Source organism: Vibrio sp. OPT41, from assembly GCF_015163595.1.
In the GTDB taxonomy this organism is placed as follows: Bacteria; Pseudomonadota; Gammaproteobacteria; order Enterobacterales; family Vibrionaceae; genus Vibrio; species Vibrio alginolyticus.
Genome location: NZ_JADDYH010000038.1, coordinates 108,576 through 164,621, shown reverse-complemented (window position 1 = coordinate 164,621; position 56,046 = coordinate 108,576). Strand labels below are relative to the sequence as shown.

Sequence of the window (56,046 nt, the reverse complement as noted above, 5' to 3'; positions counted from 1 at the left end):
CAACTCCCAAGTGTAATAAGTATGAAAATTTAACAAGAACGTCATTTTTATCGCATTTATTACGACGAAACTGTGATCCAAATAGAATCAAACCGCTGAAATGCAGCGGTTTGATATCATAAGTTATAGATTAAATTTCTTTCTAACTTATTGATTTATTAAATACCAGCACCGTGTCCAGGTTCTGATTGGTCATCAGAAGCGTCTTGTTGTTCTGCCATTTCTTCTTGCTGTTGTGCTTTCTCAATGCTCAACCACCAAACAAATAACTCATACCAAATTGCTAGGATAACGGCACCTAAGAACAGACCAACGATGCCGTAGAAAAGCATACCACCGATGGCACCGAGCAGAATCACAGGCATTGGCACGTCGACGCCACGTCCCATTAACATTGGTTTGAACAGGTTTTCAGAAAGAGCCGCAACTACGACCCAAACAGTAAACATGGTTGCTGTTGAGGTGTCTTGGGTCATGTACATGAAGCCAATCACAGGTAGCACTGCGAGCAACGCCGGGAGCTGAGCGATACATAAAATCATTAGAAGCAGTGTGAGTAAACCTGCTGCCGGAACGCCAAATACGAAGAAACCAGCACCGATCAACAGTGCTTGAATCGCCGCTACACCGACTACGCCAAGCAGTACGCTTTTAATTGTCGCAGCGATAAGCGTGGTCCAGCTTTTTGCGTTTTCACCAGCGGTTCGAATCGCGATGGTTCTTAAGCCTGATGCTGCAGATTCAGAGTACGTCATGAAACCTGCTGCAATCGCAAGTGACAAGATTGAAAGCAGTAAACTTCCCAATACGCCCCCCAGTGTACCCAGTAAAGATGTGAGTCCTGCCTTTATTTGTGGCATAAAGGTTTGAATAGCTTGTTCAAGATTAGTAGCGAATAGGGTCCACACTTCGTAGAGCTTATCACCCACGATAGGCCAATCCGCTACGGAAGGTTTTGGCCCTGGTATTTTCACTTGTCCATTTTGTAGTACTTCAAGCGCGTGCGTTGCACCATCCACAATGGAGCCTGATACCATAACAAGTGGCGTGACAAGGAGGGCAATACCAAGTAAAGCAATGGTTGTGGCTGCCAAGCCTCTACGACCACCATATACACGCTGCAATTTTTGGGTAAGCGGCATTAAAGCGACGGCTATAATAGCGCCCCAAATAACCGGAAGGATGAAGGGTTTGATGATGTCGTACGTAAACATCAGCAAGACAAAGATCAAGCCAATGCGTATTGCCGATTCCACCATATTACTGATGAAAATCTTACTGTCGATTTTTACCGATTGTTTATCCATTTTTGTTTACCTGATGATCAATGTTAGAACTGACGAGACTTGAAACAACAATCGCCATATAAAAAACACCTGTGATGGCCTCTAAATACACCACGACTTGAGCCAGTGGTGTTAGAGGACTAATGTCGCCATAACCGAGCGTGGTTAAGGTAACGAAACTGAAATACGCTGCATTGGAGAAGTTCTGCCCCCAAGAAATCGCTTCCATACCGGTAAAGGCTTCAGGCGAAAACTCAAGCAGAATGAGGTAGGCAATCGCCCACATCAGACCAAGCAGCAAGAAAAGCGCGACCGAGCCAATGACTTTGTTGCTGTTGACATGGCCGGTGAAAAGAATCTGTCTTGCGATGGATTTAAAAGTGCCGAAAAAGAACGCAAAGGTGAGGGCAAGCATCACCACATTCATCTCTCTGATGTCGAAAACGGTCTTGATCACAATCACAAGAACCCAAATACCAAACAGGCTGTAGAGGAAACGAGACCAGGTTTTGTCAAAGCGAAGGCTCGCAAAACAGACGATAAACGTCAGAACCGTGAAAGCCTGAAGTATGTGTTCAATCGTCCCTTCACCTACGACTTGTGCCATCGCACTCCCTAGCAACAAAATCACTAGTGCTAAGGTTAGATAGAAGAAGTTGTTTTCTTCATTAATATTTTTGAGGTTTTTACCAATGACCATGGCTCTTCTCACTTAGTTATTGTTCACTTTCTGCGGATGACTCTTTCATCACCATGATGGACGCAGAAAGCCCGAATCGAAGATCAACATCTTCAGGAAGTTCTTGTAGGGAGATTCGCACCGGAATACGTTGTGCTAAGCGAATCCACTGAAAAACAGGGTTTACGTTTGGAAGAAGGTTGTAGCCGACCGTGCCGTCTTTGGGCGCAATACCCCAACCAATCGAGTCAACCGTCGCGTCAATTGGCGTGTCTGGGTGAGACATCAAAGTGACACGCGCTTTGCTGCCAGGTTCGATTTGCGCAAGTTGGTTTTCACGGAAGAAACCAAATACCCAAAAGCTGTTTTTGTCGATCAGTGCGAGCAGTGGTTGGTTTGCGACCGCTTGCGTACCGTTTCTAATATCGAGGTTAGATACAAAACCATCGACGGTCGCATAAACTTTGGTAAAGCTGAGATTAAGGCGTGCTGATTTTAGTTGCTCTTCTGCAGATTTGATTTGCAGTAGCGACTCTTCGTAAGCGATTTCACGACGAATCAGATCCTTGTGAGAAACCGCGCCACGGTCTTTGGCACGAATGTCTTTTAAGCGGTCATATTCGATTTTTTTACCGCGAGAGCTAACAATGGAGCGCTCCAGTGCTACTTCGGCTTGAGATAACGCAACCTGGTAAGTCGCAGGGTCGATTTCAAACAGTAAATCCCCCGTTTTTACTTCTTGGTTGTCTTGCACCGCGACATTTACAATTGGGCCTGATACGCGAGGAGCCACTTTGATGACGTTAGCACGCACTTGCCCATCTCGTGTCCATGGGTTATTAAAGTATTCCTCAAACTTTTGATAGCCGAGCCAAGCTGCGCCACCAAGAATGACAAGATTGAGTGCGATTACTAATAGTTTTTTCATCTTGTTTGGCACCTAAAATTGAATATAAAAGCTGTCGATGGCCACCACATAACCGACCATGATGGCAATAAACGTCAGAGACGGAAAAGCGATGAAGCGAGACAAACGTGTCTTGTTCAATATCATCACCGTTATCCACGTGGCCGTGACGGCGAGAAAGAGCACGAGTAGCGTAGGAGAAAAGTAAACGTCTCCCCAAGAAAGTTCATGAGGCATTAGAGATCCTCCGTTTTGTTCTTATCGCCGTTTTCCGTCGGTGTTTCGATAGGCAAAGGCGGCAATACGCGGTTTTCTTCATTTAAATAACTTCCCCAGTCAGTGCGCTCTGTCATCTGCGTGGCAATCGATTCACTGATGAAAGGTTTGCCTGTTTGGGTTTGCCAGCCTCCACCGAGGGCTTTGTAGAGCGCGACAACTTGGTTCGCAACATTACCTTTGATCGTTGCGTAGCTGTCTTCTGCGCGGGTCATTTTTTCTACCGAGTTAAGCAGACGTTCGAATGAAATTTGTCCGTTTTCGTACTGTGTCATGGATATGTTGAACGCACGAATGGAAGAGTTGACCGATTGCAAGCGTAAATCTTTTTGCTGCAAATACAGTTCATATGCTTCGATTGCATTGGTGACTTCATTAACGGCTTGCAGTACCTTTTTGTTGTAGTTCGTCAGCGTTTCTTGGAAGCGAGCATCTTCGAAACGAATGTTATTTTTCACGCGTCCGTATTGGAAAATGTTCCAACTGAACGTTGGGCCAACCACCATGGTGAGCGAATCGCTAAAACTGAAACTGCTGCCATCGGGAACCGTACTGTCGATACCGATGGAACCGAACAACGAAAAGCTTGGGTACAGAGCGGTTTCTGCCACGCCAATCTGCGCACTTTGCGCGCGAGCTTGCATCTCAGAGACTTGCAAATCCGGACGTCGCATCACTAAGTTAGCATCCACTTGCGTATCCAAAAGCGGTGGACGTGGCACAATGGAGCGCTCGTCGGTGCCCGATAGCGCCGATTTTCTGCCCGTTGATTTGAACTGGGCTTCGTACTCAGCGATTTGCTTGTGCATCTCATCCGACTGTAGCAGTCCATCTACTTCTTCTGGTAACAGACCCAGTAGCAAAGCCAACACAGTACGTGATTGCTTCATTGCCACTTCGAGGCTCGGTAGCGCTGCTTTGGTGGTGTAGAGTTGGTTTTTAGCTTGTTGAACGTCCAATTCTGTAACGTTGCCAGAGTCGAACTGCACCTGTGTAATGCGGACGACACGCTCTTGAATCTCGATATTGCGGCGAGACAGCAAAATACGTTCTTGGAATGTGCGATAGTTGATGTAATTGCGCGCCACTTCGGCGGTTATGGTGACCATGATGTCGTGATACGATGCGATGGATGCGTAGTAACCCGCTTCTGCCGACTCAATTCCGCGAGCATACTTGCCCCAAACATCCATTTCCCAAGCAGCATCAAACGACAAAGTGGCGTTATTCACGCCCTGATCATTTACGTAGGCACGCGCTAGGTTTCCTGACACGGTTTGAACTTGTGGGTATTGCAAGCCAGTCGAAATACCAAGGAATGAACGTGCTTGAACAATTCGTAGCCCTGCGGCTTCTAAATCGAGGTTTTGTTTGCTCGCCAACTCAACCAGCTGATTAAGAGTTGAGTCATTAAATTGCTGCCACCATTGTTGTAGCTGTTGCTCTGATTGCTGCGTATCTTTGGCTGCTGCTTTTTGCACCGACCAGTCACTTGGCAGTGGCGCCTGCTTTGGATGAACATAATCTGGTCCTACCGTGGTACACGCACTGAGTCCGAGCAAAGAAAGTATGGCGAGGCTTGGTTTGGTTAGTTTTGGAAGCATCATATCCCCACCTTTAAAAACGCTTCTGTTGTAAGTTCACCCAATCGATATCCTCGTAGGTTTGCTTGCAATGCTTGATTGCTTCGAACACGTTCCGTTTTAAATTCAGCAAGATATAAAAACCGGCTATCTCTGAATAAGCGTAGTCAGATAAATCCAACTCACTAAAAAAATCTTCCAGTTTATCTTCGAATGTTTGGTAATCTTGACTGTATTGGTCGAATACGGAGTCGAGTTCTTGTGTTGCTTGATGGCTGGCTAAAGCGCCCGCCATCAAAGGAATGATGGAATCGCGGTGCTGTTGGCGAAGCTGAGTAATTAGTGGATTGGTCATCAACTTTTTCTCGGCGGCCATTAAGATGTTGATGTGATTACTGAGTACATCACACGCTTTGCTAAACGCGCCAATCGCTTCTGGCGTGGTTTTATCAAAGTGTTTGTGGTTGATTTTCGAACCCCAGACTTTGAGCTTTTTCGATGAGACATTGAGCGTCACCAAGTGTAAGGCCCGTTTGAGCGGCGTAATAACCGAGCTAGACTGCTGTTGATAGGTAGTGAACAGCTCTCGGGTATGTCGGAAGTAGCGTTCTTTTATGGTCAAAAAGAGGTGTTCTGGTCGTGAGCTAAACGGGAAGTAGTGCGCGAAAATAATCATGAACACCACCATGTAGAACAACAGCATGATCGTCATGAGGATCCCGAAGTGATAAAACATGTTGTTGTCTAAACCGAGAACAAACAAGCCAATCATATAGAAAATCGTCACTGGCCCGTTAAACAGATAAAAACCGATAAAGGTGTAGATAAAGATAAACAGGCCAAGCTCTAACCCGAGATCCAATTGCGGAAGAATGAAGACGTAAGAAGGCACCGCGAACAAGAAGCCGAAAGTGAAAAGCACTAGCAACAAAATCGGGTGCACAGGCACGAACGACAGCAAAGACATAAACATGGTCGAGAAGACCACGAACGAGTAGCCGCCTGGTGGATTGAAATAAATCCAAATCAGTCCTGCAACCCAATAAGTGACAAAGGTTTTGACCGCGGTTTTAAAGTTTTCTGCGTCCCACCATAGAAACTTGCCTTTCGGTTTCGGCAGCGGCACGTCAAAGGAGACATTGTTCGTCACAGAGTCAATACAGCTAATGCTCTCCGCTAAACGCGACAAGTTTTGATGCATCAGTTCCAATAGGTGACCAAGCGTAAGCGCAGAGCCTTTCTCTAGGTGCGCTGCGTTTTCTAGCAACGCTTGGTTGTATTTGACTTTGAATTCCTGAGCACGATAAGCGGGTTCTTTTTCGTCCCAGACTTGTTGGCAGGTATCAAATAGCGCGTCAATTTCCGCCACGGCTTGATCAAAGTTGCTGATGCTTTCACGGTCTTGCTGGTGGCTAAAGTGGCTGTGCGCCGCGACGGTCAATTGTTGCGTTACCTGCTTGTTCAAATGAACTGCCAAGCGCCACTCTTTCATGTAGGCCGACACGTCACTGCATTCCACACTGACCGTGGCAAAACGCTGTTCGAGCGCATTTTGAGCGGCAAACATCTGTTCGATGAGAGTGTCCACGCTAGGAGGTTGTGGCTCTTCCGTTTCTGGATTTTCTTCTCCGCCTTCTTGAGGAGAGATTTGCCCTGCCGATTTTTGCTCGAAATTTTGCAAGATAGCGGTGAACAACGCGCGTTGTGCTTGGTTGAGTTGTTCGATGAGCTGTCTTAGGTTTTGTTCTGTTTTGGTCGGGAATAAGAAAGTCCCCACGAGTGTGTAAACCACCACCCCAAACACCGTCATATAGGCGCGGTCAACGCCATAAAGGAACGCACCTTCTGCGTCACCGCCATTGGACATCATCAAAGTCATCACACCGGTCAGCATGAGTAGCGTAGGATCTTTTTGATAGGCATTACGGAAGTAAAAAATGAATGAGACCACAACCGACACGCTCAGCATGTACAACAAGCGGTCTTGAGCAAACAATCCCACCAGTAACAAGCCAACGACGGCGCCAACCAACGTACCAAACACGCGTAAGGTACCTTTGGCGAGTGATTCACGACGACTGCCTGTGGATGCAATCAGCATCACTGTGGTTGCGGCCGTCGATGCTTGCGGCCAACCCATGGCAAACGGGATCAGATAAGCCAGAGTCAGGCTAAGCGATACTTTAATAGCGAATTTTATTTTGTCGTTCATAGTGTCAAAGTTTGCTCAGGCTTATCGTTATAAGTTGATGAATTTCTTATATGAATAATCAGAATCTTGTTCTGAATAAATTCGGGGGGCGGAATATAGCGGGTGAAAAAGTGTGCTTTGTAAACCCTTTGTCAAAACAAAAAGTGCGTATTTGGCTTGATCTCGTGCTAGCCCTTGGCGTTATTGGCGAAACGCCTAAAACGAGCAAATTCGCGATCTGTGACGATTCTCATTTTTGAAACAAAATCGTTGCATTGTGTGAGCCAATTCTCACCTTATATTCTTCGCCTGGTACCAAAGCAGACCACTTGTACCATCTGCAATGAGCTTTACTGCTTTAAAAAGCATAGATGATGAATGGGTATTTGAGAGGGAAAGTTATTACTTTTTATCGGCTTGCCGATTGTTCGTTTGTTTTTTTGGATCGAGATAAAAAAACCAAAGCGATCCCACCAAGAATGATGCCGCTGGTTAAAAGAATATGCAGTGAAAGAGGCTCGTGGAGTACGATGCTGCCGAGTAGCAAAGCAATGGCTGGCACGGAAAGTTGGCTGACGGCGGCTTGAAGTAAAGAGAGCTTACGCACGACTTGGTACCAAAGTGTATAACCAAGGCCAGAGGCAATGGCACCAGATGCGATAGCGAGCAACATTCCGCTCAAAGAAAGTTGGATTGAGGACAAGATTAATGGCGAAAGGAGCACGCCAATTATTGATGCAGCGATGAATCCCCACGTGATGCCACTACTTGGAGAAGGCGCTTGTTTACCGAGCGCAGTAAACGCAGCCCAACAAACGCCAGAAATCAACATAAGAAGTGCAGAGCTAATATCGGGGCGAGTGGCAGATGGCAACATCAACCAAACAAATCCAACAATTGAAAGACCGATACCGATGATTTCGAGAAACTGAAAACGCTCACCTTGCAACCAATAGATCGCCAGTAATGTAAGTTGCACGGCACCAAACAAAAGCAAAGCACCGGTTCCTGTCGCCAGTTGTAAGTACGCGAAAGAGAAAAGGGCAGCGTAACCAAATAACGCCACGCCAGCAAAAAAGCGAAAGCGAGAAGTTGGCCGATCGGTTTTCCACTGACCTCTCACGACAAGCATTGCGATTAAGGTAATCGCGCCAGATATCAATCGAACGAGAGTGAAGCTTCCTGCATCAATTAACCCTTCGGCCAAGGCAAGTCGGCACAATAATGAATTGGCGGCGAACGCCAGCATTGCAATAGCAGTGAGTAAAAAGGTCGACATCCTTGGCCCTTAGCGTGTAAATGAACAGCTAGTGTAGATCCAAAAGAACATTTTTATTAGTTGATAAAGTGATTAGTTATAGCTATCAGAGCAAGAAAGTCATTAAAAATAACCAGAGAAAACCTGACCTTAGCCCAAGTGTTACTGTGGTTGGGAAGGTTGTTTGTACAATGACTTAATGGTGTTTTTCAACCATAGCAATTTTGGATTGTACGCATTTCGTTTATGCCAAATCATGGTAAATGGAATCAGTAACTTGTCTTGTTGAGCTTGGTCTAATGGAATTGGCAAGCACACCAAATCGAGATGCAGCTTTTCTGTGTAACTTTTGCAATAGTGCGGCGCGGTGGTGATCATGTCATGCGTCGGCTGCGCTGCCATAAAAAGAGATTGCTCAAAGTTGGACATCGTCAGCCCGATAGAGCGCTGTAGCCCTAGTTCCGTTAATACTTCATCCAACGCCCAAGTTTCACTTTTTTCCCAAACAATATTGATGTGTTGGTAGCTCAGAAAGGTCTCGAGATTCCACTCTTGCTGTAATGCCGGATGATCTTTATGTAAATACACCATCGGCAGGTCATAAAATAGAATCTCAAAATCCAAGAAATAAGGCAGAAGATCCAACGACTCTTTCGATCTAGGGTGACTTTCTCGGCCGGTAAAACCGATATCCGCCTCGCCCCGAATGATGGCGTCGAGTGAATCGTAATCCCAGTTACTGGTTTTTACTTTCGCTTCAGGGTATCGCTGGTGGATAGCGACGATGAGTCTGTCCAGCACTGTGAGCACTAATGGCGACTCAATCGTGATATCAAAACGCACTCCTTTAGGCGTAATATCGCTGCGTTTTTCTGCAATCTGGCTGCCAATTTGCAGCCATTCTGCAAGATCTTGCTCCATGCTTTGCGCCAAAGGCGTTGGCGCAAGACCTTTAGGTGTTTTGACAAACAAAGGATCATCGAACCAATGACGAAGTTTGTTGAGCGACTTACTTACGGTAGAGGGCGTAACGTTCAGCTTTTTCGAGGTTTTCGAGACGCTTTGCTCTTGCAACAATAATTGCAGAGTGAACAGTAAGTTTAAATCAAGTCGCGCTAGGGATTTCTTCATAATGGGTATCGTGAACAGGCTTTGGAATCAATAGTATTAGAGCAAGGCTGATTACGCTACCTAGCACTAAGATAAACACCAACATATTCAGTGCAGTAACGCCGATGAAACCCATAAACCAAATATAGAACGCGGAACTACAAACTTGAGCAATGCCCAGTAACGAGCTTGCCACGCCAGCTTGTTGAGAGAATGGGCTGAGCGCTTGGCTCATGGCCACGCCAAAGCCACAAGCGAAGCCTGCGCAAATCAGCCCAAGTCCGAACACATAGTAAAAAGGTTGTCCATCATGGAAATGGGCTGCACTGAGCACGATGGCTGAACAAACGAGCAATACTTGAGAGCTCATCATTAAGGTTCGCTGCTTGAAAATCCCCAATGCCAATGGCGCCGAGAACGAAATCAACATACTGATCGTCGCAGTCCCCGCCATGATGGAAGAATAGCCACCGCGATCAAAACCAAGCATACTCATCACAACAATTGGTGAAGCGTTAACAAAGGTCAGGATGGTGGTCACTCCAAGTGCAGTAATGATCAGCCTACTGATAAAAAATCGCTCGAAGAACGTCTCTTGATGGCTCTCTGGCGTTGTCTGTTCTTCACCTTGTTGGCTGGGTAGTGATTCCTTGAGAACAAAAATGGCCAATACACTGACGAGAATGCCCATTCCTGCCATCGTGGTAAACAAACTCGGCCAAGGAAATTTCAGCATAATCAAGTGACCAATCACGGGTGCGATCACTGGAATGATACAGGTGATGCCATTGAGCATCGACAATACTTTCGCGCGGCGTTCATCGTCTAACGTGTCGCGTAAAATCGCGAATGCGACGACATAGCAAGATCCAGCCCCGATGCCTTGGCAAAAGCGAGCAATCAAGAAAGTGTTTGGTTGCTCAGCCATCCCGCCGAGAAAAGACGCGAGCACGAAGATCATCGCGCCGACGACGGCAACAGGCTTTCGTCCCACAGAGTCTGCAATTTTCCCCGCGAATAACATGGTGGTAGCCATGCCAGCTAAATAGATCGAAAACGCAATATGCAACTGAGACTCACTGGCGTTGAAATCTGACGCAATTTGAGGCAAACCAACAAGATACAAATCAATGGCAGTAGGGTAGAGTAAAACGAGTGCAAAACTACAAAGTAAAAAACGGGACATGGAAACCTCTCTATCGAATGGCGAGGATAATAGAGTGCTAAACGTTTGCCTGCGAGTGGGAAATACGACACTAGGTATTTCTATTTACGACATACCCTGTATGAATTGAGCATAAAAACAACAAGGAAGATTATGATTACTATTGAAAAGTATTCGCCTGAGCGACATGAACAAACTTGCGAACTTAGCGTGCTAGAAGAGCAATCGCAGTTTACGGTCGCGGATGTGGGTGAAATGCTTACGCGTCTTGAACCTACAGAACTTCCGCATCTGATTTTGACAGACGATGATGTGGTTGGCTTTTTTCTATTTGATGCAGCTTACAGTGAGAAATACGATTTTTGCCCGGAAAACAGTTTAGGCGTGCGGGCTTTGCTGGTGGATCACCGTCATCAAGGCAAAGGCATCGCCAAGCAAGCCATTCAACAGTTTGCCGATTTCGCCAAACGCCATTATCCCGAGTTTGATGCGCTTTATCTCACTGTGAATTGCCGCAACATACCTGCTTATCAGTGCTATTTAAAATCAGGGTTTGAAGATACCAATGAGCTTTACCACGGAGGCCCAGTTGGACCGCAGCACATTATGAGGCAGCCGCTTTAAGTTCGCTGTTGGGTAAGTGTTTGCATATGGCATTCAAACTTTTAACTACACAACATTTTAAGATACCAGTGTCATATAAACTTTAAGTGTTTAAATGAACAATATGATGGAGTGTATTATGGATTTTATAGAACGAGTTCAAGCTCTTTCCAAAAAAATTCCCCAAGTATCAGCGAGTTTAGCTACAGAAGAAGCAACAAAAAACGCATTAGTAATGCCATTTTTGCACTCTGTATTAGGTTATGATGTCTTTAATCCAAATGAGGTTATCCCTGAGTTTACTGCTGACATTGCTACGAAGAAGGGAGAAAAAGTAGATTACGCGCTCATTAAAGATGGGGTTGTACAAATTCTTATCGAGTGTAAAAAATTTGGTGAGCCATTGGCCACTAAACATGCTAATCAATTGTTTCGGTATTTTTCAGTAACCAATGCACGTATTGCGATTTTAACTAATGGATCTGAATATCAGTTTTTTACGGACTTAGACGCTCCAAATAAAATGGATGAAAAGCCGTTTTTGACTTTGGATCTTGCCAATCTTGATGAGCACGTAATTCCCGAAGTGAAAAAGCTTACAAAGTCTTCTTTTGATGTTGAGTCTGTAGTTGATGCTGCCGGTGAACTCAAGTACCTCAATCAAATTAAAAAAGCACTTCATGAACAGTTTCAGAACCCTGAAGAGGAGTTTGTAAAATTCTTTACTTCAAAAGTGTACGATGGCGTCCAAACCGCAAAAGTCAAAGCACAGTTCATGGATATTACAACGAAGGCCCTAAAACAATTCTTGAACGACAGCATTAATGCTCGATTGAAATCTGCAATTGGTGGAGATGATAAAGCACCGATCAAGGTAGACGATAGCGTTAACACCTTTGAAGAATCCGTCGAACCTGCTCAAGATAAACCCAAAGTTCAAACGACAGATGAAGAGATCGAGGGTTTTAATGTAGTTAAGGCGATATTGCGACAACAAGTTGATGTACAGCGAGTGTGCGCCCGTGATACGCAAAGTTATTTTGGTATCCTGCTTGATGACAACAATCGGAAGCCATTATGTCGCCTTTGGTTCAATACCAAACAAAAGTACATTGGCCTCTTTGATGAAGCTAAAACAGAAACCCGCCATCCAATCGACTCGATTGACGATATTTTCAAATTTAGTGAGCAGTTACAAAGTACGCCAGAACTTTACGAATAGGCTTACATAGAAATGCAAATGAAGCTCCAACACATGATGTTTTGATATCTGTGCTGGGGCTTTTCTATTATTCAATCGCCTTAGTTTTGTACAAACCTAGGTATCTTTGAGTTTTGGGATGGACATTTAATTTTAAAACATATACTTAAGGTGACTTAGATAGTTAAAAGCCAAGGATGGAAAGATGAGGATTGAAATCGACAATTTAGAACGGCCGCAAGTGATAGCGCTGTTGGAAGGACATTTACAGGACATGTACGCCACGTCACCACCAGAAAGCGTGCATGCGTTAGATTTAGATAAGCTCAAAGCGCCAGAAGTGACGTTTTGGACCGGATGGAAAGGTGAGCAACTGCTTGGGTGTGCGGCGATTAAAGAGTTGGATGACCAACACGCGGAGCTGAAATCCATGCGCACCACGCCTACGGCAAGAAACCAAGGTGTGGCATCTCAATTATTGATTCATGTGATTGAGCAAGCGAAGCAAAAAGGTTTGCAGCGCTTGAGTTTAGAAACGGGCTCGATGGAGTTTTTTAAACCAGCGCGCCTGTTGTATGAAAAGCATGGCTTTGTGTACTGCGAGCCGTTCGGGGATTACGAACTCGATCCGAACAGTCAATTCATGACCCTAGAACTGAGCTAGGGCCATGAATTTTTAGAAGCTAAATCCAATCGATTTAGAAATTCAGATTCAAGTTGATGGTTGGCGATAGGAGGCTTGAACGCTCGTCAGCCAATCGCTTTCTCTTCTCTTTCAGTCTCTTGGCATTATCTTTGTCTGGATTGCCATCAAGCTGATTATCGATGACCGAGATTTCAGTATCGATTTGTTGGATGCGTTGCTGGCGTTGATATTCTTGATGACCCAACTGGTAGTTCTCAATAAACTCTTTGCTGCTGCATACACCGTAATATTCTTTGCCTTCGATACCGACAGTGTACCCATTGTCTGGTGAGCAATATTGGATAGTGCCTTTATCAAAGCCTTCTTTCCATTTCGCTCGGTCGGGTGTCACACCCGCTTCACCACAGTCTTCGGTATAGCTATTGATAATGTTTGGATCGTTGCCGTCTCGGCCATCTTGATAACCTACGTTGTACCAGTTTGCCGTTTTGCACTCATCCGGAGACATGCTGGCGCAACCTGAGAGCAAAGTCAGTAAAGCCAGGGGGATTAGCGCTCTTTTCATCAGTGACTGTCCTTTAAATAAAATCGAATTGATAACTTGAGTTTAAAATGAACGCTGTTCATATCAATGGTTGAAATCATTGTATTCACAATTGTGGTGACTCATTAATCTAAGTGATAAATTTATTATGCTGAATAGAAGTGTGTTTGATTAGTATTATCCACGAACTGCGCCTTTGCTGCATCAATCCACTAGCCTTGGCCCCAAATTAAGTGATAATACCAACATAAAGATAAACACCGTCAATGAGGCTAAGACATTGAGCGAACAACCCACCGTCCTTATTATCGAGGATGAATCTGCTATCGCAGAGAACCTGATTCATGTATTAGAGATGGATGGCTACCACGCAGAGTGGTTGGCAACAGCAGGAGAGGGCTTAGCTTTTTTGCAGCACAACTCCGCAGCGTTACTTGTCTTAGACGTAGGCTTACCGGATGGCAATGGTTTTGAATTATGCAAAATCATCCGTGAGTTTTCTGATATTCCCATTATCTTTCTCACCGCAAGAAGCGATGAAATTGACCGCGTAGTGGGCTTGGAGATTGGTGCAGATGATTACGTGACTAAGCCATTTAGCCCGCGAGAAATGCTGGCGCGCATTAAACTTAGAATCAAAGCTAAAGCGCCAATGATGGAGCACAAACCGGAGCCTGTAGCTGTTCCAGAACAACCTCCATTGAACCATGATTTAGTTGCGCAGAACTTCGACTACGGTGTTGGCGGGCAAATGCTTGGGCTGACCGCGGTGGAGTTCAAAATCCTCGATAAACTGATTTCTGTCTCTTCCAATGTATTGAGCCGAGAGCAACTTATGGTCGCTGCTGACATGGCGCCGGAAGCTGCATACGAGCGTAATATCGATACCCACATCAAAGCCATTCGCCATAAGTTGAAGCCGTTTGAGATGTCTGAACGCATCTGTACCAAACGTGGCTTTGGTTACTTTTACTGCATTAAAGGTGAATGATGAATCGCTGGCCGAAGATCCCGCTTGGACTCAGACTGTTTTTTCTCTACTTCATCTTAGTCGGGATGACGGCTTACATGGTGAGCAAAACGGTCGTCCTAGAACTCAAGCCAACCGTGCGTCAAACCACTGAAGAGACGCTGGTGGATATGGCGAACTTGCTCGCGGTATTGGCAGAAGAAGATGTTGCGAACGGAAAGTTGTCTGAGAGTCGCTTCTCCAAACTACTAGCGGCTTATGGGCAGCGAGAACCCCAAGCGCGCATTTGGGAAATTGGCAAAAAAGCGATTAACCATCGAATTTACATCACCGATAAACAAGGCATTGTGATTGCGGATTCTTGGCAGCAAGACGTAGGCAAAGACTACTCGCAATGGAACGATGTGTATCTCACGTTGCGTGGTCAATACGGCGCGCGCAGTACCATCGAAGACCCGAAAGATCCGCTCTCAACCGTTATGCATGTTGCTGCGCCCATTTACCACAAAGGCGAAATCATTGGCAGCGTGACGGTGGCAAAATCCAATCGCTCCGTACAGCCCTTCATCGATCTTTCTAAACGCAATGTGCTGTTTTGGATGGTATGGATGAGTGGTTTAGTGCTATTGGCAGGGGCATTGTTTGCTTGGCGAATTCACTCGGCACTGAACAAGCTAGAAGACTACGCGACCAAAATGGGTGAGGGTGAAAAGGTCTCTAAGCCGACATTTCGTATCTTTTATGAGTACGGCACGCTAAGCGACGCATTAGAGAAAATGCGCAATCAGCTCGATGGTAAACAATATGTGGAAGAGTACGTACAGACGCTGACTCATGAGCTGAAAAGCCCGTTATCAGCGATTAAAGGCGCGAGTGAAATATTGCAAATGCCGTTGCCTGAAGAAAAGGTCGCGCGCTTTGCTGGCAACATTGAGCGAGAAAGCGACCGCATGCAGTCATTGATTGATAAGTTGCTAGAACTTGCTCGTCTTGAAAAGCGCCCTGAGCTAGAACAAGTCGAAGCTATCTCGCTAAAACAAATGGTCAATGAAGTGCTTGAATCGGCGGATGCGCGCTTGAGTGCTAAGTCGGTGATTGCCAACATCCAAATTGATGACCACCAAGCCGTGCTTGGTGATGCCTTCTTACTGAAACAAGCCGTTTTTAACCTGATGGACAATGCGCTGGATTTTGTTGATTCAGAGGGATGCATTGAATGGAAAGCTGAGGTCACGAAAGAGAAGGTATGCTTGTCGATTTTCAATTCAGGTCCTCACATTCCTGACTATGCGATGCCTCGTTTGACCGAGCGCTTTTATTCCCTCGCTCGGGAAAATGGCGTTAAGAGCACTGGGCTCGGGCTTAATTTTGTTGAGCAAGTGATCAAGCTGCACAAAGGTCAGTTGCAAGTCGAAAACGTCGATTCTGGCGTGAAAGTGACCCTGATTTTACCAACTCCATAGAAACTCCACATTAGCTCCATTCGTTCTCCAAATTGCTGATTTAGATTACTCCCATCAGCAAATGGAGAATGAAACATGAAAAAGATCCTCAATAACCAACTCGGCACGAAGTTCGCCTTCGTGCTGTTTTTGTTTGTCTTATTGCAAATCCCGCTTTCAATGGTCACAGGGCTGATCTCAGAGCGCTCATATCGCCAAGATGAAGTCAGAAACGACATCGCACGCAGCAGCAGCGGCGAGCAGCGCATCATTGGTCCATTCATCATGGTTAACTACACCGAAACCAGTTACCGAGATGACAAAGTACAGATTAAAGAGCGTCGTAAATTTCTTTTACCTAGCACTTTTGATATGAGCGCGAATCTGGACAGTTTTGAAAAGTACCGAGGCATATACCGTGCGCGTTTATACAAAGCACAAGTGGCACTGAAAGGCACTTTCGATGCAGACGATCTCGCGGCGTTGCAGGGGCTTGATATTGACAACATGAGCCTAGTGGTTGGCATTGAAGATAGCCGCGGATTAATTCGTTTGGATGACATGACCATGGAGAGTGCTAACATCGAAGTCGCACCGGGAACGGGGTTAAATCAGTTACCACAAGGCTTCCACAGTGATCTGACACTTGCAGACCTAAACCCAGCACAACCTTTGGCTTTCGATCTTAACTTCTTGCTACAAGGGATGGGACAGCTTCAAGTCACACCAATTGGCAGTCAAACAACGGTTGAACTCTCTTCAACTTGGGCGCATCCAAGCTTTATCGGTGATTACTTACCGGTGTCATCAGAAGTATCTGAAGATGGATTTAACGCACAGTGGGCGAGCAACAACTTCTCTACCAATATTGCGCAGCTGTTCCAAAGCTGTTTGTCATCGAATCACGCTTGTCACGAGCTTGAACAGCGACAAATGGGCGTAGATTTGATTGATCCCGTGGACCACTATTTGAAATCTCACCGAGCTGTGAACTATTCACTGTTGGTTATCACATTAGTATTTGCGAGTTTCTTCTTACTGGAGCTGTTCCAAGCGCGTCCGGTTCACCCAGTACAATACGGCTTTATTGGTCTGGCTTTAGCGCTTTTCTATCTATTGCTGATTTCGATGAGTGAACACCTCGGCTTTAACTGGGCATATGTGGTGTCAGCAGTCGCATCGACGGGGCTTTTAAGTGTTTACGTGAGCGGTATGTTGAGCAACACCAAACACGGCGCGATCTTCGGAGCGTGTTTGCTCACTCTCTACGGATTACTGTTTGGCTTGCTACAAGCAGAAAGCTACGCATTGGTCATGGGGGCATTACTGTGTTTCGCGATTTTGAGTTTCACTATGGTCATTACACGCAACATCGACTGGTACGCACGAAATAAGAAAGCGGAAGAAAGTGCAAAGGCGAATCATGAAGACGTTTAAGCGAGAAACTCTCACTGGTCAGCCAAGTGATATGGTGGAAGAGACATCCGCTATCCACCTGCGATTTTCTGCAAAAAATGGACTGAAAAGTTTGGTGTGTTTTATCGCATTGGTCGTTATCGCACTCTATGTTCGAGACAGCTTTATTCGTCCGACATTTGGTGATGTTCTCGTTGTAGTTTGGCTCTACTACTTTCTTGCAAGTATGTTCTCTATGCCCGTTAACTGGCTGGTTTCATTGGTGGTGTTGATTGCGTTTGCCGTCGAGTTGGGGCAATTGCTTCAGGTCGCAGCTTGGCTTGGTATCGAACCTTCATCGCCTCTGGCAGTGATTTTGGGCGCCACATTTGATTGGAAAGATCTGCTGGCTTACTGCATCGGAGGTCTACTGTGTTGGTGGATAGAAAAGAAATGAAGACCGAGATGAAAGCCATTGTGCTGCCAGACCGATTCCGCAATTCCAAACGAGGTATTCGTAAAAGGATCAAAATCAGTTTACTCAAGCGCGTGTACCTTTGGTCACTGACCAACAGAGAACTGCTGTAAACATCGCCTCTTTATATGAAAGACACAAGGGAATCTTAAACTCACCGGCGCACAGGGTGAGTTAAGACTCCCTTTATTAATAGGGTCTATTGAGCTTTCAAGCTGATTTTTGCAGCTATTTGTGGGTAATTTATATGAGGCAGAGACATTTGAAATGTAGTTGGTGTAACTGATAAGCCGGTAATGAAGTATAAATGAACCACAAACGCTACCCGAAGGGTTCGGCTAAAAGCGTTTTACTCTTTGTTGAGAGGTAATTGCTTAGAATGACTAGGCGGCAAACCTCTCGCCGCGATTAAAACGCTTTTATCTCGAACAAAATTTAACCGTGAAAGTTCAATAGACCCTAACTAAGACATCTCGCTGCTACTTTTAATTAGCTTTCAAATGAAAGTTTATCGCCGAACGCCTCTTTCCAGTCTTTATCGAACTGTTCAACCGCAGGTTTTACTGCTGGGTGAGCGAACATTTGTGCCGCCACATCGGTTGGTAATGTAATGGCTTCGATACCCAGTTTCATCACCTCCATCGCTTGTTGAGTGTTCTTGAAGCTGGCTGCCAAAATCTTCGCTGGTAGTTGGTTTTGATCGAGCAACAATTGAAGATCCGCGACCACTTCAACACCGTTGCCGTTCATCGCATCAATGCGGTTTACGTAAGGTGCTAGGTAGTCAGCACCGCACAGTGCCGCTAGGAAACCTTGTTGAGCTGAATAGATAGCGGTAGCAAGAACCTGAATTCCCTCTTTTTTCATTAGCTTAATTGCAGCTAAGCCTGTTTCTGTTGCTGGCACTTTTACCACCATATCGTAAGGCAATTCATTCAGTTGGCGCGCTTCTGCCAGCATACCTTCGACGGTTGAACTCACGACTTGAGCGTGAAAGCGAGGTGTACCGCCAAGTGCTTCTTGCATGCCTGCTAGGGTTTCATTCAGTCCCTGTTTTGACTTCGCCAAAATGCTTGGGTTTGTCGTCACGCCTTTTAGCGGTAGGCATTGGTTAAAGCGTTTTACTTCTGCCACATCAGCAGTATCTAAATAAAGTTCAATCATGGTTTCTACCTTAAACAAAATCTTCGTTTTGATGATGGGATCACTATAGATCTGACAATCGAACGAGATCTTGATTTTGATCAATTGAAATTTCATTTGAAACTATAATAATTTCATTAAATGAAAGTTAAGTGAAACTTGTAAATGCTCAAATGAAGCTTTCAGTTCGAACAAAGAAAAGCCGTTCATAAGACTTAACCAGCACAAAAAGAAACGAATTAAGTAAAAGCGGTAGCACAGACCAAGAGGCAAGCAGAGATGTATTTCAATATTCAACGATTCTCTACCCATGATGGCGATGGCATTCGTTCCATTCTTTTTCTTAAAGGATGCAGCTTGTCTTGCCCTTGGTGTCAAAACCCAGAAAGCCGCAGCGAAAAGCATTCACTGCTTTTTGATCAGCGAAGCTGCATGGAAGATTGCCAGCTGTGCGTTTCTGCTTATCAAGCTACAACTCAAACCACGGCGGGTAGTGAAACGGTGAGCGATGGTATTCAACGTATCGACAACCAGATCATCATCAATCGCAAAGCCATCAAAGAAGACCAACTGATCGCGCTGCGAGACGTCTGTCCTACGCAAGCACTGACTGTCTGCGGTGAAGAGGCGAAATCAGACATGTTGTTCGACACCTTAATGAAAGACAAACCTTTCTATGACCAAAGCCAAGGTGGCGTGACATTCTCCGGTGGTGAGCCACTCATGCAAGCGGATTTGGTGGCAGAACTCGCACAGCGTCTGCATGACAACCAAGTCTCGACTGCGATTGAATCGTGCATGCATGTGCCGTGGAAGAACGTCGAAAAAGCCGCGCCGCATATCGATTGTTGGTTGGCGGATTTAAAACACACCGATGAAGAAAAGTTTCTTAGCTGGGCGAAAGGTTCACTAAAACGCATCAAAGACAATTTCCGAAAACTGGCACCTATCGCGAAACGCATTGTGATTCGCGTTCCAGTGGTGCCGGGGTTCAATGACACCATCGAAGAGTTGAAAGACATCATCGATTTTGCGGCTTCACTAGAAAGCTGCCAAGAACTTCACTTGCTGCCGTACCACACGCTCGGCATCAATAAATACCGCTTGCTCGATATGCCTTACGAGTGTTCTGACAAGCCATTAAACAAACCAGAACTGCTAGAAAGCGCCATGCAATACGCAAGCGAAAACACCCAACTTAACGTGATTGTAAGAGGTTAACTATGGACCTGAATTACCTTCCTGAGCGTATCAAAGCGCACAAATCGGCACTGGTAAATATCGTAACGCCACCTGTCTGTACCGAGCGTGCAGAGGCATACACTCGTGCTTATCAAGCAAACGAAGACAAACCTGTGATTGTCCAACGTGCGCTAGCACTGCAAGAGCACTTACGCACTCGTACGATTTGGATTAAACACGATGAATTGATCGTCGGTAACCAAGCGAGCAAAGTGCGCGCTGCGCCTATGTTCCCAGAATACACTGTACGTTGGATTGAAGCGGAAATTGATGAGCTAGCCGACCGACCAGGTGCTGGCTTTGCTGTCACCGAAGAAGATAAACAAAGCATCCACAGTATCACGCCGTACTGGCGCGGTAAAACCGTTCAAGACCGTTGTTATGGCTTGTTCACTGATGAGCAGCAAGAAATCTTAGCCAGCACCATCATTAAAGCCGAAGGCAACATGACTTCGGGTGACGCGCACCTTGCGGTGGACAACGAGAAAATCTTGAAGCTAGGCATGAACGGTTTGTTAGAGGATGTTCGTCAGCACCGTGCTAACAATGATGTTTCGACCTTTGAAGGCTTGAAGAAAGAGCAGTTCTACAAATCGGTCGAAATCGTACTGCTTGCGATTCAAGATCACATAGTGAGCTACGCTGAATTGGCGTCAAAAATGGCGCTAGAAGAGACACGCCCGCTGCGCAAAGCTGAGTTAGAAAGCATTGCGGCAAACTGTCGTCATGTCGCGAGCCACGCACCAGAAAACTTCTGGCAAGCACTGCAGTTGAGCTATTTCGTTCAGTTGATGCTACAAATCGAATCGAATGGTCACTCGGTTTCTTTCGGTCGTATGGACCAATTCCTCAACGAGTTTTATGTTCGTGATATCGAAAACGGCGCGATTGAAAAAGACTTTGCACTAGAGCTTTTACAAAGCTGTTGGTTGAAGTTGCTTGAAGTTAACAAGATTCGCTCTGGTGCGCACTCTAAAGCCTCCGCAGGTTCTCCGCTGTATCAAAACGTGTGTATCGGCGGTCAGAAGTTGAATGAAAAGGGTGAGCCTGAAGATGCAGTGAATCCACTTTCTTGGGTGATTTTGGAATCTTGTGGTCAGTTACGTTCGACGCAACCTAACTTGAGTGTGCGTTACCATGAAGGTTTAAACCAAGAGTTCTTAATGGGCTGTATTGAAGTGATTAAATGCGGATTTGGTATGCCAGCGTTCAACAACGATGAGATTGTTATTCCTGAATTCATCAAGCTTGGTGTAGAGAAAGAAGACGCTTACAACTACGCATCTATCGGCTGTATCGAGACCGCAGTTCCGGGCAAATGGGGTTACCGTTGTACGGGCATGAGCTTCATTAACTTCGCCCGTATCTTGCTAGCTTCATTGAACGAAGGTGTGGATGCAACAACGGGTAAAGCTTTCTTGCCACACGATAAGTCATTAGCAAAAGGCAACTTTGAGAACTTTGAGCAAGTGACCGCTTCTTGGGCAGAGCAAATCCGCTACTACACCCGTAAATCGATTGAGATTGATACTGTAGTCGACAGCGTACTTGAACAGCAAGCTCAAGACATTTTCTGTTCAACGCTGGTGGATGACTGTTTGGCTCGCGGTAAAACCGTGAAAGAAGGTGGCGCGAAATACGATTGGGTATCTGGTTTGCAAGTCGGTATCGCGAACTTGGGTAACAGCCTAGCTGCCATCAAGCACCTTGTTTTCGATGATGCGCAAATCACTCAGCCCCTTATCTCACAACAACAGCTAGCAAAAGCATTGGCAGAAGATTTCGATGGCATGGAGAACGAACAGCTTCGCCAACGTCTTATCAACTTTGCACCAAAATACGGTAACGATGATGACGCGGTAGACCAACTATTGGCAGACGCTTACCAAGTGTACATTGATGAGCTAGAGCAGTTCGTTAATACGCGTCATGGGCGTGGTCCAATTGGCGGCGGTTACTACGCAGGTACATCAAGTATCTCGGCAAACGTCCCATTCGGTGCTTCAACCATGGCAACGCCAGATGGTCGTAAAGCGAAAACGCCATTGGCAGAAGGTGCAAGCCCATCATCTGGCTCAGACCGTTTAGGTCCAACGGCAGTGTACAACTCGGTTGGTAAGATTCAAGCGAATAAGATCCTTGGTGGCGTGCTGCTTAACCAGAAGTTAAGCCCGGCAGCAGTTGAGTCTGAAGGGGACAAGCTCAAGCTTTCTATGTTGATTCGCACCTTCTTCAACCACCACAAAGGCTGGCATGTTCAGTACAACATCGTCTCTCGCGAGACCTTGCTAGCAGCGAAGAAGAACCCTGAACAATATCGTGATCTGGTTGTGCGAGTTGCAGGCTACTCAGCCTTCTTCACCGCGCTATCACCAGATGCTCAAGACGATATCATTGCTCGTACCGAGCACGAGCTGTAAGTACACTCACTAACTAAAACGAAAGGCACCGATTGGTGCCTTTGGTTTGAATACTTAATCCGCAAATGACTATACCTGAACGCATTAAAGCTTGTGCAAAATGGTCACGCATTTCTTCGTGACGTTGTCGTATTCTTTCGTCATGTAAGCGGTAGTGATCGCGCCCTCTTTCATGAAGCAAATGGCATCGAGTAATGAAGCGTTGTCTGATTTGAGATAGCGTTGAATTAGCTCTCTGACTTGCTGCTTATGGTAGCGGCAATACGTTGCGATCTCGCCACTGTCGTCACTGAATTCCGCGGACGTATTGATGAAAAAGCAACCGCGAAACTCGCCCAACTTTTCTTCAGAGCCATGAAACCAGCCGTTGAGTGCTGTAAATAACTGATCGATCACTTCCGCGCACGTTTGTGCTGAAGAAAGCTTTTCCTCCAACCATTCCATAAATATTTCGTGGCGTTGTTCTAATGCGGAGATGATAAGTGCTTCTTTGCTCTCAAAATGGTTATATAGCGTGCGTTTAGCCACGCCGGAAACATTGAGGACTTCATTGATGCCAATAGAGTTGATGCCTTGTTTATAAAACAGTGACAAAGCTGTGTCGATCAATAACTGTTTCTTTTTGTTCATAACTATGTCCTCAAAAAGTTCCATAAACACATATTGACAAAGGTAGACAGATTTGTCTATTTTATTTTGTAGACAATTCGGTCTACTTTGAGGTGTTTATGAATAATTTAATTTTATCGTTGGTTGCCGGGCTTGGCGCTACGTTGGCTATTGGCGTATTGTCCTACGCTGAGGTATCACTGACGGAGGTTGTACTCCTGATGGCACCATTTGGTGCTACCGCAGTACTGGTGTTTGGGGTGCCTAGCAGCCCTCTCGCTCAACCAAAAAACGTGATCATTGGTCACTTCATCACGGCATCTATCGGTATTGCGTTTAGCCAGTATGTTGACGTCACGCCGGTCACGCTCGCGATTGCGACGGGGCTAGGTGTGTCTGCGATGCTGATTACGAAGACCACTCATCCACCTGCGGGGGCAAATCCAATTTTGATCATGGCGTCTGGGCAGGGATGGAGTTTTCTCTTCACGCCTGTCCTGATTGGCGCGGTAGTGATTGTTCTGGTCGGTAAAGGGCTACAGTTGCTCCAAAGTCAGTACTTAAACCCTCGATTGAATGGTCAGAAGACCTAGTCGGGTTGTAGTTAGGGCCGCGAAAGGGAGTGATCTCTTTTGCGGTTTTATCTTTTGTCGGTTTGCAAAAACAAAATCTGATTCTCTCTTGGTATTCAGTCGTATACATCAACATGGTAGTTAAATTGGTACAATGCGATGAACAGAATCCACCCTAAGAAACTATTGCACAGTAAATGGACGGCTATTTCACCTAAAAACAAAGAGAAGCATTTTGTCGTGACGGAAATGGAACTAGATGAAGATGGTAACGTTGTGAGATGTGTCATCGAGGCAGTCATGAGTAAACGCGACCGAGAGATGAACTGGCAAGACCTAAAAGACTCTGAGCAATGGATGCAAGGGTGGAAGTGAGTGACGCTTTGTTGTTGGGCGAATCAAGCAGAAACGTGCGTTGCGAGTAGGCAAAAGTGGTGCTATCTGATACGTTGATAATTCGTTCTAACGCCCACTCAAAGGATTAATTATGATTGATTTCGACAATTCCTCTGTATTTAAGCTTAAGCCGATTGACGTTTCTAATGCCAGAGAAGACTTCCTTAAGTTCTTGATTGATGGTGAGACTATTTTCGCTGCTTTTAAAACAGTTCGTGACCAAGTGGTGTTTACGAACAAGCGAGTGATAGCGGCAAATGTGCAAGGGATTACCGGCTCAAAAGTGGATTACACTTCTTTGCCTTACAGTAAGATCAATGCATTTTCTATCGAGACCTCTGGTACTTTTGATTTGGATTGTGAAATCGAGTTCTTCATGAGTGAGGTTGGAAGAGTGCGTTTTGAAATTAAAGGCTCGTTTGATTTGATTTCTTTCAACCGTATGGTTAGTGAGTATGTACTAGGTTAAGGGATTAGAAATGAGAGCTTCGCTGAGAGACAAAATTATAGAGGTCTGTGACAAAAAGATCGCGAGTAAAGGTGAATTGGTTGGTCTCTCATTTTATGCGTTTTTCGCTAATAAAAATGACGACCCAGAGCTGTTGATGGAAGCGGCTACGTGGTGGATTCAGACTCATCAGCTCGACCACTTCGAAAAAGCAGTAAAAGTAAAATCAATGGTCGAGTCGGGGAGCTAAATTAAAAAAAAGAAGTAAAGAAAGCAGACAAATGCTAATAACGTTGCGGACAAAACAGGGTAGATAATGTAAGAGTCCTGCTTGTTGGTTCGTTGAAAACATAGCGAAACAAGTAAGACGTTATAAACTACAAGTAACAAGCTGATCATGGTTCCGCTGTTTAATGTCATACTTGATAGCTGAGTTAAGAAAAACGCCAATAAAAGGTAATCGAAGACAATGAGCCATAAAAAGGCTTTCTTCAGTAAGTCGCTTTTTCTTTTTTCGGATGATGTTATGTGCATATAGAACTCAACTAAAAAGTCACAGTAACAAAGGCTTTGGTTAGAGAGGTCACCATCAGAGTGGTGACCTTTTAAGATTATAATTCTTGAATTTTTACTTCGCTGGTGGCGGTATCGCCGGAGTAATTGATGACTTCTTGACGAATGACTGGTTGGTTGAATTCAGCCTTATCTTTCGCTTTTTGCAGTTCGCTTTCTTGGTGGTTGCCAAAAAGGGTCTCAAGCACTTTAGCGGCAGGAGTCGTTAAAACAAACAGCTCAATACGACGGTTTTCGCTAGAATCTGGCTCATCAGGATTAAGCAGCGCTCTATCTGACATACCCGTTACCTGCATTACTCTATCATCCGGCATACCGCCTTCAACTAACGTATTTCTTGCTACGTCTGCTCGAGAGGCTGATAACGCCCAGTTAGATTGACGACCAAAACGCTTTTTAAATGGAATTGCATCTGTGTGTCCGCTGATGATCAGAGGGTTATTAACACGATGAAATACAGGTGCTAGTGCGAGCAGTAAATCTTCAAAAAAAGGAGTAAGTTCTGCACCACCACGGCTGAACATATGCTGTTTGTAATCATCTTGAAGGACGATACGCAAACCTTGTGGTGTCACCGTGACGTTTACATTTCCCTGCGCATTAATTTGGGCAGTCATTTGCTCAATTACTTTCGCTAGTGCGGCAAGTTGCTCTTGAGTATCGAAGTTACCAGGAATCAAAGAATCAATTTCTGGTCCATCCCCATCACCTTTGAAGTAAGAGCTTACCACATGGTTGGAGTTGTGTTTACTTGGCACAGAAGAGTCCTGTGCCAAGTCGATAGGAGAAATACTTTGTGACGTATCAAATGGGTTGCCGTAACTCTTGTCGAATACGCTTGAACTATGCAAGTGGGCAACAATCGCTTTACGCTCTTCTTTGTCTACCACCTGCATAACCCAAAGTACAAGAAACAGCGCCATTAGGGCGATCATGAAGTCAGCAAACGCGACTTTCCACGCGCCGCCATGAGACGACTCATCATGGCTGTATACTTTGGCACGTTTGAACACTACATGCTCTTGTTTTTGCATTATCCCTCCTGTTCAGCTAACCACTTCTCCATTTGGTTGAATGTTGGTTTGATGTCTAGCTGAATATGTTTACGACCAGCGTCAATGGCGAGCAATGTCGGCTTTTTCGCTACGTAGGCAACCAAGGTTGCACGAACGCACTCAAAAGCAGTCATATTACGTTTTACTCGCTGAGCCATGGCGTTACTTAGTGGATCTAAGCCACAGTAACAACCGAAAATACCAATGAATGTACCAACGAGAGCTGCCGCAACGTGATAACCAATCATAGCGATTGAGCCATCAATAGCTTGCATGGTGATAATGATGCCACCAACTGCTGCAAGAATACCGAAGCCAGGTAGTGCTTCAGCTGTACGCTGTAGTGAGCGTGAAGGTAAAAGCATTTCGTTCTGTATTGCTTCGATTTCTTGCTCTAGCAGTCCCTCTAATTCATGAGGCGACATCTGTCCCATTGCCATTAAACGTAAATTGTCAGTAATGAAAGAAATTAGGCGATGATCTTCTGCGATCGTCGGGTAAGCGAGGAACATAGAGCTTTGCTCCGGAGCCTCAATATGAGAATCCAGAAACTTGTATCCGCGGTTTCTCGCTGTCTCTAGCAAGTTGTTGAGTAGTGCCATTAATTCCATGTAGTACTCATGCTCTTCTGTTGGACCTTTAATGGTCGCTGGCACTTGGCGACGCATTTCTTTCAGTACATGAGGCGGATTACCGATGATCAGAGAACCAGCAGCGGCGCCAATAATGATAAGGAATTCGGCTGGCTGCCAGATAGCACCTAAGCTACCACCGGCCCACATATATCCACCGAAGACGCACACCAGGATAGTGAGCACTCCAAAAAACTTTTGCATCTTGTGACTCCTAAGAGGACATTAATTGGTTGAGTTGTTTCAGCGCTTGTTTGTGAAGCTGACATATACGAGGTGGTGTCAGATCCAATACCAGAGCTATTTCGTGTAAGTTGAGTTCATGTTGATAGAACAGAGTCAGGAGCAGTTGATCGCGCTTAGGTAATTTACCCAAAGCACTGTCTAAACTACGACGAATATGTTCATGTTCCATGCCATCGTATTGCCCGCCAATGTAGCTATCACCGCTGCTCTCCATCAGTTGGTCAAGGCTTTGCATCTCGCCTGCGAGAGCGGCATTTTGGCGGTTGTAATAATCTTGCTCATTCGTCCCTAAAGCCTGGATGATTTCGGCATCCGTTGGCATTCGACCTAACGTTCGAGTGAGATCTCGAGTCACGTCGTTGAGCTCGTGGGCTTGTTGACGAGTCTTACGTGAACGCCAATCTAGTCGGCGTAATTCGTCTAAAATAGCTCCCCGAACTCGACAAACGGCGAAAGCAGGAAAGTGAGGATCGTCAACATCGCCATATCGGCGTCCAGCCTCGACTAGAGCGATAAGGCCTATCTGCTGCATATCTTCAATACTACAGTGAGAAGTGGCATGAACGCGCAGCTGGTTAACTACGCGTTTTACCATGACCTGATGACGTTGTAGCAATGCGTTTTCATCAATTGGTCGTGACGGTGTTGTCACTTCCTCTTCTGTGGTGTAAGTGTCTTGTACATTCATGTCTAACATGGTTGTGCTCCGTTATTGCACAACATATTTAGTCAACAAAACATCGTCGATTTCTCGGACGATGTCTGTTTTAGCAAAAGCGAGTAGAAGCGTTTGCTTCACTTCGTCTTGCAGAATATCGATGGCACCCGCTTGCTGTAACTGATCAAACGTTTTGTCGCTAAACAGTTTTAATAGAGAGTTTTGTACCATAGGCATGTATTCATCGATCTCTTTGATACGCTCTGGACGGCGTGTCTCAATTGCCAGTTCTAGCATCACAAAGTGAGTCTGTTTCTTGCCTTTAACGGTCAAAACGACTTTGTCCAAAGGATGGAAGCTAGGACCTTTACTTGTCGGTTGTTCTGTGACCAAAAAAGACAGTGGAGAGTCTTCGATCAGTGAACCAGAGTCAGGTGACTCTTGAGCGTGTTTGTTTAAGTACCAGATTCCGCCCATAATTGTGACGGCCGAAACGAGGGCACTGGTGATGATCATGGCGATAAACAGGGCGATCATTTGTTGTTTGGTCATAACCTTTTTCCTCGAAGATTTACTAAGCTTGAGTGCTTAGCCAGTGTTCTGAATAGTTAGTTGTTGTCGTGGTTTGGAATGCACCAGATTCTCGTGCGGCGAAAATATTGGCGTCTTCTTCGTTTGCATGTGGGTCATTTCGACCTTGGTTTTGATCAGAGCCAACATTGACATCGACATGAACGAAGTTTTGCTCTTGTAACTCAGTACGCAATCGTTCCGAAACTTGCATTAAAGCTTCTCGTGTTGCTGCGGCATTGGCGTTGATGTGGACACTCAATCGGTCACCTTCAACACGTACAAGTAAATCCAATTTCCCTAAGTCTGGTGGGTCTAGGCGGATTTTTGCTTCTTGTACATTTTGTTGAGCTTGGAGCGTCACGCGATCATGTAATACTTGCATCATTTGCTCCCCCCACTTTCCGGCAGTGGTATCAACACGCACCGCTGCCCACTCAGAGCCTTGAGCTTGAACATGACTCGTCGCAACAGGTGAATGTGCAGATTGTGTTGTAGGAGCTTGTGCTTGAAGTAGAGATGCGGTTGGTTGCCCTTGAACAGGTTGATTCAAAAGAGTTTGAAACTCAGCACCGGAGATAGGCAAACGCGAACTCGATGAAGTCGGCAGACTTTGCTTCACATCTTGTTTTGATGATGTGTTTAACATAGCGTTAGACGAATCTTGAGTAACAGACTTAACTTCGCTCGCAGTCATTAAAGATGACGCTTTTCCTAGTTTCTCAGCCTGCTTCTCTGCCATGGTAATCATACCCTGGGTTAAAGCTTGAGCTTGCGCTGCAAGATCAGTCGATTCTGTTAACCCTGGTGTACTGGTCAAGTTGGCATCCGGATCTGAAGCTGAGCGGTCATCAGTATCAAAACCATGACTTTGTACTTTGTTTGCGTTGTTCAAAGTAGAGGCCGTAAGGTGAAAACTCGGTACCGCTGACGCAGAGTTAAAGTCTTGCTCACCATTCTGCTTGTTCCCTGATTTAAAACCATGAGAAAAGCCGTGTACCGAGTTCGCTTGCTTGATGTGACCCTCATTGTTAGCTGGCGAATTACCCGAGTGCTGAGTTGAAGAAGGTATGATCATTGAGTTAGCTCCATGGTCATTGCTAATTGATAGGCCATAGCGCGTTCTTGATGGTCATTGACCATGTTCATCTCTTTTTTCAACTCGTTGGTCGACTTCTCTAATACTGCGAAGGCATTAGCGTGCACTGTTTTCGCTCGCTGGATTTCAGGTGCAAGCTTAGGATCTTTCAAAAAAGGCTTGTGACTGATCAAAAGCTCTCGCAACTGCAAGTCGTACCGCTTGAGCGCATGCCAATCGGCCGTTTTTGCGGCGAACTGGATGAGCTGAGATAAATGACGGAATCGCTCTGGCGATACTTTATGCTTGTTGTCCAAAATTCATCCAACCTTCACGAATGTTACCCATTACACGCTCAACGTTAACCAAGCGATTTGCATCGTTTTGCACGCTAGCGTAATAAAGTTCGACTTGGCAGAAGTCATAAAGCTGGCGTAGGTTTTCCGCAATTTCACCGCCGTTTTCATCATCTAGAGCACTTGTTAGTCCAATCAAGATGTTCATGCATTTGTTGATTCCATTCCCTTTCTCGGCCAAACGATTTGCGGCTAGGTGGCCGCGAATACGTTCAACTTCATCGAGTAGGCCATCGATTAACATGATGACCAATTGGTGTGGATTTGCTGCTGCCGCTTGAGCGTCGAGATCGACTTGTTGGTACGAATCGTAACCAGAATCCATAAGCATGAATATTTCTCCTAAATTTGGAACCAAATGTCTTATTTTTGAGCATTAAACATGGACATGGTTTGGTTCATTTGGGTCATAATTGAATTCATTTGAGTGAATTGTTTGAGATAGCGGTTGTACGACATTTCGTACTTACGCTCTAAATTGGTTTGTTTATCTTTGATTCGGTCTAAGCTTGACTGTATTGCGTCTTTACGCGTGCTGAAGGTACCTGATGAGAACTTCAAGAAAGGCTCTACCATCGCGTCAAGAGAATCTAGCAAAGCGTCATCCCCATTAAACAACGCCTCTAAGCCTGCGCTGTTTGTTTGTTGAGCTTCTTTGAACTTTTCTTGATCAACTTTCATTTTACCGTTGCGGTCTAGGCTCACGCCGATTTCGCTTAGGCGCATACCATTGTGTTCACCTCGGATTAACCCCGTTAACTGACTCTCAATAGAACGCAATGTCGAGTCGCTAGCGAGCACGCCGCGTTTCTGATCTTCACCGCCAATTTGGGTGTACTGATCGATAGTCGAAACAAGGGCATTGTAGGTTTCCACAAACTTATCTAGTTGTTCTTTAGTGCCTTCGCTATCAGCTCCAATTTTTAAACCGATTGGCGAATCTCCCGCGGCTTGCGGTTTAGATACGGTAATGTCAACACCGTCGATGACACCTTCAAAAGTATTACTTGCGTTGGTTAGTTTCAGGCCTGAGTCTTTTGCACCTAGCCACATAACCGCATCTTGCGGAGCGTTGATTTGCTTGAGGTTGGTGAAGGCGTCTTCAAACCACGCTTGGCCAGTACCCGATGCAGATACGTTGATCTTATTTTCGACACCAGTCTCAGTGCTCGATAGCATAAAGTGTGTTTGACCATTCGAGCGAACTAGAGTGGCGTTAACGCCAGGGTTATCCGTGTGATTGTTAATCGCACTGGCTAAATCGCTGATCGTTGCAGTGCCGTCACCATTAACATCAACGGAGGACAAGTCTAGAGTCATTGTTTCACCGTTGATGGTGAATTCTAAAGATCCAGTTGTTGGTACTTCTGTCGTTGCCTCAAGGTCTGCAGGCATACCTGTAGATACTTGATGCGCCGTTGCCACTTTTTCTACAAAAATCTGATAGTTACCCGTTAGCGCTTTAGCATCCGCGTTTGCAGTAAAGTTACCTTCTTGAGAGAGTGTCGCACTGTTTTTGATGATGCTGTTTGTGCTGTTATTCATCTCTTTCATTGCAGTACGAAAATCACGTAGTGCGCTTTCAACTTTATTAAAAGCTGACAGTTGTGACTGGTACACATTAGCTTGCGCTTGGTAACGGTTTTTGAATGGGTTTGTGTCCAATTGTGCGAATTGGGTTGCCATTTTTACTGGGTCTAAAGAACTCATGAGGTGTGCTCCTCTCATCTCTTATTGGCTTGAATACTTTGAATGCTACGCCTTAGTTTAATTATCAGTGGCAAGATGCGTGCCGTATATTAAGTTCAATTAAAACAAAGGTTTAAAGCTATTTTGTTTTCTTGGGAGGAAGTGGTGTTTCCACCTTGTTTGTTCCGCCTTCCTCCATGGAAAAAGTAATTTCCTTATAAGAAAAGGCGACCTAAACAAAGAAAATATTTAATTGTATTGACGGTTCTAATTAGGAGAGATGTTTTAATTAGACGTTATATTCAGCCTTTACTTCAGCTTGATTCAGATAATTCTTACAGAGTGCATTAATTGCGTTCTGATATTATTTTTGATAGTGCGATGTGCAAGTGTTCTCACTAAAAATTAAATTTTTTACGTTTCAAAGAATGTCAGTTATGAATGAATTTGCGTTACGATTGATGAAATGTGCTCGTGCATATGAAGAGTTCATTAACAAAAAACTATTAAGTAAACAGAGCATCAATTCTGATGAGATAGCTAGTATCTTAAAGGAAGCTAAGTTCAATTTTCCTGAACTTAGAGATAGTAAAATAGGAAGTAAATTAGAGACGATAGAATTAGAACTGTTTAATAAGGTTTTATTCAATATTATGTTGAAGTTCGGATTCAGAGTGCCTGAATCTCACAAAGATAATACGAGCTCTATTTATATTCGTAGATAAAAATAAAGCCTTCCATAGGAAGGCTTTATAATTAAGACGATTTAAATTAAGCGCACTATTAACTAAGTAATTAGCGTAGTAGTGACATTGCCATGCTTGGAAGCTGGTTAGTTTGAGACAGAACAGTTGTACCTGCTTGCATCAACATTTGGTTCTTAGTCATGTTTGAAGACTCTACTGCAAAGTCTGTATCCATGATACGACCTTTAGATGCTGTAACGTTTTCTACCATGTTACCAAGGTTAGCCATAGTGTGCTCAAGACGGTTGATGTTCGCACCGAAGTCTGCACGAGAGCTACCAATTTTTTCTACTAGACCGTCAGCGCCGCTGATTTTGTCTAGTGCTGCTTTTGCTTTAGTCGCGTCATCGATACCATCTGTAATTGCTGCATCAGCAAGAATAGTAGTGATTTCACCGATACCTGCGCTTGCGCTTACAGTCAATGTTTCAGCAGAAGATGCACCGATTTGGAATGTTACGTCACCTGCACCGAAGCCGCCGCCTTTAAGAAGGTTTTGACCACCGAACTTAGTGTTGTCTACGATGTTGTTTAGTTCTGCAGTAAGCTGTGTGAACTCTTTGTTAAGAGACGCACGGTCTGTTGCACTGTTTGAACCGTTCAACGATTGTGTAGCAAGGTCGTTCATACGGTAAACGATGTTTGTCATTTCATCCATCGCACCTTCAGCAGTTTGCATCATAGAGATGCCGTCTTGTGCGTTACGCATTGCTACTGACATGCCGCGTGTTTGCGCTTCTAGACGGTTAGCAATTTGAAGACCAGCAGCGTCATCAGCAGCTGAGTTCACACGGTAGCCTGTGCTTAGACGTTCCATTGCTGTATTTAGAAGTCCGCTTGTTGTGTTCATTGTGTTTTGAGTTACAAGCGAAGCGTAGTTAGTGTGCATTGATAAAGCCATCTTAGTCTCCTTAGTTAGTCACTATATCTTTCAGGCCTCGGGATATTCCCTTGTCACTAACTAGAGGCGGTCGGTCGGCTTTAATGATTAATTTGAAAATTAAAAAATTTCTAAAAAAGATAAAAATTGATGATTTTTAGTGATTTGTATTCCATGAAAACCGGGAAAATCATCATATAAGCCTAAATTTTTTAGTTAAGTTAAAGAAACTATTGCCCAATGATCTTGTGGTTATCCGTTATAAATAAAAAAACAGCACGAATAAATCGTGCTGTTTTAAATATAAATGGTTGAGTTTCAACTATTCCTCATCAAAAGACTGAAAGGAGAGAGAGGTTGGGATATCGCTGAAATAACCAAAATAATAACTGGCACCCAATAAACGATACCGGTTAAGTTCCGTTTGACTCGCTACACGTCCGGCAACCCAAGTATATTTATGCTTTCTTAAGAACTTAGCAATAGGTAGGAAAGCGTGTCTTTCTTCTTTATCTTCTAGTGTGACTGACAATTTGATCATATCGGGACTAAAGTCTGCGACGCGCTCGAAGTTCACTTGCGATGTCGCGACTTCAAACCAAAGTGAATATGCATTCTCTTTTAACTTTTTGGTGAGTGTGGCGACTTTATCACGATCACATAACGTTTCATCAGCTTGAAGAGAAGGAATCACATGTTGAAAAGCAGAAGAGTGGAATTGAATCGTCTGTTCGAGAAAATAAACCCCAGGCTCCCACAGTAATGCATCCACGCGAATCGGCACGACAACATTACTAATCAAGTCGTGGTGAAAGGCTTCTAACTGAAATTGTGTTTGTCTTAGTGCAAGGTAAAGACTGAACAAATCCAGGCAGTACTGCATTTGTTCAGAGAGTTTGAATTGATAGACACTTTGTTCTCCACGCATACCAAATCTCAACGTCAGGTGTTGGAATTCTACTTCCCCTGATTGAGCTTCCCTAATTGCTTGGCATGCGTGTTGGACATCATTGTGTTTTAAAGCATCAAAGACTAATTGATCGTCATCCGTGACGATATGTTGTACTGCGAGACCAACCAAATGTTCGTACATCGCATGTGTTGAAATAAGATTAACCAAGGTTTCCTACCACATTGATTTGTTTGTTTTCTGGGATTTCGTTGTAAGACAATACTGCCAGCCCTTGTGTAAATGTACGAGCGTAACGCGCTAGAAGAGGGCGCAGCTGTGGCATAACGAGAAGGATCGGAGGTAGCCCCTGTTGCTTAAGCTGTTGTCTGATCAATGGCAAGTTTTGTTGGAACTGACCAAGAATGTTTGGCTCAATTGGGAAGCTATCTAGTGTTACCGTACCAGAAGATTGTGCTTGTTGCAGTGAAGTTAGTAGCATTTGTTCTAGCTCATCAGACAGTGCGTAGACATTTAACTCGTTCTTTTGTCCTGCAATTAAGTTAACAAGCGTACGCTTTAGTGCACAGCGCACATCAGATGCAAGTAGGATCGGGTCCTTTGTATTTTCCGCGGATTCCAACATTGTGTTGGCAATCGTGCGAATATCTTTTAGTGGCACTTGGTCCAATAAAAGCTGACGATATACTTTCAGCTGCTGTGCTGGATTAAGTGCTGCTGCTAATGCTTCTGCTAGTTTCGGGGCTTGTTGTGTCAAACGCTGGGTTATTGCTTCCACATCGTCGTGCGTAAACAATTCTGCAAGGTTTGTCTTCATGATTTTACTAATATGAGTGGCTATAACAGTGCCATCGTCGACAACTTGGTAACCCATATTAAGTGCTTTTGCTTTATCTTGATGCTCAATCCACACAGCTGGCAACTGATAAGCAGGATCGCTACCCAAAATGCCATCTACCTCACCGTAAGTTTCGCCAACCGCTATCGCCATTAAACGCTCTGGTTCAATAAAACCTTGCTCAATGACTTCGCCATTTAGAGAAATTGTGTATTGGTTTGGCTTGAGGCTCAGGTTGTCACGAATACGAACTTCAGGTAATAAAAAGCCAACTTGTTCAGAAAGGTTTCGACGCACACCGCGGATACGTTGTGATAAAGGAGCCCCTTGTTCTTTGTTGACTAGATGGACGAGTCGGTAACCAAGCGCAAGTGATAATGTTTGGACGTGAGGAATATCATCCCATGTCAGCGGTGTATCATCGTCTTGCATTGCTTGTGAAAGTGCTTCGACCTCTTCAATCTGGGAGTCTTGCACTGGCTTCTTGGTTTGACGCCACCCTGCGAACGCTAATGCGCCAGAAAACGCAAAAAAGGCTAGGTGTGGCATACCCGGTACCATACCGATTACCGCCATAATACCTGCGACAGTAAATAGCGTTGCAGGAGTTGCCAGTAATTGCTTTTGCATGGTTTCCGACATGCCATTATCGCTATCATTAATTCGCGTAACGATAATCGCGGCAGCCGTTGCCAATAGTAGTGAAGGAATTTGAGCAACTAGACCATCACCGATTGTGAGTAGGGCATAAGTTTTAAAGGCGTCAGACGCAGCGAGTCCATGCTCGAAGACACCAATACTAATACCACCAATGATATTGATAAACAGAATCAACAAACCTGCGATGGCATCGCCACGCACAAACTTTGATGCACCATCCATCGAACCATGAAAATCGGCTTCGTTGGCGACTTCTTTACGGCGTAAGCGAGCCGTTTCCTGATCGATAAGGCCAGCGTTTAAGTCGGCATCAATTGCCATTTGTTTGCCTGGTAAAGCATCCAACGTAAAGCGGGCTGAAACCTCAGAAATACGTTCACCACCTTTGGTGATTACGACGAAGTTGATGATCATCAAGATGACGAACACCACCATACCAACGACGTAGTTACCGCCAATGACGACTTCACCGAATGCTTGAATGACCTTACCCGCTGCGTCACCACCATTATGTCCTTCTAGGAGTACAATTCGCGTAGAAGCCACGTTCAATGTGAGACGTAATAATGTTGCGACCAGCAAAATAGTTGGAAAAACAGAGAAATCTAATGGTCGCTTTGCGGTTGTGCTGACCAGCAATACTAGGATTGCTAAGACGATATTAAAGGTAAACAGCGCATCCAGTAGCAGAGGAGGCAAAGGAAGAATCACCATTGCTAATATCATTAGCAAGACGATTGGAATGCCAACGTAGCCTTTGGTTGATGTTTGAAGTTGTTTTAACCGGTTAAGCATACTTTCGTGTCCTTGGATAAACGCGGGTTAATCAGTGCTGCAAATGTTTTGGAATCGAAAAATGAGGTAAAGGAATTGGCTCTTTTCCCTCACCTTTACGAAAGGCTTTCAATTGCAAAACGTAAGTAAGAATATGTGCCACTGCGATGTACAGTTGGCTTGGGATTGCTTGTTCAATCGCCGTCGTGTGATAAATCGAACGGGTAAGTGGCGGGGAGTTAATGATTTCCACTTTGTTTTCTCGGGCGATACGTTGAATGTGCATAGCGGTTTCGTCTACACCTTTTGCGACGACAAAGGGCGCGTCAGAAAGTGAAGGCTCGTATTTCAGTGCGACTGCATAGTGCGTTGGGTTAGTGATGATCACGTCAGCCGTCGGCACCATTTTATCGATCTTACGGCGCGCAAACTGTTGCTGTATTTGACGAATACGTTGCTTTACTTCCGGACGACCTTCATTATTTTTAAATTCCTCTTTCAATTCTTGTTTCGTCATGCGGAGTTCTTTTAGGTGTTCCCAACGCTGATAAGGAATGTCGATAACCCCAAATAACAACAAGGCGAAGCCCATTAAGAGTAAGCCTTCAAACAGAATTGACATTACTAGAGAAAAACCTTGGCTGAGCGGGAGATTTTGCATGCCAAGTAATGGCTGTAAGTGGTTGTCTAAATAGCCATATAAGATGCCGAATATCACGGCTACTTTGAACGTTGACTTTAAGAGCTCAACCACTGAGCGGGTCGAAAAAATGCGCTTTATCCCGCTCAAAGGATTAATTTTGCTGAGCTTTGGCATCACGTTCGCGGGACGGAACATCCAGCCGCCTAGCACAAGGCTACTACCACAGGTCACGATAATAATGACGGTAAACAATGGTAATAGCATGTCTATGATGACCGCTAAACTTTGTCCCAATTGCTCGACAAGTTGTTTAGGATTTTCTAGGTCGGCTCGCGTCAGCATCATGTTGTAGCGAAAGATACCCGACATGCTTTCCCAAATACTATTAAGCTGAGAGTAAAAGTAGAGCGCCACCGCTAGAAATATCACCGCAGTAGTAAACTCTTTCGCGCGAGGAATTTGTCCTTCCTGGCGGGCTTTCTTTACCTTCTGCGGTGAGGCTTTTTCAGTTTTGTCTTGAGAAGATTGATCGCTCATGCTCCCCCCAACATAAAGTTACTCAAGTGTCTAATGGTGTCGTGAACGAGCGCCGTGTAGCGACCAGGAACACCAGAAACTGAGATTAATACGCTGAATAGACCCAGCAGCATCGTCATAGGAAAACCTAACGCATAGACATTAAGTGATGGTGCGGCTCGGTTCATTACACCAAAACTGATGTTGGCTAGAAGCATGGAAACAATAGCGGGCAAAGCCAAAGCGAGTGAAGAGGCAAACATCCAACCGAAAATATTGACAACACCTTGCAGAGAAAGCGATGTGATACCAGATCCGACTGGCCAAACAACAAAGCTTTGAATCACGATATCTATGACGAGTAAGTGTCCTTCTAGCGCGAGGAACAACAAGGTTGAGAAAATCAGAAATATGCGTCCCAAAATGGCGACAGAAAGCCCGTTAATAGGATCATTCATCATCGCCATACCTAAGCCCATTTGCAGAGAAATCACCTGGCCAAGCATGGTGAAAACGTTAAAGAGCATGTGCAAAATTAACCCAAACATTACTCCCCAAATAGCTTGCTCAAAAGCAAGGAACAGGGAAGTCATAGAGAATAACTCGACTTGTGGCATGGGTGGCATTAACGGTCCAGTAATGACAACGATCGAGAGGGCCAGTAAAGTACGAACCCAAACAGGAATAATCGCATCACCAAAGAAAGGCATTGAAATAAATACGGCTCCCACACGAAAAAACGGCCACCAGAGTTGACCGAGTATCGCCGAGAGCTCTGCAAATGTGATGGCCATTAGCCAATCATCCCTGGTATGTTGTGGAACAAGAAATCAAACAGTTCCATGATCTTACGTAGCATCCAGTGACCTGCAAAAATCACCATTAATAAGGTAACGAGCAAACGTGGCAAAAAGCTGAGTGTTTGCTCGTTGATTTGTGTGGCAGCCTGAAATACGGCGATACACAAACCGACAATTAAGCCTGGAACAACCAATACGGCAACCATCAAAATGATCAGCCATACTGCATCGGAAAATAACGTTACGGTTAGTTCTGGGGTCATAACTGCTCCTAGTTAACCGAAGCTGGCAGATAAGGTGCCAACTGTCATTGCCCAACCATCCACGAGTACAAATACCACCAACTTAAAGGGAAGTGAGACAATCAAAGGTGATAGCATCATCATACCCATTGCCATCAGGACACTGGCGACAACCAAGTCGATGACCAAAAACGGGATGAAAAGCATAAAACCAATTTGGAAGGCGGTTTTCAGTTCACTAATGACAAATGCAGGCAAGACAACGGCAAATGAAATATCCTCAACGTTTTGGTCGAGAGGCTCATTGGCAATACGTAACATTTGTTCAAGAGAGCTTTGGTGCGTCTGTGCCAACATGAACTCTCTCACTGGTTTCTCTGCAACAGAAAAAGCCTGTATTAGCGTGATTTCGCCGTTGTCGTATGGCTGAAACGCATTTTCATAAATATCGCTCCAGACAGGGCGCATAATCAGTAACGTCAATGCGAGAGCGATCCCGACCAACACTCTGTTAGGTGGGCTTTGTTGAAGACCAAGAGCTTGGCGCAAAATCGCAAGGACAACGACAATTCGAGTAAAGCTCGTCGCCATCAAAATAAATGCTGGAAGAAAACTGAGCGCCGTCATCAACAACAGAATTTGCAGTTTAACGCTGTATTCTTGTTGTGTGTCGCCATCAGAAACGGACAAGATAGTTAAGCCGTTGTCAGCCGCCATTGTTGGGAAAGCAAACAAAAGTGACACCAATACCAAAAGAGGTAACCAACGGTGCCAAGCGCTCAGATTTTTCATTGTGATGCCTACCTAAGATTATTGACCAACGCCACTCAATGCAGAGTCATGTACATCGATCAGACGAAGTCCATACTTATCATTGACAACGACAACTTCAGCGTGGCCCATAAGAGAACCGTTTACTTTCACGTCTAAAGGCTCGCCATTGAGCTTTTCCAACTCGATAACCGTGCCTTCACCCGCTTTCATTAAGTCCCCAAGTGGGATCTCCTTACTCGCAACTTCCAGCGTGACTGTGACAGGAATGCTTTTGAAAAAGCTAAGGTCACGTTCCGCAGTGGCTGGTTCTTGTTGGAGCGTATCTTCGGCTTCAAAGTCTTCTAATTGAAAATCATCAAAGTTCAGTTCTTCTGCGTCGAATGCATTAGTTTCTAGCGCTTCGCTCATCGCTGCGGTTCCTTATCAGGGTTAAAGATCAAAACAAGTTGGCCGTCTTGCTCGGCAATACGACCTGTAAATAGAGATTGGTTGCCAATGCTTACTGGAACCGTGTTAAGAAGCTCAATAGGTAAAATATCGTTGGGTTGTAAGCCAACCACATCACTTAAAGGCATCTTCTTTTTACTTAGAACAACGTTCAGTCGAACGGGGGTCGTCTCTAAAGAACGACAGAAAGGTTGAAACAAATCGGTATCAGGTTGCAGTTCAAGCTGCTCGATCAGCGTTTGAATAAGATGACCATCTAGCTTGAGATGAATTGAGCCTTGATGATCGTCAAACGCAATGTTTAATTGAACGTTAATGCCAATTCCTCTAGGGGTCTCATACTCACCCGTGTCCCACATTTCACCAGGAGCAAGCCAACCGATGATGATTCGACTGATGCGCTCTTGTAAACGTAAGTCACTGGCCGTCAGAGTAGCGGCTGAACGCTCTGCACTTGCACCATAAAATCTATCAGCCAACTTTATTAGCGTGTGAGGGTTACCATGGATGAATACCATGCCGCCTTCCTGATGTTGATAGGTCGACGTTTGCTCTTTGTCCATCTCAACCGATGTAAAGCGGTGCAAGTCTACTGAGGTTAAGCTAGCTTCCACTTTTCCTGTGCTGAGCCAATTTTGTAATTCAGTCGTAAGGTTTGAGCAAGATTCTGAAATTAAATTATCGAGCTTCTCACGAATGATATGAATAGGTTTGCCTAATAATTCTACATCAAGTAGTTGACTATCAGAAATAGGCTCGCTAACTCTATTTTCCATTTATATTTTACCGTGCGTTAACAATCGAAAGTGTTTTAACTTAATGGCGTGTAGTCTACACAGAAATTTTAATGATCTTTTAGCTCCAAACTCTAAGATTGTGACTTTAGTTCACATGTTGCTTTGTTCATATAGTCATAATCTTTTAATGAAATTTAAAAAGAGTTAGTTTTCTTTATAAATCGCTTAATAAATAAAATAACAATGTTGAGCGTTTTAGTTGTTATAGATTTTTTAAATTGCCTTTATGGCGTAACAACAACTTCAAACAAATAAATTATAAGATACTGTTTTTTATGCTTAAAGCTTCCGTTGGAGGCTAAGCGTGCTCTCTTGAGCGTTTTGTAACCAATTTTAATATTCAGAATAGGTAATTAAAATGATTAGCTATGCCAGTTCTCTCGGCTTGGTGGCATATTTAATTAAACGGTTTAAGTCATGGGAATGTAAGATATACATGAATCATGTCCGTTTGATAATTTGTAACACAATTATTGTTATCAGTTTTATTTTTTCAAAAGTGTCATATTCAGAAGAAGTCTTAACAATCCCTATGGACCTCTCTAAATGGACATATGAGGGAAATAAATTCAAGTGCAACTTGTTGCAATCAAATAATGACTATGGGAAGTTTTATTTCCTAGCGGAACCTAATAATAAATTCTATTTTATTTCCGATATAGAATATGAAAACAATAAATGGAAAACGATTGCTTTAACAACTCAAAATGCTCCTTGGAGTAATGAGCTTTATAGAAAAGAATTTGGCTCCCTTGAATTTACTAAGCCGTCTCAGCGTTTCATCTTTAATAAAGGCGCTGAAGAATTCATGGATTCAATTGCTTCGGGTAGTTGGGTGACGCTGTCACTTAAAGGAAGTAATGCTTCCTCTGTTTCAGAGATTGTGATTCCTACTCTTCAAATTCAAAACGCATTGAAATCATTTAATGCGTGTCGCGCGCGATTGCCTAAATTGTCTTTTTCAGAGGCAAGGGATATGGCGCTCTCATTTGAGTTTGGTCAGAAGACGTTAAGTCGTGGACAGAAAGCAACACTAGAAGCGCTGTATAGCTATGTATCTGTGGATGATCGAGTGACCAAAATCCTCATCGACGGTCACACCGATAACGTTGGTTCAAGTTTAACGAACCTTTCTGTGTCACGTACTCGAGCAGAGCAAGTCACCAATGCTTTGATTGAGCTTGGGGTCGACGAGTCGATGATCGAAACACGAGCTCATGGTTCACGTTACCCAATTGCCAGCAATAACTCGGTTAATGGCCAAGCAAAAAACCGACGTGTCACCCTGCGTTTAGTGAGGGACAACGAGTATACGGCTACGAAACACCACCCAGCTCTACAATCACAAAATCAACAAACGAAAGTTAAGGTTCAATGATGACGAAAACGAAAATTTTGTTGGTTGAGCCAAATGAAGCTCTTGCTCAACCAGTATTGGATGTGTTGCAAAATGCAGGTTACACCGCGAAACACACTCGTACTGGTCGAGGCGCTTTGCTTGAAGAGCGAGCAGAAATCACTTTAGTGAGCTCTACGCTGCCGGATATGTGTGTTCGTGAGTTTGTCGCGTGTCACCAAAAGCAGCGAAATTCGGGTGTTGTTATTGCGATTGTCGATCAAGAACAAGGCATCTTGGCTGCTGAGACGATGAAAGCGGGCGCTACTGATTATCTATTACGCCCATTTGAATCTAATCAGTTGGTTAATCTGCTTAAACGTGTTGAAGCGTTAGGTAAGCCAATGGCCAACATTGTTGCGGAGTCTTGGAGAAGCAAACAAGTTCTGCAATTGGCGCATCGTGCAGCATGTACTAACGCGAGTGTGCTTATTACAGGTGAATCGGGAACGGGTAAAGAAGTGCTGGCGCGATATGTGCATGAGCACTCTCCGCGTATCAATGGTCCATTTGTGGCGGTTAACTGCGCCGCCATTCCAGAGTCAATGTTAGAGGCTGTGCTATTCGGTCATGTAAAAGGCGCGTTCACCGGAGCGACAAATTCTCAAAGCGGTAAGTTTGAAGAAGCAAATGGCGGGACGATTCTGCTTGACGAGATTGGTGAAATGTCACCTGCGGTTCAAGCGAAATTGTTACGCGTCCTTCAAGAGCGTGAAGTAGAACGTGTTGGTAGCCATAAAGCCGTTCAGCTCGATATTCGTGTTATTGCGGCAACCAACAAAGACTTACGTGAGGAAGTTCAAAAAGGCACGTTCCGTGAAGATCTTTATTATCGATTAGATGTGCTGCCTCTGCACTGGCCGCCTTTGCGTGAAAGAAAAGAGGACATTCTACCAATTAGCCAATTCTTTATTGAAAAGTATCAAGATAGCAGCCGCTGTCACCTATCCCAAGATGCGATTAGTGCGCTGAGTCAGTATCACTGGCCGGGCAATATTCGTGAGTTGGAAAATGTCATTCAACGCGCTTTGGTCATGCGTCATGGTGATTACATTACAGCCCATGACCTGATGCTGCCTATTGAGCTTGTCGCGTCAGTTCCTACAGCAGAGCCAACTGCAAGTTTTGGTCATGTAGAAGCGAAGAAGCAAGCTGAATATCAGTTTATTTTGGAAAAGTTACGTCAGTTTGGTGGAAACCGAACGAAAACCGCAAACGCGCTTGGAGTCTCTACTCGAGCGCTACGCTACAAGCTCGCAGCAATGCGAGAACATGGTATTGATTTACAGTCGGCACTAGGCTCGGCTGCCTAATAGGAGAAAAAATAGATGGCAAGTCAACCTACTCATGCGGTCTCGGCAGAGCAACTTATGTTGTCAAAAATGCAGGCGATGCAGGCACAAGTGCAGCCGCCAGAGTTTATCGTGAGTGCAAATCCTTTAGATCAACAATCACTAAACGCACCTTTATCGTTCTCACAAGCGATGACAAATGTGTTGGATACAGTGAATCAACATCAATCAGTGGCTAGTCAAAAAATGACGGCCGTAGAAACAGGAAAAAGTGATGACCTAGTTGGTGCAATGGTCGCGAGCCAAAAAGCCAGCTTGTCCTTTAATGCTTTGATGCAAGTGCGCAACAAAGTCGTGACCTCATTTGAAGATATTATGAAGATGCCGGTGTAATTCATGTCAGAACTAACCCCCCAAGTCGCCGGAAACACAGCTATGGCTACCGGCACAGCACAGACATTTTCTACTGCCAACGGCATGGACGATGTGACAACGAAGCTGAAGCAAATCTGGTCTAGCAGTCAGAGAAACTTAGTGCTATCTGCGGTGTTAGCTGCGATTGTTGCAGCGATTATTGTGGTTGCACTATGGAGTTCCTCGCAGAGCTTTCGTCCGCTATATAGTCAACAAGAGCGTTTTGATATCGGCGAAATTGTGTCGGTATTAGAAAGCGAAGGCGTAAGCTACCGCATGCAAGAGCAAAATGGACAAGTTCTTGTACCAGAAGGTGAGGTTGCGAAGGTACGCATGTTGCTTGCATCAAAAGGTGTTAAAGCTAAGCTGCCGACAGGTTTGGATTCGCTCAAGGAAGATAGCTCTCTTGGTACGAGCCAATTTATGGAAACAGCGCGTTATCGTCATGGTTTAGAAGGTGAGTTAGTACGTACTATCATGTCTTTGAACTCAGTAGCGAACGCGCGTGTTCATTTAGCAATACCTCGTCAAACTCTATTCGTCCGCCAAAACAGTGAGAATCCTTCAGCATCTGTCATGCTTGAGCTCAAACCTGGTGAAGACTTAAAGCCTGAACAAGTTGAAGCGATCATTAACCTAGTGGTCGGCAGTGTCACGGCAATGAAGCCAGAATTTGTTTCTGTCATTGACCAGTATGGCCGTCTTCTTAGTGCGGATGTCGCTTCTGCGGAAGCCGGTAAAGTAAACGCGAAATATCTTGAATACCAGAAGAGTGTTGAAAAACAGATCATCCAACGCGCAGCAGATATGCTTACGCCGATTGTGGGGCCGAGTAACTTCCGAGTACAAGTCGCTGCCGATCTGGACTTTAGCCAAGTTGAAGAAACACAAGAAATTTTGGATAACGCACCGGTTGTGCGTAATGAGCACACCATTCATAACAACTCGGTTGATCAAATTGCGTTGGGTGTTCCTGGTTCTCTAAGTAACCAACCGCCAGTGACAGGATCTGGTGAAGTGGAAACGAACGATAGCCAAAACACGAATGCGCGATCTGAAGTGAATCGTCAATATGCTGTAGGGAGCAGTGTTCGTCGTACTCAATACCAACAAGGCCAAATAGAAAAGCTTAGTGTATCGGTTCTGTTGAACTCCAAAGCTTCGCCAGATGGTGTGGCGTGGAGTGAAGCCGATAAAGAGCAAATCTCAAACATGATCATGGATGCTGTTGGTATCTCTGCCACACGTGGTGACAGCTTAAGTTTAATGAGTTTCAACTTCACCCCAATTGAAATTGATGCTCCTCCTGCACTGCCGTGGTGGCAAGACCCTACAGTACAGCAGCCAATACGCTACGTTATTGGTGGCTTGTTAGGCTTGGCGATGATCTTCTTCGTACTGCGTCCATTAATCATGCACCTAACTGGCGTTGATAAACCTGTGCCTGAGCTAAATTTTGCTGAGCCTCAGGAAGAACCTGACTACGAAAACTTGCAAACGCGTGAAGAACGCGAGCATGAAGAAGTACTTGATCGCCGCCTATCTGAAAAAGGCATCTCAGCCTCTTCAGGTTTAGATGTAAACAGCGACATGCTACCGCCAGCAGGCTCGCCATTAGAAATTCAATTGAAACACCTACAGCTTATTGCTAATGAAGAGCCAGAGCGCGTAGCCGAAATACTGAAACAATGGGTAAACATCAATGAACACAGTTCTATCAAAGCAGACGCTTAGTTATGTTGAACAAACCGCGCTCGTGCTATTAGGCATGGGCGAGGATGCCGCAGCGAAGGTTTTGCAACACTTTAGCCGTGATGAAACCCAGCGTGTGACTCGTGCAATGGCGAAGTTAAATGGCATTAAGAGCGATTCTGCTCGTGGTGTTATTCAAACTTTCTTTGAAGATTTCCGTGAGCACAGCGGTATTCGAGGAGCCTCTAAGGAATACCTATCTAATACATTGCGTAAAGCATTGGGTAACGATTTGGCAAAAGGGTTATTAAATACCTTATATGGCGATGAAATTCGCAACAATATGCAGCGCTTACAGTGGGTGGAAGCAGAAACTCTCGCTCGTTTCATTGTGAACGAGCACCCACAAATGCAAGCAATTTTTCTAGCGTATTTGCCAGCAGACAGCTCTTCAGCGGTATTGAAGCACTTGCCACAAGATTACCATGACGAAATCTTGTTCCGTATTGCTCAATTGCAAGATATCGATCATCAAGTTGCCGTTGATTTGCATGAACTCGTTGAGCGTTGCATCGAAAAAGTATCCGCAAGTCAAAGCACGCCGTTATCAGGTGTTAAGCAAGCAGCAGATATCATTAACCGCTTTGAAGGTGACCGTGGTTCATTGATGGAAATGCTGAAGTTGCATGATGAAGATGTTGTTAATGCAATTGAAGAAAACATGTTCGACTTTATGGTTCTTGGCCGACAACGCGAAGAAACTATGGACATGTTGGTGCAGCAAATCCCGCTAGAGTTGTGGGCAGTTGCGCTAAAAGGTTCCGATATTACCTTACAACAAGCTATTAAGCGTTCAATGCCGCAACGTATGGTGAAAGCGCTAGAAGATGACATGGACGCACGCGGCGCTGTTGCGTTAAGTCGAGTTCAAAAAGCACGTCAAGACATCATGCAAATGGTACGTGAGCTGGATGAATCTGGTGAAGTTCAGCTGCTTCTCTATGAAGAGCCAACGGTGGAGTAAGGTCATGCTAGAGATAAAATCAAGTACTATGCGATTGCCTCCGAGCGGGTATCGTTTACACCGTTTTCCGCCTTTAGCGCAACCTAAGACTATCGAAGACGAATTCGGGCTAGATAACCAAGGCTGGCAAGAACCTCAAATTGATATCCAACAGCAACTTGAAGAAGGTTTTCAACAAGGTTTGCAACAAGGACATGAGGAAGGCTTACGCCAAGGTATCGAACAGGGCAAGCAACAAGGTCTGTTGGAAGGCCAAAAAGAAGGTTTCCAAAAAGGCTTTGTTTCCGGTGAGCAGTCTGGAAAGCAAGGCTTTTTGGAGGCGGCGAAGCCTGTCAATGAACTTTTTCACGCCCTTTCTCGTTGGCAAGATGAAAAAGAACAGCAACAACGCCATATGATTTGTGAACTGGTACAAAAGGTAGCTCAGCAAGTGATTCGTGCCGAGCTCACTTTAATGCCTCAGCAGATCCTAGCTTTGGTGGACGAGACATTGTCTGCCATGCCTGGTAAAGCGGAAACAGTAACTGTGCATTTAAATCCGCAAGATTTAGAGCGTATTACTCACATCAATGCTGATTTGCCGCAATCTTGGAAACTGGTCCCTAATACGGAGCTTCCTATTGGTGGCTGTCAGTTAGTGACTGATGACGCAGAAGCGGATGCGAGCTGCGACTCTCGTTTGGAAGCCTGTATGGACAATGTAAAGCAACACCTTTTGGATGAAGTCAGTATTCCACAGGTAGAGTCTGAGCATGAGTAATACCCTAAGCCATGAACTATTAAGTGAGCGTTTGAGCGAAGCCTTGGCTTCGCTTGATTCAATCCCTGTTGCTCGCGTAACAGGGCGATTGATAAAAGTAAACGGTTTAATGTTACAAGCCGTAGGGTGTCGGTTTAAGCTTGAGCAGCGTTGTCTCGTAGAAACCGCGGAAGGCGATATGATCGAAGCGCAAGTTGTGGGCTTTGAACACACTATTGCTTACCTCATGCCTATCCGCCGTTTAGGCGGTCTGTTTGCAGGTGCAAAAGTCATCCCTCTTGATGGTGACAGTACCGTGCAGCTAAGCTCTCAGTGGTTAGGACGCGTACTGAATGGTTTAGGTGAGCCGTTAGATGACGGGGCACCGCTTAAGGGGGGAGAGCGAGTTTCACTTGAACCAAAACCGATTAACCCACTGAAGCGACGCCCAGTTGATACACCACTCAACGTAGGCGTGCGTGCGATTAATGGACTATTAACGGTAGGCAAAGGCCAACGTATTGGTTTGATGGCTGGCAGTGGCGTCGGTAAAAGTGTGTTAATGGGGATGATCACCAAAAACACGGAGGCCGATGTAATTGTGGTCGGGCTTATCGGTGAGCGAGGCAGAGAAGTACGTGAGTTTATCGAGAGAAACTTAACCCCAGAAGCGCGCAAGAAAGCGATCATTATCGCGGCTCCTGCTGATGAATCCCCGCTAATGAGGTTAAGAGCGACACTACTTTGTCATCGCGTTTCAGAGTATTTCCGAGACCAAGGCAAAGACGTTCTACTTCTGATGGACTCTCTAACCCGATACGCCATGGCACAGCGCGAAATCGCTCTTTCGCTCGGAGAGCCTCCAGCTTCTCGTGGTTATCCGCCCTCAGTCTTCAGCGTGTTACCTCAACTCCTAGAGCGAGCGGGTAACAGTGAAAATCAACATGGTAGCTTAACGGCAATTTATACCGTATTGGCAGAAGGGGACGACCAACAAGATCCTGTCGTGGATTCCGCGCGCGCCATCTTAGATGGGCATGTCGTTTTATCGCGTCAACTGGCTGAGCAAGGGCATTATCCCGCGATAGATATCAACGCGTCTATTAGCCGTTGTATGAATACTTGTACGCAGGCCGCACACAGCACGATTGCGAATAACTTCCGTCAAATGTACTCCAACTACCTTCAGGTTAAAGAGTTACTGCCATTAGGGGGTTATCAACCAGGACAAGATCCTGAGTTAGATCAATCTGTTGCTATGTATCCAAATTTGCGTGCATATCTACAACAAGCTGCCAGCGAGTCTGTAGATTACCCAACCAGTTTGACCGAGCTCGCGCAGCTTTTTCAAAGTGCTTAATCAAATGGGAGTGGCAAGGCTGAAATGAAATCCAAGTTAAAAGCCGTAGGCAAGTTACAGCAAATGGAAGAAAAACAGCGTGATCGTGTGGGTCAACAACTTGATGCCATGCGTCAGCGTCACTCCCATCTTTCAATGCAATTGGAACAGTTATCGGCGTTGAAAGGCCACGCTGGACAATCAACCCGAACCGGCCCGACGCTAACGAGCGCGGCCTTGATGAACTTTAATCGTGTTGACCAAATGCTACAAAGAATGCTTCGTCACCACGAGCAAGAGCAAGCCGTTATGCAAGCGGAATGTGCATTTGTACAGAAAACGCTAGAACACAAGCACGCACGCGTTCAAGGGTTAGAAAAAGTGCTTGAACGTTGGCGTACTAAGCAGAACTATGAAAAAGCGAAAAAAGAGCAAAAGATGATTGAAGACATCATTAACTCTCGCGTTAAGCGCAAGATATTATGATGTCTTGTTGACGCTACTAGGAGCGCGAATAATTTCTGCGGTGTCTTAGCAAACCAAACCAGCCTCCAAGCATGATCAACCCTGATCCGAGAGCACCGCCGCCACTGCTGCCGTTGTTACCAAAGCCAGATGTGTTGGTATCGACAGGCTCAAAGCCAGAGTCCCCTTCGCTATGATAATCTTCCGAACTTGCTAAGAGGGCGTTATAACTGGTTTTTACACCTGAGCTGGTTTGGGTCTCAATCCATGTTGCATAGTTCAAAATCTCGGTAAACACACTTGGAATCGCAGCGGATTCGCAAACTGAAGAACCGTAGCTCACAATGCCAATTTGCTGATACATACCATTATTGTCTTGATAAGTGAGAGGACCGCCTGAGTCACCACGACAGATGCCAGTGTAGCTTCGTTCAGGAAATCCATTCGCACATAAACTTTCCTGAGCGTTAAACCCTGTTACCAACGAAGCGCATTGGGTGTCGGTAAGGGGTTTTACTTCTGCCCAGCGTAAATAGTTAGGGGGGCTTTCATCATTGGTTGAGGTCTGACCTAAACCGAATATCTGATAAACTGACTTGCTGCTGTAGTCTCCAAAGTCTTGCGGTAAAGTGATGGATTGGACGTTATCGGTGATAGGTCTAGTCAATTCAAGGACAGCGATGTCATTAATCCATAAATCGCTAGGCACATAATCAGGATGAATCGTGATAGAGCGAACATCTTTGAATTCTTCAACAAACACGTCATTCATCGTAGGGTTTTTGACTAACACTCGTAGGTCGTTGATTGTCCAGCCGTCAGTAAAAACGCTTGGTTCTACGCAGTGAGCCGCAGTTAAAATGAAGCGGTCGTTTACAATGGTTCCCCCACAAATATTGGCAAACTGATTCGCGCCAGTTTTATGTAGAATAAGACGTGCAAAAAAAGGAAGTTGGTTTTGGGTAGCCTGCTGACCCCCAATAATTGCCGTGGAGATCCCTTGTTCTGAAAGGCGGTTATCATTTTCTACTTCAGCGGTCGTACTCAAAGATACTGCAAAACAGAGTGCGCTTAGCCATATTTGATACTGCTTCATAAACCATCCTTGGATGAAAAGTGCTCTTCTAACTTTATACTAGTTTTTCAGTGAATGTGCTTAACAAAAGTTTCTAATAGTTGAATGATTGTTGTAGCCAAGATCGCAACAGATGAAACGATTCAAGCTTTAGCTTGTGTGGCGGGCATACAAAGTAAAGCTGTTGATGAGGATTAATGACGGGTTCACCCAGCTCGATTAGCTGACCATATTTGATGTCATCCTTCACAAACAAGCGATGAGTGACCAATAACCCCAAACGACGAGTTGTGGCCTGGACGGCTTGTATCGACATGTTAAAAGTGATTGGTTTTTTATTTTTAGGTCGCTGGATACCCGTCGCGTCCAGCCACACGTTCCAGTCATTTTTTCTTCGTTCGTTAGTAACTTCAATGATGGGATACTGCTTTAAGAGTTGAGTGATGTTTGAGTCCTTGGTCTTCGCTATCAATTCAGGACTGCACACCAAAACCAGTTCATCTTCACTAAGCTTTTCGCAGTAGTAATCCTGCCATTCTTCGGGATTTCCATGCACCAAGGCCGCGTCGATACCTTCTTGTTCTAAATTGAATCTGCCAGACAGGTTTGATAAACGAACGTCTAATTGAGGAGCAAACCCTTGTAAATCTGACATTCGAGGAATCCACCAGTGAAGAGCCAATGAATTCACCATATTGAGCGTAACACGCTGCAAGTTCTGATCTTGGATGAGTGCTTCCGTTGCATCGACAATTTGCTCTAAAGCGGGTGCCACCTTCCTGTAATACTTTTTACCGTCCGCGTTGAGTTGAACTTGTCTGCCTATGCGATCAAATAGAGGCTTGTTGACTTGACTCTCCAGCGATTTAATTGCCTGACTTACGGCTGAGTGGCTCACACTTAATATCTGTGCTGCTTCTGTCATGCTGCCAGACTCAGCTACTGCAACAAATGCGTAGATGGACTTTAAGGGGACTAGTTTCCGCATAATTTAAAAACCGTAGCTGGTGATAGATAAGTTAAACTGTAAGTTTTTCTTACATCAATGGTTAATATTACTCGCTATTTACGATAAGTTATGTCTTTTAAAATGCTCCATATATTAAGGAGTATTGAATGAATGCTGTAAATAAATCTATCCTTTTCATGTTGATGTCTACGTTAAGCTTATCTGTTACTGGACTGTTAGCAAAGCAGTTGTCAGGCGAACTTTCCGTCACACTATTTAGCTTCTTACGTTTTTTGGTGCCTGCGCTTATCTTGCTTATCTTACTTCGTGTGAAAAACCTTACCTTTCCTAAAGCGGGCACGCTAAAGCCTATTTTATTGCGTGCTCTTTGTATCGGTTTGTCACAACTTTGCTTTATCGCGTCATTACAAACGTTAACGCTCGTTGAGGGGGTCGTTTTGTTTGCTACTGGCCCATTATTTATTCCCTTGGTTGAAAAGCTGTTCATGAGGGGGCGCATTCGTGTTTCAACATTGGCGGCTTTAGCAATGGCGTTCACTGGTGTGGTTATGTTGGCGGGCGGTGGAAGTGAGATCACATGGCGAGCGGATTTATTGCTCGGCTTGGCTGGTGGACTCTTCAATTCTGGTTCTCAGCTTACGTTATATAAAGTGAGTAAAACAAATATGTCGCCGCTAGAAATCAACTTTTGGGCGTTTGGTTTTGCTGCCGTATTTCTGTTGCCGCTAACTTTGTTTAACGACTTCGACGTGTTACTTAATATGAGTGTTATGGCGCCTGAGATTTCTTCAAATACGCTGTGGATCGGTATGATGTCTCTGATGATCATTAACACCCAAGTTTTTCGCTCCAAAGCATATAAACTGGCAAGCAGTGGCTCTCAACTTGCACCACTCATTTTTACTAACTTATTGTTCACTGCGGTTTGGCAGAGCCTGTTTTTTGAAGACCGAATGAGTCAAAGTCAAATTGTTGGGATGAGTTTAATAGTGCTCGCAATCATACTGAACACATGTTGGGTTCGCTTTAAGGCGCATCGCAGTGGCGGTTTACAAGCGAGAACTTCTTAGTCTGTCGGAAAATGAAGGGGGCAGGTAGATAAATTGGTCGTGTGGTTTGATTTTTCCTGAGTATGGGCTAGCGTCAAGAAAGGTTCAGGGAGAGAAATCATGCTTACGCTAAATTATTACGTCGAAATTTCGGCGACACCGCAACGAGTGTGGGAAGTGCTAACCGATGTTGAGTTGTATAAACGTTGGGCGCAAGCCTTTTCACCGCAGTCTCAATTTGAAGGAGCTTGGGAAGAAGGAGGTGGCATCACTTTTTTTGATCCAGATATGGGCGGGACAAGGGCGATCATAGATACGGTGCTACCCCTTCAAAAACTTGAATTTCATCATGTTGCCATTTTTAATCCGGATAATCGTCAACAACTCGATGCTGACCTAGCATCTAGGTGGATCGGATCGCGAGAGATCTACCAGATCGATACCAACAACGATCGTTTACTACTCAATGTTACCATTCATACTCACAATGACTTTGTTTCCATGTTTAATCACGGATGGGAAAAAGCCTTACCCTTGATAAAAGCCATTTGTGAAGAGCAAGCTTAGGGTTCTTGCTTATCTTGGGCTGACGATGCGTTGCCTGAAGGTATACAATAGCACGCAAGATAGCGCACCTAAGAGAGTGGATGATGGAATTTAAAGTTGATACCCATACACATACGTACGCCAGTGGTCACGCGTACAGTACCTTGATTGAAAATGCAAAGTTGGCAAAAGAGAACGGGCTGGATATGTTCTGCACGACCGATCACGCAGAATCAATGCCGGGTGCGCCTCATTACTGGTTCTTCTCGAACCAGAAAATTCTGCCTCGCTTTCTTGAAGGCGTTGCGATTATTCGTGGCGCTGAATCTAACATTATGAATACCGAAGGCTACATTGATATTCCACTGAGTGTGGACCGCAACTTAGATTGGGTGATCGCGAGTTTTCATGAACCCGTTTTTCGTCCTGCAAACAAGCAAACTCACACGGAAGCACTTGTTAATGTCATTCAGAGTGGTCGTATTGATGCGCTCGGTCATCTTGGTAATCCAAATTTCGACTTTGATTTTCAGACCGTTTTAGCGTGCGCGAAAGAGCACAATGTCGCGATTGAAATTAATAACACCACGCTGAAAGGCAACAGCCGAGTAGGCAGCGTAGACCGTTGCCACGAGATTGCACAAATCGGGAAAGATCTCGGTGTTTTCTTCACCACGGGCAGTGACGCGCATTTCTGTCACGATGTTGGTAATCTGGATTTGGTTGGAGAGTTAATGGACAAAGTGGGTATTGATAGCAAGAAAGTGATTACTCACACCGCTCAGCAGTTTTTGTCTTTCTTAGCTTTGAGAGGCCGTAAACCAATTGCAGAATATGACAGCATTCTCAACGCATAAACTTGATTACATTTAAGGTATGCACCCGACGCCAGATTGCTTTACACTGCGACCCGGAAATACTCAACTAAGCTAGTTTTTCGCCTCTTATGGCGTAGGTTATTTGGGTGAATAAAGCCGACACAGAATTCGGCACTATAAATGGAGAAGTGAAAAATGTTACGTCCTTTAGTCCTAGGGTGTGCGATTGCGTTTGGCTCAACATACGCAATGGCAGAAGCGGTTGATTTAAAACAAAACATGAAACAGATGAAGATGGAATTCAAACAGGCGGCAGAAGCATCTGATGTCGAAACCATGAAATCTGCGATTGATAGCTTGCAAGCGATTGTTGAACAATCTAAGCGTGGTAATTACCCACCAGAGAAGTTTGATACTTACTTAGAAGGCTTTAACAAGCTGACGGTAACGCTAGATAAGATTGAAGCGGATCTTGATGCGGGCAAGCTACAAGAAGCAAAAGACCAACTGCGTGAAATCGATAGCCTTCGTGAAGAGTACCACGACAAGCGCAATCCAAGCATTTGGAGCAAGTTGTTCGGCTAATTATCTACTGAGCGGAGCATTTGCTCGTGGCAGTGGATTACGCGTTATCTCTAAGTAATGAATGAACACATTATCAGCCTGCCATTTCGGCGGGCTTTTTTGCGCCTGTCAATCGATGCATTCAAGAAAACCTGTGAGGTAGCAACCACTTATTGATACTGTTTTTTGAGCTATCACTCAAAATTGGTTACGCTGTGTGAAATTTGTTAAGTCACCGTTATGCGTAGATTAATTCCCTTTTACCGCTCGATGTTATTTGCTAGTGCTCTCAGTTGGGTGCTAGTGACGCTGATGCCTGTTATCAATGCTCATGGTAACAGCATGGGCGTGTGGGCGACGCTATGTACGCTTAACGGATTTGAGTTGGTCCAAATAGAAGAGGGCGACAATTCGGTCAGCCACAAAGGCAAGCCTTGTCCGTTTAGCCACTTTTCGACTTTTCATCACGATACACTTCCAACGACACCGATACTTTCAAGACAGAGCTTGGTGACTTCTGACAGCTACGCTTATTTGGCTCTAAGTGTGCGATTTGAAACACCAGTTCCTAGAGCGCCGCCAGTTTCCCTTTTCTCATAACGAAAACAATTACACGATACCCAAGTAACCTCGAGATGCTTGGTTCAGCGAGAATGACTTGGTTTGTAGACGCGGCGGCGATTTAAAGGTCTAGTGGGTCTAAATCAAGATATCGACAACAAAGTATACAAGCCAAGGCAACTCGCCCTTCGGGAGCGTGTCATTGCTCCGATTGCTGCTTCAAACAACTTGGAAAGAGTTGTCTATTACACAGCGTTGTTTTCTTTGCACTCGAATCAATGACAACGCTCTGAATCCAGCATCTTGAAGTCACTTGGGTATATAGTCAGCAACACTGCCACTTCGAGCAGTGGTACTCCCAAATCTAAGTCAAATAACGCCGCATACGAATGCGTATGTGTAGGATGCGTTTGACTGAATTTGGGTGTTCAACAATGAAAAAAGGAAAATACACATGTTGAGAAACTCGGCAAAGCCTCAACTCAAGGAAGCCTCACGCGCAAAATCCATCTACTTTATGACGTGGCGATGGCACTTCTACGCAGGTTTGTTCGTCATTCCATTTATGCTGATGCTTTCCCTCACGGGATTGGTGATGTTGTTTGATGACGAAATCGAACTGGCTCGATACGAAGCGACATTACAAGTTTCACCACAAGAGCACATGATTCCTGTCTCTGCACAATTAGAAACCGTAAAGCAGGCGTATCCCGATTTTAATGTCACTCAATTTGTACCTGCTAAAACGGCCGATATTGCCAACCGATTCTCGATTCAAAACCAAGAAGGCAGCTCGCTGATTGTTGCAGTAAATCCTTACACAGGAGACGTACAGGGCACCATTAATCGTGGTGACAGCATCTATGAACTGATGAACAGCATTCACGGCACCTTGCTCATCGGCGACCTAGGCGACCGTTTAATTGAAATCGCCGCAAGTCTGGGGATTTTACTGTTGGTGTCTGGTTTGTACCTTTGGTTACCTAGAGACAACGCCAGCCGCGCCGGCTTTTTGAAAATTCGCCTTAACAATGGCCCTCGAATTTTGATGCGTGACCTGCATGCGAATTTAGGTGGCGTGCTGTCGATTGTTCTGTTGTTCTTTTTGATTTCAGGTTTGTCGTGGGCAGGGATCTGGGGGGCGAAAATGGTGCAAGCTTGGAATACCTTCCCAACCTATTACACATGGGGTGAGAAACCGGAATCCACGCTGACACATAAAGATCTTAACCATGGTGCATCAGAAGAGATGCCATGGAACTTAGAGCTTGCTGCTGTGCCAGAATCGAAAGATAAGCCCGCTCATGATCATGCCAATATGAAGGAAGAGACGGCATACGCAGGCAGTCATGATGCGCTCTCCATTGATGATATCATCCTCAAGGCTGAAATGTTGGGCTTCACTGGCTATAAGCTGTTTTTGCCACGCTCTGAGACGGGCGTTTACACCGTTGCAGCTAACTCTATGGGCGGCGATATTTCCGACCCAAGACAAGATCGCACCAGCCACTTTGACCAGTATTCCGGTCGCTTGTTGGTGGATGTAACGTGGCAAGATTACAGCCTATTTGCCAAGTTCATGGCGGCAGGTGTGTCATTGCATCAAGGTGATGTGAGTATATTGAACAAAGTACTCAACGTAGTGTTCTGTTTGGCG

At 44.9% G+C, this 56,046-nt stretch carries 60 protein-coding genes (1 of these 60 cut by a window edge); 28 read left to right on the top strand and 32 right to left on the bottom strand.

The window, feature by feature from the left end:
• Nucleotides 1-158 precede the first annotated feature (158 nt).
• From IQP38_RS16900 to IQP38_RS16860, 9 genes are all read right to left on the bottom strand, one after another.
• Nucleotides 159-1,307, bottom strand: coding sequence for an AI-2E family transporter (locus IQP38_RS16900; RefSeq protein WP_054576588.1), 1,149 nt, complete (start codon nt 1,305-1,307; stop codon nt 159-161).
• Nucleotides 1,300-1,986 (bottom strand): potassium channel family protein, encoded by a 687-nt coding sequence (locus tag IQP38_RS16895; RefSeq protein ID WP_005374942.1) that lies wholly within the window; start codon nt 1,984-1,986, stop codon nt 1,300-1,302. The genes IQP38_RS16900 and IQP38_RS16895 overlap by 8 nt, the downstream gene beginning before the upstream one ends.
• Nucleotides 1,987-2,002: 16 nt before the next feature.
• Entirely contained in the window at nt 2,003-2,893 is an 891-nt protein-coding gene (locus IQP38_RS16890; protein ID WP_054576589.1) for an HlyD family secretion protein, read from the bottom strand.
• A 12-nt stretch (nt 2,894-2,905) separates the two neighbouring features.
• The gene (locus IQP38_RS16885; protein WP_005374946.1) at nt 2,906-3,109 is read right to left on the bottom strand and encodes a DUF1656 domain-containing protein; all 204 of its coding nucleotides are present in this window, start codon (nt 3,107-3,109) and stop codon (nt 2,906-2,908) included.
• Nucleotides 3,109-4,755, bottom strand: coding sequence for a TolC family protein (locus tag IQP38_RS16880; RefSeq protein WP_193837784.1), 1,647 nt, complete (start codon nt 4,753-4,755; stop codon nt 3,109-3,111). The genes IQP38_RS16885 and IQP38_RS16880 overlap by 1 nt, the downstream gene beginning before the upstream one ends.
• 10 nt (nt 4,756-4,765) lie before the next feature.
• Complete coding sequence (locus tag IQP38_RS16875; RefSeq protein ID WP_193837783.1) at nt 4,766-6,943, bottom strand: FUSC family protein; 2,178 nt, start codon at nt 6,941-6,943, stop codon at nt 4,766-4,768.
• Nucleotides 6,944-7,331: 388 nt separating this feature from the next.
• Nucleotides 7,332-8,201: a DMT family transporter gene (locus IQP38_RS16870; RefSeq protein ID WP_065275499.1), complete on the bottom strand. Its 870-nt coding sequence runs from the start codon at nt 8,199-8,201 to the stop codon at nt 7,332-7,334.
• 141 nt (nt 8,202-8,342) lie between these two features.
• Complete coding sequence (gene yidZ, locus IQP38_RS16865) at nt 8,343-9,311, bottom strand: HTH-type transcriptional regulator YidZ (protein WP_054579373.1); 969 nt, start codon at nt 9,309-9,311, stop codon at nt 8,343-8,345.
• Nucleotides 9,286-10,476 carry an MFS transporter gene (locus IQP38_RS16860; RefSeq protein ID WP_193837782.1) on the bottom strand — a complete coding sequence of 397 codons (1,191 nt, stop codon included), beginning with the start codon at nt 10,474-10,476 and terminating at the stop codon, nt 9,286-9,288. Before IQP38_RS16860 ends, yidZ begins: the two co-directional genes overlap by 26 nt.
• Nucleotides 10,477-10,608: 132 nt before the next feature.
• On the opposite strand from IQP38_RS16860, the gene IQP38_RS16855 reads away from it, so the two are divergent.
• The 3 genes from IQP38_RS16855 to IQP38_RS16845 all read left to right on the top strand — a co-directional run bounded on the left by IQP38_RS16855 (nt 10,609) and on the right by IQP38_RS16845 (nt 12,923).
• Nucleotides 10,609-11,079 carry a GNAT family N-acetyltransferase gene (locus IQP38_RS16855; protein ID WP_033906687.1) on the top strand — a complete coding sequence of 157 codons (471 nt, stop codon included), beginning with the start codon at nt 10,609-10,611 and terminating at the stop codon, nt 11,077-11,079.
• A gap of 118 nt (nt 11,080-11,197) precedes the next feature.
• Nucleotides 11,198-12,280 carry a type I restriction endonuclease gene (locus IQP38_RS16850; RefSeq protein ID WP_053303885.1) on the top strand — a complete coding sequence of 361 codons (1,083 nt, stop codon included), beginning with the start codon at nt 11,198-11,200 and terminating at the stop codon, nt 12,278-12,280.
• A 184-nt stretch (nt 12,281-12,464) separates the two neighbouring features.
• Nucleotides 12,465-12,923: a GNAT family N-acetyltransferase gene (locus IQP38_RS16845; RefSeq protein ID WP_005386911.1), complete on the top strand. Its 459-nt coding sequence runs from the start codon at nt 12,465-12,467 to the stop codon at nt 12,921-12,923.
• Between the two features lie 34 nt (nt 12,924-12,957).
• Here IQP38_RS16845 and IQP38_RS16840 read toward each other — a convergent pair whose 3' ends face one another.
• Entirely contained in the window at nt 12,958-13,470 is a 513-nt protein-coding gene (locus tag IQP38_RS16840) for a DUF2799 domain-containing protein (protein WP_005374970.1), read from the bottom strand.
• 259 nt (nt 13,471-13,729) lie between these two features.
• Here IQP38_RS16840 and IQP38_RS16835 point away from each other — a divergent pair, with 259 nt between their 5' ends.
• The 4 genes from IQP38_RS16835 (at nt 13,730) to IQP38_RS16820 (ending at nt 17,713) form a co-directional block, all read left to right on the top strand.
• Complete coding sequence (locus IQP38_RS16835; RefSeq protein ID WP_193837781.1) at nt 13,730-14,440, top strand: response regulator; 711 nt, start codon at nt 13,730-13,732, stop codon at nt 14,438-14,440.
• Entirely contained in the window at nt 14,440-15,882 is a 1,443-nt protein-coding gene (gene creC, locus IQP38_RS16830) for a two-component system sensor histidine kinase CreC (RefSeq protein ID WP_193837844.1), read from the top strand. The genes IQP38_RS16835 and creC overlap by 1 nt, the downstream gene beginning before the upstream one ends.
• A 75-nt stretch (nt 15,883-15,957) precedes the next feature.
• Entirely contained in the window at nt 15,958-17,298 is a 1,341-nt protein-coding gene (gene creD, locus IQP38_RS16825) for a cell envelope integrity protein CreD (RefSeq protein ID WP_193837780.1), read from the top strand.
• Nucleotides 17,285-17,713 carry a DUF2809 domain-containing protein gene (locus IQP38_RS16820; RefSeq protein WP_193837779.1) on the top strand — a complete coding sequence of 143 codons (429 nt, stop codon included), beginning with the start codon at nt 17,285-17,287 and terminating at the stop codon, nt 17,711-17,713. Before creD ends, IQP38_RS16820 begins: the two co-directional genes overlap by 14 nt.
• Before the next feature lie 507 nt (nt 17,714-18,220).
• Here IQP38_RS16820 and IQP38_RS16815 read toward each other — a convergent pair.
• A complete protein-coding gene (locus IQP38_RS16815) occupies nt 18,221-18,895 on the bottom strand; it encodes a fructose-6-phosphate aldolase (protein ID WP_193837778.1) in 675 nt (224 codons plus the stop codon).
• A 258-nt stretch (nt 18,896-19,153) separates the two neighbouring features.
• Between IQP38_RS16815 and IQP38_RS16810 the strand changes: the two genes are divergently transcribed.
• Together IQP38_RS16810 and IQP38_RS16805 are read left to right on the top strand one after the other, a co-directional pair.
• Nucleotides 19,154-20,095, top strand: a complete 942-nt coding sequence (locus tag IQP38_RS16810; protein ID WP_158173242.1) for a glycyl-radical enzyme activating protein — start codon at nt 19,154-19,156, stop codon at nt 20,093-20,095.
• Between the two features lie 2 nt (nt 20,096-20,097).
• Entirely contained in the window at nt 20,098-22,536 is a 2,439-nt protein-coding gene (locus IQP38_RS16805; RefSeq protein WP_193837777.1) for a formate C-acetyltransferase/glycerol dehydratase family glycyl radical enzyme, read from the top strand.
• A gap of 84 nt (nt 22,537-22,620) precedes the next feature.
• Here IQP38_RS16805 and IQP38_RS16800 read toward each other — a convergent pair whose 3' ends face one another.
• Entirely contained in the window at nt 22,621-23,166 is a 546-nt protein-coding gene (locus IQP38_RS16800; protein WP_017634429.1) for a TetR/AcrR family transcriptional regulator, read from the bottom strand.
• A gap of 98 nt (nt 23,167-23,264) precedes the next feature.
• Between IQP38_RS16800 and IQP38_RS16795 the strand changes: the two genes are divergently transcribed.
• From IQP38_RS16795 to IQP38_RS16780, 4 genes are all read left to right on the top strand, one after another.
• On the top strand, nt 23,265-23,738 hold the full coding sequence (locus tag IQP38_RS16795) for an HPP family protein (protein ID WP_005374998.1): 474 nt from the start codon (nt 23,265-23,267) through the stop codon (nt 23,736-23,738).
• Between the two features lie 138 nt (nt 23,739-23,876).
• Entirely contained in the window at nt 23,877-24,092 is a 216-nt protein-coding gene (locus tag IQP38_RS16790; protein WP_005374999.1) for a TIGR02450 family Trp-rich protein, read from the top strand.
• A 112-nt stretch (nt 24,093-24,204) separates the two neighbouring features.
• Nucleotides 24,205-24,582: a PH domain-containing protein gene (locus tag IQP38_RS16785; RefSeq protein WP_005386881.1), complete on the top strand. Its 378-nt coding sequence runs from the start codon at nt 24,205-24,207 to the stop codon at nt 24,580-24,582.
• Nucleotides 24,583-24,592: 10 nt separating this feature from the next.
• Complete coding sequence (locus IQP38_RS16780) at nt 24,593-24,811, top strand: DUF6500 family protein (RefSeq protein ID WP_005375001.1); 219 nt, start codon at nt 24,593-24,595, stop codon at nt 24,809-24,811.
• Here IQP38_RS16780 and IQP38_RS26490 read toward each other — a convergent pair.
• The 9 genes from IQP38_RS26490 to fliD form a co-directional block, all read right to left on the bottom strand.
• Nucleotides 24,808-25,095, bottom strand: coding sequence for a hypothetical protein (locus IQP38_RS26490; RefSeq protein WP_005375002.1), 288 nt, complete (start codon nt 25,093-25,095; stop codon nt 24,808-24,810). The genes IQP38_RS16780 and IQP38_RS26490 overlap by 4 nt on opposite strands.
• A 77-nt stretch (nt 25,096-25,172) precedes the next feature.
• Entirely contained in the window at nt 25,173-26,168 is a 996-nt protein-coding gene (locus IQP38_RS16775; protein ID WP_005375003.1) for a flagellar motor protein MotB, read from the bottom strand.
• Nucleotides 26,168-27,025: a flagellar motor stator protein MotA gene (motA, locus tag IQP38_RS16770; RefSeq protein ID WP_005375006.1), complete on the bottom strand. Its 858-nt coding sequence runs from the start codon at nt 27,023-27,025 to the stop codon at nt 26,168-26,170. Before motA ends, IQP38_RS16775 begins: the two co-directional genes overlap by 1 nt.
• Before the next feature lie 10 nt (nt 27,026-27,035).
• Complete coding sequence (locus IQP38_RS16765) at nt 27,036-27,764, bottom strand: FliA/WhiG family RNA polymerase sigma factor (RefSeq protein ID WP_005375008.1); 729 nt, start codon at nt 27,762-27,764, stop codon at nt 27,036-27,038.
• A 12-nt stretch (nt 27,765-27,776) separates the two neighbouring features.
• Nucleotides 27,777-28,277, bottom strand: a complete 501-nt coding sequence (locus IQP38_RS16760; protein ID WP_005375011.1) for a flagellar basal body-associated FliL family protein — start codon at nt 28,275-28,277, stop codon at nt 27,777-27,779.
• Nucleotides 28,278-28,299: 22 nt separating this feature from the next.
• Nucleotides 28,300-29,373: a flagellar hook-length control protein FliK gene (locus IQP38_RS16755; RefSeq protein ID WP_017634432.1), complete on the bottom strand. Its 1,074-nt coding sequence runs from the start codon at nt 29,371-29,373 to the stop codon at nt 28,300-28,302.
• On the bottom strand, nt 29,370-29,690 hold the full coding sequence (locus IQP38_RS16750; RefSeq protein WP_005375013.1) for a hypothetical protein: 321 nt from the start codon (nt 29,688-29,690) through the stop codon (nt 29,370-29,372). The genes IQP38_RS16755 and IQP38_RS16750 overlap by 4 nt, the downstream gene beginning before the upstream one ends.
• On the bottom strand, nt 29,674-30,060 hold the full coding sequence (gene fliS, locus IQP38_RS16745; RefSeq protein WP_005375014.1) for a flagellar export chaperone FliS: 387 nt from the start codon (nt 30,058-30,060) through the stop codon (nt 29,674-29,676). Before fliS ends, IQP38_RS16750 begins: the two co-directional genes overlap by 17 nt.
• 32 nt (nt 30,061-30,092) lie before the next feature.
• Entirely contained in the window at nt 30,093-31,439 is a 1,347-nt protein-coding gene (fliD, locus tag IQP38_RS16740; RefSeq protein WP_005375015.1) for a flagellar filament capping protein FliD, read from the bottom strand.
• 416 nt (nt 31,440-31,855) lie between these two features.
• On the opposite strand from fliD, the gene IQP38_RS16735 reads away from it, so the two are divergent.
• A complete protein-coding gene (locus IQP38_RS16735; RefSeq protein ID WP_005375016.1) occupies nt 31,856-32,143 on the top strand; it encodes a hypothetical protein in 288 nt (95 codons plus the stop codon).
• Between the two features lie 70 nt (nt 32,144-32,213).
• On the opposite strand, the gene lafA is transcribed toward IQP38_RS16735, so the two are convergent.
• The 9 genes from lafA to IQP38_RS16690 all read right to left on the bottom strand — a co-directional run bounded on the left by lafA (nt 32,214) and on the right by IQP38_RS16690 (nt 40,424).
• Nucleotides 32,214-33,065: a lateral flagellin LafA gene (lafA, locus tag IQP38_RS16730; RefSeq protein WP_005375019.1), complete on the bottom strand. Its 852-nt coding sequence runs from the start codon at nt 33,063-33,065 to the stop codon at nt 32,214-32,216.
• Between the two features lie 301 nt (nt 33,066-33,366).
• Nucleotides 33,367-34,137 carry an EAL domain-containing protein gene (locus IQP38_RS16725; protein ID WP_005375023.1) on the bottom strand — a complete coding sequence of 257 codons (771 nt, stop codon included), beginning with the start codon at nt 34,135-34,137 and terminating at the stop codon, nt 33,367-33,369.
• Nucleotides 34,138-34,156: 19 nt separating this feature from the next.
• Nucleotides 34,157-36,247, bottom strand: coding sequence for a flagellar biosynthesis protein FlhA (gene flhA / locus IQP38_RS16720; protein ID WP_005386867.1), 2,091 nt, complete (start codon nt 36,245-36,247; stop codon nt 34,157-34,159).
• Between the two features lie 31 nt (nt 36,248-36,278).
• Nucleotides 36,279-37,406 (bottom strand): flagellar biosynthesis protein FlhB, encoded by a 1,128-nt coding sequence (gene flhB / locus IQP38_RS16715; RefSeq protein ID WP_005375025.1) that lies wholly within the window; start codon nt 37,404-37,406, stop codon nt 36,279-36,281.
• Entirely contained in the window at nt 37,403-38,179 is a 777-nt protein-coding gene (gene fliR / locus IQP38_RS16710) for a flagellar biosynthetic protein FliR (RefSeq protein ID WP_005375027.1), read from the bottom strand. The genes flhB and fliR overlap by 4 nt, the downstream gene beginning before the upstream one ends.
• Nucleotides 38,179-38,448: a flagellar biosynthesis protein FliQ gene (gene fliQ / locus IQP38_RS16705; protein WP_005375036.1), complete on the bottom strand. Its 270-nt coding sequence runs from the start codon at nt 38,446-38,448 to the stop codon at nt 38,179-38,181. The genes fliR and fliQ overlap by 1 nt, the downstream gene beginning before the upstream one ends.
• A gap of 12 nt (nt 38,449-38,460) precedes the next feature.
• Entirely contained in the window at nt 38,461-39,219 is a 759-nt protein-coding gene (gene fliP / locus IQP38_RS16700) for a flagellar type III secretion system pore protein FliP (protein WP_005375037.1), read from the bottom strand.
• Nucleotides 39,220-39,237: 18 nt separating this feature from the next.
• The gene (fliN, locus tag IQP38_RS16695; protein WP_005375038.1) at nt 39,238-39,609 is read right to left on the bottom strand and encodes a flagellar motor switch protein FliN; all 372 of its coding nucleotides are present in this window, start codon (nt 39,607-39,609) and stop codon (nt 39,238-39,240) included.
• The gene (locus IQP38_RS16690; protein ID WP_005375039.1) at nt 39,606-40,424 is read right to left on the bottom strand and encodes a FliM/FliN family flagellar motor switch protein; all 819 of its coding nucleotides are present in this window, start codon (nt 40,422-40,424) and stop codon (nt 39,606-39,608) included. The genes fliN and IQP38_RS16690 overlap by 4 nt, the downstream gene beginning before the upstream one ends.
• A gap of 379 nt (nt 40,425-40,803) precedes the next feature.
• On the opposite strand from IQP38_RS16690, the gene IQP38_RS16685 reads away from it, so the two are divergent.
• The 8 genes from IQP38_RS16685 to fliJ are packed head-to-tail and all read left to right on the top strand — an operon-like array spanning nt 40,804 to nt 48,827.
• Nucleotides 40,804-41,823, top strand: coding sequence for an OmpA family protein (locus IQP38_RS16685; RefSeq protein WP_085569389.1), 1,020 nt, complete (start codon nt 40,804-40,806; stop codon nt 41,821-41,823).
• The gene (locus IQP38_RS16680; protein ID WP_017820535.1) at nt 41,823-43,154 is read left to right on the top strand and encodes a sigma-54 interaction domain-containing protein; all 1,332 of its coding nucleotides are present in this window, start codon (nt 41,823-41,825) and stop codon (nt 43,152-43,154) included. The genes IQP38_RS16685 and IQP38_RS16680 overlap by 1 nt, the downstream gene beginning before the upstream one ends.
• A gap of 15 nt (nt 43,155-43,169) precedes the next feature.
• The gene (gene fliE, locus IQP38_RS16675; RefSeq protein WP_005375045.1) at nt 43,170-43,526 is read left to right on the top strand and encodes a flagellar hook-basal body complex protein FliE; all 357 of its coding nucleotides are present in this window, start codon (nt 43,170-43,172) and stop codon (nt 43,524-43,526) included.
• Between the two features lie 3 nt (nt 43,527-43,529).
• On the top strand, nt 43,530-45,281 hold the full coding sequence (gene fliF, locus IQP38_RS16670) for a flagellar basal-body MS-ring/collar protein FliF (protein WP_005384024.1): 1,752 nt from the start codon (nt 43,530-43,532) through the stop codon (nt 45,279-45,281).
• Nucleotides 45,250-46,263, top strand: coding sequence for a flagellar motor switch protein FliG (locus IQP38_RS16665; RefSeq protein ID WP_005375048.1), 1,014 nt, complete (start codon nt 45,250-45,252; stop codon nt 46,261-46,263). The genes fliF and IQP38_RS16665 overlap by 32 nt, the downstream gene beginning before the upstream one ends.
• A gap of 4 nt (nt 46,264-46,267) precedes the next feature.
• On the top strand, nt 46,268-47,023 hold the full coding sequence (gene fliH / locus IQP38_RS16660) for a flagellar assembly protein FliH (RefSeq protein ID WP_064354936.1): 756 nt from the start codon (nt 46,268-46,270) through the stop codon (nt 47,021-47,023).
• Nucleotides 47,016-48,362, top strand: a complete 1,347-nt coding sequence (gene fliI, locus IQP38_RS16655; protein WP_193837776.1) for a flagellar protein export ATPase FliI — start codon at nt 47,016-47,018, stop codon at nt 48,360-48,362. Before fliH ends, fliI begins: the two co-directional genes overlap by 8 nt.
• Nucleotides 48,363-48,386: 24 nt before the next feature.
• Nucleotides 48,387-48,827: a flagellar export protein FliJ gene (gene fliJ, locus IQP38_RS16650; RefSeq protein WP_193837775.1), complete on the top strand. Its 441-nt coding sequence runs from the start codon at nt 48,387-48,389 to the stop codon at nt 48,825-48,827.
• 16 nt (nt 48,828-48,843) lie between these two features.
• Here the strand turns inward: fliJ and IQP38_RS16645 are convergent, their stop codons facing one another.
• Nucleotides 48,844-49,902, bottom strand: a complete 1,059-nt coding sequence (locus IQP38_RS16645; protein WP_193837774.1) for a S1 family peptidase — start codon at nt 49,900-49,902, stop codon at nt 48,844-48,846.
• A gap of 73 nt (nt 49,903-49,975) precedes the next feature.
• Entirely contained in the window at nt 49,976-50,869 is an 894-nt protein-coding gene (locus IQP38_RS16640) for a LysR substrate-binding domain-containing protein (protein WP_033906699.1), read from the bottom strand.
• A 128-nt stretch (nt 50,870-50,997) separates the two neighbouring features.
• Here IQP38_RS16640 and IQP38_RS16635 point away from each other — a divergent pair, with 128 nt between their 5' ends.
• The 6 genes from IQP38_RS16635 to IQP38_RS16610 all read left to right on the top strand — a co-directional run.
• The gene (locus IQP38_RS16635) at nt 50,998-51,921 is read left to right on the top strand and encodes a DMT family transporter (protein WP_033906700.1); all 924 of its coding nucleotides are present in this window, start codon (nt 50,998-51,000) and stop codon (nt 51,919-51,921) included.
• Nucleotides 51,922-52,020: 99 nt separating this feature from the next.
• Nucleotides 52,021-52,467, top strand: a complete 447-nt coding sequence (locus tag IQP38_RS16630) for an SRPBCC family protein (protein ID WP_170889967.1) — start codon at nt 52,021-52,023, stop codon at nt 52,465-52,467.
• 83 nt (nt 52,468-52,550) lie between these two features.
• Nucleotides 52,551-53,303 (top strand): phosphatase, encoded by a 753-nt coding sequence (locus IQP38_RS16625; RefSeq protein ID WP_193837843.1) that lies wholly within the window; start codon nt 52,551-52,553, stop codon nt 53,301-53,303.
• 156 nt (nt 53,304-53,459) lie between these two features.
• A complete protein-coding gene (locus IQP38_RS16620; protein ID WP_005375067.1) occupies nt 53,460-53,849 on the top strand; it encodes a cytochrome b562 in 390 nt (129 codons plus the stop codon).
• 219 nt (nt 53,850-54,068) lie between these two features.
• Entirely contained in the window at nt 54,069-54,428 is a 360-nt protein-coding gene (locus tag IQP38_RS16615; protein ID WP_080276971.1) for a hypothetical protein, read from the top strand.
• Between the two features lie 415 nt (nt 54,429-54,843).
• A protein-coding gene (locus IQP38_RS16610) for a PepSY-associated TM helix domain-containing protein (protein ID WP_193837773.1) crosses the window boundary here: on the top strand, nt 54,844-56,046 show its 5' portion. 237 nt of this gene lie beyond the right edge of the window; the window shows 1,203 of its 1,440 coding nt (coding positions 1-1,203); the start codon lies at nt 54,844-54,846; the stop codon falls past the right edge of the window.

What these genes read in the sequence shown, in the direction of transcription:
- IQP38_RS16735 (WP_005375016.1), top strand. Translation starts at nt 31,856, where the DNA reads ATGAATGAATTTGCGTTACGATTGATGAAATGTGCTCGTGCATATGAA.
- IQP38_RS16725 (WP_005375023.1), bottom strand. Translation starts at nt 34,137, where the DNA reads ATGTACGAACATTTGGTTGGTCTCGCAGTACAACATATCGTCACGGAT.
- IQP38_RS16665 (WP_005375048.1), top strand. Translation starts at nt 45,250, where the DNA reads ATGAACACAGTTCTATCAAAGCAGACGCTTAGTTATGTTGAACAAACC.
- fliR (WP_005375027.1), bottom strand. Translation starts at nt 38,179, where the DNA reads ATGGCCATCACATTTGCAGAGCTCTCGGCGATACTCGGTCAACTCTGG.
- IQP38_RS16790 (WP_005374999.1), top strand. Translation starts at nt 23,877, where the DNA reads ATGAACAGAATCCACCCTAAGAAACTATTGCACAGTAAATGGACGGCT.
- fliJ (WP_193837775.1), top strand. Translation starts at nt 48,387, where the DNA reads ATGAAATCCAAGTTAAAAGCCGTAGGCAAGTTACAGCAAATGGAAGAA.
- fliH (WP_064354936.1), top strand. Translation starts at nt 46,268, where the DNA reads ATGCTAGAGATAAAATCAAGTACTATGCGATTGCCTCCGAGCGGGTAT.
- IQP38_RS16785 (WP_005386881.1), top strand. Translation starts at nt 24,205, where the DNA reads ATGATTGATTTCGACAATTCCTCTGTATTTAAGCTTAAGCCGATTGAC.
- IQP38_RS16635 (WP_033906700.1), top strand. Translation starts at nt 50,998, where the DNA reads ATGAATGCTGTAAATAAATCTATCCTTTTCATGTTGATGTCTACGTTA.
- fliN (WP_005375038.1), bottom strand. Translation starts at nt 39,609, where the DNA reads ATGAGCGAAGCGCTAGAAACTAATGCATTCGACGCAGAAGAACTGAAC.
- yidZ (WP_054579373.1), bottom strand. Translation starts at nt 9,311, where the DNA reads ATGAAGAAATCCCTAGCGCGACTTGATTTAAACTTACTGTTCACTCTG.
- IQP38_RS26490 (WP_005375002.1), bottom strand. Translation starts at nt 25,095, where the DNA reads ATGCACATAACATCATCCGAAAAAAGAAAAAGCGACTTACTGAAGAAA.
- IQP38_RS16630 (WP_170889967.1), top strand. Translation starts at nt 52,021, where the DNA reads ATGCTTACGCTAAATTATTACGTCGAAATTTCGGCGACACCGCAACGA.
- IQP38_RS16690 (WP_005375039.1), bottom strand. Translation starts at nt 40,424, where the DNA reads ATGGAAAATAGAGTTAGCGAGCCTATTTCTGATAGTCAACTACTTGAT.
- IQP38_RS16885 (WP_005374946.1), bottom strand. Translation starts at nt 3,109, where the DNA reads ATGCCTCATGAACTTTCTTGGGGAGACGTTTACTTTTCTCCTACGCTA.
- IQP38_RS16850 (WP_053303885.1), top strand. Translation starts at nt 11,198, where the DNA reads ATGGATTTTATAGAACGAGTTCAAGCTCTTTCCAAAAAAATTCCCCAA.
- IQP38_RS16625 (WP_193837843.1), top strand. Translation starts at nt 52,551, where the DNA reads ATGGAATTTAAAGTTGATACCCATACACATACGTACGCCAGTGGTCAC.
- IQP38_RS16765 (WP_005375008.1), bottom strand. Translation starts at nt 27,764, where the DNA reads ATGTTAGACATGAATGTACAAGACACTTACACCACAGAAGAGGAAGTG.
- creC (WP_193837844.1), top strand. Translation starts at nt 14,440, where the DNA reads ATGAATCGCTGGCCGAAGATCCCGCTTGGACTCAGACTGTTTTTTCTC.
- IQP38_RS16805 (WP_193837777.1), top strand. Translation starts at nt 20,098, where the DNA reads ATGGACCTGAATTACCTTCCTGAGCGTATCAAAGCGCACAAATCGGCA.
- IQP38_RS16680 (WP_017820535.1), top strand. Translation starts at nt 41,823, where the DNA reads ATGACGAAAACGAAAATTTTGTTGGTTGAGCCAAATGAAGCTCTTGCT.
- IQP38_RS16640 (WP_033906699.1), bottom strand. Translation starts at nt 50,869, where the DNA reads ATGCGGAAACTAGTCCCCTTAAAGTCCATCTACGCATTTGTTGCAGTA.
- fliI (WP_193837776.1), top strand. Translation starts at nt 47,016, where the DNA reads ATGAGTAATACCCTAAGCCATGAACTATTAAGTGAGCGTTTGAGCGAA.
- fliF (WP_005384024.1), top strand. Translation starts at nt 43,530, where the DNA reads ATGTCAGAACTAACCCCCCAAGTCGCCGGAAACACAGCTATGGCTACC.
- IQP38_RS16840 (WP_005374970.1), bottom strand. Translation starts at nt 13,470, where the DNA reads ATGAAAAGAGCGCTAATCCCCCTGGCTTTACTGACTTTGCTCTCAGGT.
- fliQ (WP_005375036.1), bottom strand. Translation starts at nt 38,448, where the DNA reads ATGACCCCAGAACTAACCGTAACGTTATTTTCCGATGCAGTATGGCTG.
- IQP38_RS16780 (WP_005375001.1), top strand. Translation starts at nt 24,593, where the DNA reads ATGAGAGCTTCGCTGAGAGACAAAATTATAGAGGTCTGTGACAAAAAG.
- flhB (WP_005375025.1), bottom strand. Translation starts at nt 37,406, where the DNA reads ATGAGCGATCAATCTTCTCAAGACAAAACTGAAAAAGCCTCACCGCAG.
- IQP38_RS16800 (WP_017634429.1), bottom strand. Translation starts at nt 23,166, where the DNA reads ATGAACAAAAAGAAACAGTTATTGATCGACACAGCTTTGTCACTGTTT.
- IQP38_RS16615 (WP_080276971.1), top strand. Translation starts at nt 54,069, where the DNA reads ATGCGTAGATTAATTCCCTTTTACCGCTCGATGTTATTTGCTAGTGCT.
- IQP38_RS16755 (WP_017634432.1), bottom strand. Translation starts at nt 29,373, where the DNA reads ATGATCATACCTTCTTCAACTCAGCACTCGGGTAATTCGCCAGCTAAC.
- IQP38_RS16890 (WP_054576589.1), bottom strand. Translation starts at nt 2,893, where the DNA reads ATGAAAAAACTATTAGTAATCGCACTCAATCTTGTCATTCTTGGTGGC.
- IQP38_RS16895 (WP_005374942.1), bottom strand. Translation starts at nt 1,986, where the DNA reads ATGGTCATTGGTAAAAACCTCAAAAATATTAATGAAGAAAACAACTTC.
- IQP38_RS16760 (WP_005375011.1), bottom strand. Translation starts at nt 28,277, where the DNA reads ATGACCAAACAACAAATGATCGCCCTGTTTATCGCCATGATCATCACC.
- lafA (WP_005375019.1), bottom strand. Translation starts at nt 33,065, where the DNA reads ATGGCTTTATCAATGCACACTAACTACGCTTCGCTTGTAACTCAAAAC.
- IQP38_RS16820 (WP_193837779.1), top strand. Translation starts at nt 17,285, where the DNA reads ATGAAGACGTTTAAGCGAGAAACTCTCACTGGTCAGCCAAGTGATATG.
- IQP38_RS16620 (WP_005375067.1), top strand. Translation starts at nt 53,460, where the DNA reads ATGTTACGTCCTTTAGTCCTAGGGTGTGCGATTGCGTTTGGCTCAACA.
- IQP38_RS16795 (WP_005374998.1), top strand. Translation starts at nt 23,265, where the DNA reads ATGAATAATTTAATTTTATCGTTGGTTGCCGGGCTTGGCGCTACGTTG.
- IQP38_RS16900 (WP_054576588.1), bottom strand. Translation starts at nt 1,307, where the DNA reads ATGGATAAACAATCGGTAAAAATCGACAGTAAGATTTTCATCAGTAAT.
- IQP38_RS16855 (WP_033906687.1), top strand. Translation starts at nt 10,609, where the DNA reads ATGATTACTATTGAAAAGTATTCGCCTGAGCGACATGAACAAACTTGC.
- motA (WP_005375006.1), bottom strand. Translation starts at nt 27,025, where the DNA reads ATGCAAAAGTTTTTTGGAGTGCTCACTATCCTGGTGTGCGTCTTCGGT.
- IQP38_RS16845 (WP_005386911.1), top strand. Translation starts at nt 12,465, where the DNA reads ATGAGGATTGAAATCGACAATTTAGAACGGCCGCAAGTGATAGCGCTG.
- IQP38_RS16880 (WP_193837784.1), bottom strand. Translation starts at nt 4,755, where the DNA reads ATGATGCTTCCAAAACTAACCAAACCAAGCCTCGCCATACTTTCTTTG.
- IQP38_RS16870 (WP_065275499.1), bottom strand. Translation starts at nt 8,201, where the DNA reads ATGTCGACCTTTTTACTCACTGCTATTGCAATGCTGGCGTTCGCCGCC.
- fliS (WP_005375014.1), bottom strand. Translation starts at nt 30,060, where the DNA reads ATGCTTATGGATTCTGGTTACGATTCGTACCAACAAGTCGATCTCGAC.
- fliD (WP_005375015.1), bottom strand. Translation starts at nt 31,439, where the DNA reads ATGAGTTCTTTAGACCCAGTAAAAATGGCAACCCAATTCGCACAATTG.
- IQP38_RS16645 (WP_193837774.1), bottom strand. Translation starts at nt 49,902, where the DNA reads ATGAAGCAGTATCAAATATGGCTAAGCGCACTCTGTTTTGCAGTATCT.
- fliE (WP_005375045.1), top strand. Translation starts at nt 43,170, where the DNA reads ATGGCAAGTCAACCTACTCATGCGGTCTCGGCAGAGCAACTTATGTTG.
- IQP38_RS16815 (WP_193837778.1), bottom strand. Translation starts at nt 18,895, where the DNA reads ATGATTGAACTTTATTTAGATACTGCTGATGTGGCAGAAGTAAAACGC.
- IQP38_RS16775 (WP_005375003.1), bottom strand. Translation starts at nt 26,168, where the DNA reads ATGCAAAAACAAGAGCATGTAGTGTTCAAACGTGCCAAAGTATACAGC.
- fliP (WP_005375037.1), bottom strand. Translation starts at nt 39,219, where the DNA reads ATGAAAAATCTGAGCGCTTGGCACCGTTGGTTACCTCTTTTGGTATTG.
- IQP38_RS16860 (WP_193837782.1), bottom strand. Translation starts at nt 10,476, where the DNA reads ATGTCCCGTTTTTTACTTTGTAGTTTTGCACTCGTTTTACTCTACCCT.
- IQP38_RS16685 (WP_085569389.1), top strand. Translation starts at nt 40,804, where the DNA reads ATGATTAGCTATGCCAGTTCTCTCGGCTTGGTGGCATATTTAATTAAA.
- IQP38_RS16875 (WP_193837783.1), bottom strand. Translation starts at nt 6,943, where the DNA reads ATGAACGACAAAATAAAATTCGCTATTAAAGTATCGCTTAGCCTGACT.
- IQP38_RS16810 (WP_158173242.1), top strand. Translation starts at nt 19,154, where the DNA reads ATGTATTTCAATATTCAACGATTCTCTACCCATGATGGCGATGGCATT.
- creD (WP_193837780.1), top strand. Translation starts at nt 15,958, where the DNA reads ATGAAAAAGATCCTCAATAACCAACTCGGCACGAAGTTCGCCTTCGTG.
- flhA (WP_005386867.1), bottom strand. Translation starts at nt 36,247, where the DNA reads ATGCTTAACCGGTTAAAACAACTTCAAACATCAACCAAAGGCTACGTT.